Origin of the sequence: Streptomyces sp. S.PB5, assembly GCF_030403745.1 — a bacterium.
GTDB lineage: Bacteria > Actinomycetota > Actinomycetes > Streptomycetales > Streptomycetaceae > Streptomyces.
Map to the genome: position 1 here is coordinate 168774 of NZ_JAQMWP010000019.1, position 40968 is coordinate 209741.

Below are 40968 nucleotides of genomic sequence, written 5' to 3' on the forward strand. Positions count from 1 at the left end.
GGTTTGGGCGGTTGGTTCGTGGGCCGGGGTGGGCGTGCCGAGGGTGTGGGCGGTTGGTTCGCGGGCCGGGGTGGAGGTGCTGACGATCCGGGTCGTCGGTTCACAGGCCGAGGTGGCCGCGCCGACAGCCGGGGCGGCCGGTTCGCGGACCTGCGTCGGCGGCACGGGCTCGCCGGCGGCGCAGGGCTAGGCTGCGGGCTCGGGAGCTGTCGAGGACGCCGAGCGGAGCCGGACGGCTGCCACCCGGGCGGTCGCGCATGGACCGGCGGTCTCAACTCCCGTAAGGAGGCGGCCTCATGAGCGGTTTCCTCGCCGGGCTCTGCGTCGCGATCCTCCCGCTGCTCGCCGCAGGCTTCTGGCTCGGCCGCCGCACCGCGCGCCCCGAGAGCCTGCGCGGCCTCGGCACTCCCGTCGAGCACGCCACGTTCGAGACCCTGCACACCGCTTCCCTGGCCGCGCCCCCGCTCAGGGCCGGGCTCACCGAGGAGACGGCCCGGAAGTCGGCCCGCAGACTGCGCACGCTCCTCGGCACGGACGCGCTCTGTCTGACGGACCAGAAGCAGGTGCTGGTCTGGGACGGCATCGGCGGCCACCATCGCGCCGAGATCATGCGACGGCTCGCGGATCCGCTGGAGACCGGCCGCGGCGAGGCGTTCCCGCTGACCTGCGACCACCTCGACTGCACGGTCCGCTGGGCCGTCGTGGCCCCGCTGACGGTCGACGACCGGGTCCACGGCGCCCTCGTCGCCTTCGGGCCCCATGAGTCCGCCGTCCTCGTCCGGGCCGCCGGAGAGGTCGCCCGCTGGATCTCCGTACAGCTCGAACTCGCCGACCTCGACCAGTCCCGCACCCGCCTCATAGAGGCCGAGATCAAGGCCCTGCGCGCCCAGATCTCCCCGCACTTCATCTTCAACTCGCTCGCGGTGATCGCCAGCTTCGTCCGCACCGACCCCGAGCGCGCCCGCGAACTGCTCCTGGAGTTCGCCGACTTCACCCGCTACTCGTTCCGCAGACACGGCGACTTCACCACCCTCGCCGACGAACTCCACGCCATCGACCACTACCTGGCGCTGGTCCGGGCCCGCTTCGGCGACCGTCTCTCCGTCACCCTGCAGATCGCCCCCGAGGTCCTGCCGGTCACCCTGCCCTTCCTCTGTCTGCAACCGCTCGTGGAGAACGCCGTCAAGCACGGCCTGGAGGGCAAGTCCGTGTCCCACGGCAAGTCCCACATCAGCATCACCGCCCAGGACGCGGGCGCCGAGGCACTGGTCGTCATCGAGGACGACGGCGCGGGAATGGACCCCGCCGTGCTGCGCCGCATCCTCGCCGGCGAGGTCAGCCCCTCGGGCGGCATCGGACTGTCCAACGTGGACGACCGGCTCCGCCAGGTCTACGGCGACGACTACGGCCTCGTCATCGAGACCGCCGTGGGAGCGGGTATGAAGATCACCGCCCGGCTGCCCAAGTACCAGCCGGGCGTGCACCCCGCCGGACGCCTCACCGGCGAATGAGCCCCAGGTATCGCAGAGGCGCCCAGGCGGGTGTCTCAGGTACTGCGGGTGACGACCATCCCCAGGGTGATCAGACCCAGCACGACCCAGCCGAACCACAGCCAGCCGTTGCTGCCGAGCGCCACCGTGTAGGCGGTCACCACGACCAGACCGCCGACGGTGAGCACCCCCATCGTCCTGGTCGAGCCATCTGTGGAACCGGAACCGGGCATCGCAACACCCTCCTCAGGATTCGTCCCCCTCCATGGTGCCCCCGTTCTGCTTCCGGACGGTGCAGACGACGAAATGAGTGCCCGACTTCCAGGGACCCTCGCTCGTCCATGAGCCCGCCTTGTAGACCGACGGGTCGAAGCCGTAGTCACGCGGCGGCACATCCCTCCCGCACACCACATCCGACTCGGTACGCGCATCGGACAGCGTGACATCGGCACCCAGCCGGGTGAACCCGAGCACCACCTCGTCGTGCGGCTGCTCGCAGGCGACCAGCCGGGCGTCCCGGTTGGAGCGGACGTCCAGACAGTCCCGCTTCTGCATGGTCGCGGTGTCCGCGAAGGCGGACCCGAGCTTGCGATGCCCGCCGATCGGCCCGTACACCGGCCCGTGCGCACCCAGCACCAGGCACGCACTGCGCTTCCCGGCGCTCTCGAAACCCTCCTCCGTCGGTACGACGGCGTAGCTCCGCACATCCGCCAGCTTCCCGCGGATCTCCTCGGTCCGCTCCTCGCACTGCGCGGGCCCCCGCTCCCGCGCCTCGGCGGCGGACGCGGCCGGCACGAAGGCCATCACCTGCCCGTCCGGCGGCTTCCCACCGCAGGTGGGGTCCAGGGACATCCGCGCCGTGCCCTTGAAGAGCTCCTCGCCGCTCCAGTCCACGGTCACGCAGTCGCCGTCCTTGAGCGGCGCGGACAGCCCCAGGTCCTTGCCGTACGGCAGCTTGGACCCGGTCCCGCTCCCGGTGCCCGTCCCGCCGCTGTCCCCGTCGCCGCCGGGCGGCTGCTGGGCGACGGCGTACCAGACGCCGCCCCCGGCGAGAGCGAGCCCCAGCAGTCCGGCGAGGGCGGAGTGCAGCACCCGGGGCCGGGTACGGCGGCGGCTTCCGCCGGAGGAGCTGACCAGCGGGGGCCCGAAGCCGTCCGGGACGATCGGCGGTACGGGCAGCTGCGTGGGCGGCACAGGAGTCTGCGGGGCGAGCGTCGGCTGGGCCCACGGCGGCTGCGATCCGAGGTCGGTCTGGGTGCGCGCGTACGTCTCCGGCTGCGGGGTCACGATCCGCGACAGCGCCACCTCCGCCTCCGCGGCGGAGATCCGCGTACCCGGATCCTTGATCAGCATCGCCTCCAGCACCGGCCCCAGAGCCCCGGCCCGCACCGGCGGCCGCGGCTCCTCCATGACGATCGCGGTGATCTCCGCGAGGTGCGACTCGCGCTCGAACGGGCCGTGGCCCTCGACCCCGTGGTAGAGCGTGCAGCCCAGCGAGAACAGATCCGCCGCCGGCGTCGGCGGCCCGCCCGTGGCACGCTCCGGCGCGAGATAGCCCGCGGTCCCCACGAGCACGGACGTCAGCGTGTACCGCGTCTCCCCGGCGTCCGGCTGCACCGAGATGCCGTAGTCGGTGAGCAGGATGCGCCCGTACGGCGCCCCCGTGCGGTCCGGCGCGAGCAGGATGTTCGCCGGTTTGACGTCCCGGTGCATCACGCCCCGCTGGTGCCCGGCGGTCAGCGCGTCCAGCACGGCCAGGCCGATGCGGGCGCACTCCGCGGGCGCCAGCGGGCCGCGCCGGGCCACCAGCTCGCGCAGGTCCACCGCGCCCGCGACGTACTCCATGACGATCCACGGCAGCCCGTCGTGCTCCAGCACGTCGTGCACGGTGACCACATGCGGATGGCCGCGCAGCCCCGCCGCGTGCCGGGCCTCCGCACGGGCCCGGGCGACCCGCGCCTCCCGCTCGTGCCCCGCCTCGGCCGGGTCCCGGAACACGATCTCCTTGAGCGCGACCTCGCAGGCGAGTCTCTGGTCGTGAGCGAGCCACACATGGCCCATGCCACCGCTGCCGAGCTGGTTCAGCAGCAGATAGCGGCCGGCGATGACCCGGCCCACTCCCGATGTCGATTGTCCTGAAGGCATCCGGTGACTCCCGGGGTCTGCGGGGACGCTATGCGGCGGCGGTTGCGGGGGGCTCCTCGGTGGCGGGCTCACTGGTCGCCGGAGTGGTGCTGGCCGGAGCGGTGCTGGTCTCCGGCGGTGCGCTCGTCGTCTCCGGCGGCGGGGGAGGGGGAGGCGGTGCGCTGGTGGCGGTGGTCTCCGGAGGCGGCGGCGGTGGCGGTGGCGCCGCGCTCGTGGACGACGGAGGCGGGTCGCTGCTCGTCGAGGGCGGCGGCGCCGAGCTGCTGCTCGCCGGCGGCGACGGGGAGGCGGGCGGCGCGCTCGACGAGGACGAGGAGGCGGGCGGCGACGAGGAGGAGGACGACGAGGCCGGCGGCGACGAGGACGACGAGGACGAGGGCGGTGACGAGCTGCCGTCAGGCCCGGAACTCCCGGGCGACGACGGCCCGGACGAGGAGGGGCCCGGGGGAGTGGTCGTGGACCCGCCGGAGCCGGATGAACCGGATGAACCAGATGAATCCGACGAACCAGAGGAGCCGGAATCCTCCGCCACGCTCAGCATCACGTACTGCCCGAACTCCAGCTCGGTCCCCGCCGGCGGATCGGTCGCCATGACCTCGGCGTCGTCCGGCGGCAGCCCCTTGCTCTCGTATCCGACCGCGAGCCCCTTGTCGGTGAGCGCCTGCCGGGCCTGCCCGAAGGTCGCCCCGGCGAGGTTCGGCACCTCGCGCTTCTCCCGGGTGTCGAAGACGGCGTCCTTCGTGCCCGTCGTACCGACCGGCCGCGACAGGCCGCGGTCGGGCTCCTCGACGTCCACGAGGGCGATCTGCTTCAGCGGACGGGCCGCGGGCCGCACGGCCACGACGGAGGACCGGTCATAGCCCTTCCACTCCTCGTTGCCGTCCTCGAACTTCACCGAGATCTTGCTGGTGTCACCCTCGAAGGGCCGCAGCGGATTTCCGCACGAGCACTTCACGGCCGGCTGCCCCTGCTGATCGACCAGAATCGCGATTCCGGCCTGCAGCAAGGAGTCGTAGGGAACTGCCTTGCCCTTTTTGTAGTCGTGGTTCTTCACGAGAGTGTCGTGACGCAACAGAACGGGTGTGAGTCGATCGAGATATTCCGGTATCTGATTCGTGGAGATTTTGAGGGCACGCGCCCACGCCTGTGCCTTCTGGTCGTTCCTGGGATCGGTGAGGAAATTCTCCAGCTTGTCGACGTCACAGACGGTCGGCTGCTTCGAACCCCCGTACAGACCCGGGGTGTCGCCCTGCTGCAGGCTGCCCCGCACCGGCCGCGACGCCACCTGCGCATCCTGGCCGAGCCCGCTCTTCTCGTCGAAGAAGGGCGCGAGAGAGGGCACTCCCACGGCGACCGCCTTCACCGCCAGCAAGGCCTCGCGATCGCACCCGCTGAGTGCCAGTACGAAGACCAGCAGCACCGCGACCCTGCGGATCGCCGATATCCCGGTCCTTTGCAGAAACACGTGAATTGTCATCACCGCTCCCCCCGGCGGTTCCCCCAACGCGTTTCATGCTACTGAATGGAAAAGCATTCCCGCCGGATTGAGGGCAAAGAGCGGATTGAGGGGAAAGGGGTGTCAGCGGCTGCGTGCGTTGAGTGAGGCCAAATAGGCGTTGTACGCCTCGAGTTCCTTGTCCCCGTCCCGGTCCGCGGCCCGGTCCTTGCGCCTGGCCTGCCGCTGCTCCGACCCGTACCACTGGAAGAGCAGCGCGATCAGCACCAGCACGGACGGGATCTCACTGAACGCCCAGGCGATACCGCCCGCCGCGTTCTGGTCGGAGAGCGCGTCGATGCCGAGCGAGGCGGGCGGGTTCTTGAACGTCTCGACCATCGGAGTGGACGCCATCATCAGCGCGATCCCGAAGAACGCGTGGAACGGCATGCCCGCGAACAGCTCCAGCATCCGCATCAGATACCCGGGCCGGTTCGGACCGGGATCGACCCCGATGATCGGCCAGAAGAACACCACGCCCACCATCAGGAAGTGCACCATCATCGCGATGTGCCCCGTCTTGGAGCCCATCAGGAAGTCGAAGAGCGGCGTGAAGTACAGCGCGTACAGGCTCGCGATGAACAGCGGGATGGTGAACGCCGGATGCGTGACGATCCGCATGTACCGGCTGTGCAGCAGCGCGAGCAGCAGCTCCCGCGGCCCCTTGCGTCCCTTGCCCGCGACCGGCAGCGCCCGCAGCGCCAGCGTCATCGGCGCGCCGAGCAGGATCAGGATCGGCGACAGCATGCTGATCACCATGTGCTGCACCATGTGCACGCTGAACATGACCATCCCGTAGTCGTTCAGCCCGGTGCACATCACCAGCATGATCGTCAGCACCCCGACGACGTACGAGACGGTCCGCCCCACGGGCCAGGCGTCCCCCCGCCGCCGCAGCCGCACGACCCCCCAGGCGTACAGCCCGAGCCCGAGGAGGCAGGCGACGAGGAAGAACGGGTCGGCCGACCACTGAAGACCCCGCCCCAGCGTGAACGGCGGCAGATCCATGGTCATGCCGTGCCCGCTGTGATCCATTCCGGCGGCTCCTGATTCGTGGGGGTTGTGCAAGTCTGTCCGTCACAGACTAGAACCGCCCCCGGCCGCAGCTGCGGCCGGGGGCGGACTCTTCAGTTCCGTACGTCTTGTCCTAGAGCACGCACTCGGCCTCTTCGTAGCGCTCTGCGGGAACCGTCTTGAGCGTCTCCACGGCCTCCGCGAGCGGCACCATCACGATGTCCGTCCCCCGAAGAGCCGTCATGTGACCGAACTCGCCCCGGTGCACGGCCTCCACCGCATGCCACCCGAACCGGGTCGCCAGCACCCGGTCGTACGCCGTCGGCGTACCGCCGCGCTGCACATGCCCGAGGATCACCGGCCGGGCTTCCTTCCCCAGCCGCTGCTCCAGCTCGATGGAGAGCTGTCGGGCGATCCCGGCGAACCGCTCGTGCCCGTAGACGTCCTTGCCGCCCTCGTCGAACTCCATGGTCCCGGCGGCGGGCTTGGCCCCTTCCGCCGCGACGACGATCGCGAACCGCTTGCCCGCCTCGAACCGTTCGCCGACCCGCTTGGCCAACTCCTCGATGTCGAAGGGCCGTTCCGGTACGACGATGGCGTGCGCGCCGGCCGCCATGCCGGAGTGCAGGGCGATCCAGCCGGTGTGCCGCCCCATGACCTCGACGACGAGGACCCGCTGGTGGGACTCGGCGGTGGTCTTGAGCCGGTCGAGCGCCTCGGTCGCCACACCGACGGCCGTGTCGAAGCCGAAGGTGACGTCGGTGACGGCGATGTCGTTGTCGATGGTCTTCGGCACGCCCACGACGGGCAGTCCGGCGTCCGACATCAGCCGGGCCGCCTTGAGGGTGCCTTCACCGCCGATGGGGATGATCGCGTCGAGCCCGAGCTCGGCGACATGCCCCTTCGCCCGCTCCACACCGTCCCGCAGATGCGAGGGCTGGACCCGGGAGGAGCCGAGGATCGTGCCGCCGCGGGCCAGGATGCCGCCCACCGCGTCGAGGTCGAGCTTGAGGTAGTCGCACTCCAGGAGGCCCTTCCAGCCGTCCCGGAAGCCGATGACCTCGTCGCCGTGGTCGGCGACGGCGCGGTGCACGACGGACCGGATGACGGCGTTCAGGCCGGGGCAGTCGCCGCCGGACGTGAGGACACCAATGCGCATAGCCCGAAACAACCTTCTCGACGTGGGCCGGGGACCGGACCACGCTGTCCGGCTCGATCCCCGCCACCCTAGCGGCAGGAGGGGGCGGGGCCGTACCGTGCGTCCGCCTGCTGGACGAGCCCGCTCAGGTGTGCGGACACATCGTCAGACGGGCTGGTAAACGGGGGCTGGAGCGCCGATGAAACCACAGGTCAGGCGGGCTGCTGCGCCGCCGCGATGCGCTCGTTGCGCAGCGCCTCGTACCAGCGGTCGTCGGTGGGCGGGAGCGCGTTGACGTCCAGCGCCAGCTTCAGCAGCAGGTCGGCGATGAGCGGGTTCCGCGCCAGCACCGGACCGTGCATGTAGGTACCGAAGACGGTGTCGTTGTACGCCCCCTCCGTACCGTCGCCCGTCCCGTTGCCGTTGCCGAGCTTCACCTGGGCGAGCGGGCGGGCCGTGGGTCCGAGGTGCGTGACGCCCTGGTGGTTCTCGAACCCGGTCAGCGGGGGCAGACCGAGCCGCGGGTCGATGTCGGCGAGCACGTCACCGACGCACCGCGCACCCTCACCGCGTACCGAGACCACGTCCAGGAGCCCGAGGCCGGGCTCGCGCTGACCGAGGTCGTTGATGAACTCGTGGCCGAGGATCTGGTAGCCGGCGCACACCGAGAAGACGATCGCGCCGTTCGCCACGGCACGGTGCAGCCCGCCGTCCCGGCGCAGCCGCTCGGCCGCGAGCCGCTGCGGACGGTCCTCGCCGCCGCCGATGAGGTAGATGTCCCCGGAGGTGGGGATCGGCTGGTCGCTGCGCACGTCGAGACGGGCCACGTCGAGGCCGCGCTGCCGCGCCCGGCGCTCCACGACCAGGACGTTGCCCTGGTCGCCGTAGGTGCTGAGCAGGTCGGGATAGATCCAGACGACCCGCAGCTGGTTGTCGCTCACAAAAGTCCCCTGAAGTGTCAGTTGCCGACGCGGCGGCGCAGGTCCTGGAAGGCGGTGTAGTTCGCGATGACCTCGATGCGGCCCGGCGGGCACATCTGCACGGCCTGGTCGAGGTTCTCGCAGACCTGGAAGTGCTGGTTCGCGACCTCCAGACGCACCGCGAGGTCCAGCTTCCGGTCGCCGATGACGCAGATCGGGTGCCCCGTCAGACGCGTGTAGTCGACGTCCCACAGCCACGAGGTGTCGGTGCCGTCGGCGCTGCGCGCGTTGACGGAGAGGATCACCGGGGTGGGTGGCGGATCGATAAGGCTGAACGTTTCGAGCCAGCCCGCCGGGTTCTTCGCGAGCAGCAGCCGCAGATCGCGCTGCTGGAACTGCACGACGTCGTAGCGCCCGGCGACGGCCTGCACCTGGTACATGCGTTCCAGGGCGACCTGCGGCGGCACGCCGAAGACGGCGGCGACGGCGGCGGAGGAGGCGGCGTTGGCCTTGTTGGCGCGACCGGGCAGCTGAAGATGGATCGGCCAGGCGGAACCGTGCGGGTCGAGCACGTGGTCCCCGGACAGCGCCCAGCTCGGCGTGGGCCGCCGGAAGCCGCACTCGCCGCAGAACCAGTCGTCGCCCGGCCGCTGCATCACACCACCGCAGGACGGGCAGGACCAGGCGTCGTCCTTCCACATCTGCCCGGCGGCGACCCAGATCACGTTGGGGGACGAGGAGGCGGCCCACACGACGAGCGGGTCGTCGGCGTTGGCCACGACCACGGCCTTGCTGCCCGCCAGGCCCTCGCGCCAGTTCTCGGCGAGCATGCGGGTCTCGGCGGCGCGGTCGAGCTGGTCACGGGAGAGGTTGAGCAGGGCGATGCACTTGGGGTCGGTGTCCCGGGCCACGCCCGCGAGGTACTTCTCGTCGACCTCGATGACGCCGTACCGCGCGTCCGAGTTGCCCGCGAGCGCCGAGGTGATGCCGGCGGGCATGTTGGCGCCCAGCGCGTTGGAGACGACGGGCCCGGCGGCACGCAGCGCCTCCGCGATGAGCCGGGTGGTCGTGGTCTTGCCGTTGGTCGCCGACACCAGGACGACGTCCAGGTTCTGGGCGAGCCGGGCCAGAAGGTCGGGGTCGAGTTTGAGCGCCACCCGGCCGCCGATCACCGAACCGCTGCCGCGCCCCGCGGCGCGCGACGCCGCTGCGACCGCCTTGCCCGCGGTCACGGCGATCTTGGCCCGCGGCGTGAGCGGGTCCGAGTTGCCTGCCATCAGTTCTCGATCCTCCTTGCGTACGCGCCGCGCCTGACGGCAACGTGGTGGTGGTCAGCCTATCGAGATCCATTCGCAGTCCCGAATCGCCGTACCCTTGCGGCCATGCGAAACGGCTCCATTCCGGGCACCCGCGGACGCGTCCGGCCCCTCACACTGCTCGGCGACCCCGTCCTGCACGCCCCGTGCGAGGACGTCACGGACTTCGGCCCGGAACTGGCGACGCTCGTGGAGGACTTGTTCGCGACGATGTACGCGGCCCAGGGCGTGGGCCTGGCGGCGAACCAGGTGGGGGAGCCGCTGCGGGTCTTCGTCTACGACTGCCCGGACGACGAGGACGTACGGCATTTGGGACATGTCGTGAACCCCCGGCTGGTGGAGGCGGACGGTGTGGTGATCCGTGGCCCGGAGGGTTGCCTGTCCCTGCCGGGCCTGGAGGCGGGGACGGAACGCTACGACCACGCGGTGGTGGAGGGTTTCACGATGACGGGGGAGCCGGTGACGGTGCATGGCACAGGGTGGTTCGCAAGATGCTTGCAGCACGAGTGCGACCACTTGGACGGCAAGGTCTACGCGGACCGCTTGACGGGCTGGCGCCACGGCAGGCTGATGCGCCAAGTGAACCGAGCTTCATGGCACCGGGGAAGTGCATGCCGTTAGGGGCGCGGGGAACTGCGCGACCAGCCCCCACCCGCCGGTGGACGCTGCACAACCGTCAGAACCCAGGACCGCCGATCTTGTCCCCCGCCGCAGCGAGCCGCCCCCAAAGCAGATCGGCCAGACTCCGTACCAACTCGGCCCGAGAACAAGGCCGTTCACCCAGCCACCAGTCCCCGGCCGCGTGCATCATCCCGACGATCCCATGCCCCCACACCCGAGCCAGCTGCTGCCCGCCGGGTCCGAGATCCAGCCGGTCCTCGATGACCTGAGCCAGTTCCTCGCCCATCCGCCGAAGCAACGGCACGGAGTGCTTGCCGACATCGAACCCGGGGTCGCCCGACTGTCCGCCCTCCGACGGATGCATCAGGAACCGATACACCTGAGGCCGCAGCTCGATCGCCGCGAGATACGTGTCGAGGGTCGCCTCGACCCGCTCCCGCCGGTCCGCAGGCGCATCAAGAGCCGCGCGCAGAGAATCCAGCAACGCATCCGTATGCCGCTTGGCCAACGCCGCGTAGAGTCCCCCCTTGTCACCGAAGTGACGGTAGAGAATCGGCTTGGTGATGCCCGCTTCCGCGGCGATCGCGTTCATGGAGGCCTGTGGTCCGTCACGCAGGACCACCCGGTCCGCGGCCTCCAGCAGCTCTCGCCGGCGGCGGTCGGCGGACCGCTGTTGATCGGTCCGCTGCGTGGTGTCCATGAGCTCTCCCCACCCGTGCTGTTTCGGTGACGCCTGCGCAAACTAACACCCACCATGCCCCATGCATCGAACGGGCTACCGAGGTGTCATCAGGAGTTGACTTTTCCTACCGGTCGGTAACAGACTCGGGTTACCGCTAGTAACATGCAAGTCGCGCCGCCGCTGGAGGGGACATGGCCGAGTTCACCATGGAGCTCAACGACGAACAGAAGGAGGTCCGGGACTGGCTGCACGGCTTCGCCGCCGACGTCATCCGCCCCGCGGCCGCCGAATGGGACGAGCGTGAGGAGACTCCCTGGCCGGTCATCCAGGAGGCCGCCAAGGTCGGCATCTACTCGCTCGACTTCTACGCCCAGCAGTACTTCGACCCCACCGGCCTCGGCATCCCCATGGCGATGGAGGAGCTGTTCTGGGGCGACGCGGGCATCGCCCTGTCGATCGTCGGCACCGGCCTCGCCGCGGTCGGCGTCCTCGCCAACGGCACCGAGGAACAGATCGGCACCTGGATCCCCCAGATGTACGGCGACACGAACGACGTCAAGGTCGCCGCGTTCTGCTCCTCCGAGCCGGACGCCGGGTCCGACGTGGCCTCCATGCGCACGCGTGCCGTGTACGACGAGGCCAAGGACGAGTGGGTGCTGAACGGCACCAAGACCTGGGCGACCAACGGCGGCATCGCCAACGTCCACGTCGTCGTGGCCGTCGTCGACGCGGAGCTCGGCTCCAAGGGCCACGCGTCCTTCATCATCCCGCCGGACACGCCGGGCCTGTCCCAGGGCCAGAAGTTCAAGAAGCACGGCATCCGCGCCTCGCACACCGCCGAGGTCGTCCTGGAGAACGTCCGTGTTCCCGGCTCCTGCCTCCTCGGCGGCAAGGAGAAGCTGGACGAGCGGCTGGCGCGGGCGCGCGAGCGGGCGAAGGCCGGTAACGGCGAACGCGTGAAGAACGCGGCGATGGCCACGTTCGAGGCGTCGCGGCCGGCGGTCGGCGCGATGGCGGTCGGCACGGCCCGTGCCGCGTACGAGGTCGCCCTCGACTACGCCAAGACGCGTGAGCAGTTCGGCCGCCCGATCATCGACAACCAGGGCGTCGCCTTCCAGCTCGCCGACATGCGCACGTCCATCGACGCGGCCCGCCTCCTGGTCTGGCGCGCCTCCTGGATGGCCATCAACGGCAAGCAGTTCACCGCTGCCGAGGGCTCGATGTCCAAGCTCTTCGCGAGCGAGACGGCCAAGAAGGTCACCGCACAGGCGGTGCAGATACTCGGCGGCAACGGCTACACGCGAGAGTACCCGGTGGAGCGGATGCACCGGGACGCCGCGATCTACACCATCTTCGAAGGGACGAGCGAGATCCAGCGGCTCGTCATCGCCCGGACCCTCTCCGGTATGCCGATCCGCTAACGGTGTCTGAGCGGCGTCAGCTGCTCGATGTCGTACCGCCGGCGCAACTCCTCGATCGCCTCGTGATCCGGCGGACCCCCGCCGCCCAGGATCTCCAGCAGCTCCTCGAAGTACCGCTCGTGATCGGGCGGCGGGGAGGCCTGGAAGAACATCTTGGCCGGGGAGTTTGTCGGGTTGGCGAACGCGTGCGGGCAGCCCGGCGGTACGACGATGACCGTGCCCGGTGTCGCCCGTACCACCCGGTTGCCCGAACTCGACTCCCAGCGCTGCCAGTTGTCCGGTGTCCGCACCCTCGGTTCGAAGGCGAGCACGTCCAGCTCGCCGTCGAGCACGTAGAACAACTCCTCGCTGCGCGTGTGCACATGGGCGCCCACGTCGAAGCCGGGCGGCACGATCACCTCGAAGGTGGACGCCATGCGGGAGTGCGAGCCGGTCACCTTGAAGGTGACGTGCTGGGCCGGCGTCTGGACGACCCGGCCGTGACCCGGCGGTACCAGGAGTCCCTCCGCGGCCGTCACCACGTCACCGGCAGAGCCTCGGGACCGCGGATCAGCGCGCCCTTCTTGAAAGGCACTCGGTTCGGCGGCACCGCCAGCCTCAGCCCCGGCACCCGGTCCAGCAGCGCGTCCACCATGAGCTCGGACTCCAGACGGGCCAGCATGCCGCCGGGGCAGTAGTGCGGGCCGAAGCCGAACGACACGTGCGGGTTGGGGGAGCGGGAGAAGTCGATCGTCTCCGGGTACGGGAAGACCGCGTCGTCCCGGTTGGCCGCGAGGTACGACACGTACACCGCGTCGCCGGCCCGGATCCGTACGCCTCGGATGCCGACGTCCTCCAGGGCGATCCGAGACAGGCCCACCGCGTTGCGGTGCGGGATGTAGCGCAGCAGTTCGTCGATGGCCTGGGGACGGACGGCAGGGTCGGTGCGCAGGCGGTCGGCCAGGTCGGGACGGCTCAGCAGGAGATAGAACATCTGCCCGCTGTTGTTCGTCACCGCCTCGCCGCCGATCTGGAGCAGGACCGCGAGACCCACCGCCTCCTCCAGCGTCACCTCGCCACGCCCGACGGCCGTCCCGAGCAAGGAGGCCACGTCCTCGCCGGTGCTGCCCTCGCGCAGGCCGATGAGGTCGGCGAAGTAGGCGCCCATCTCGTTCCTGGCCTTCTCGCTGACGTTCTTGCCGTGCGAGGAGGACAGGATCAGCTGGGTCCAGGTGTGCATGCCCTGCCGGTCGGCGGCCGGGACGCCCATCAGCTCGCAGATGACGGCGATCGGGAAGGGCGTGAGGACGGTCGCGGTGAGGTCGGCCGGAGGGCCGTCCTGGAGCAGCTCGTCCACCAGCTCGTCGAGCATGTGCCGCGACTTCTCGCGGATCCGCTCCACGCCCCTCGCCGTGAACGCGGCGGCCACCGAACGCCGTAGCCGCGTGTGGTCCGGCGGGTCCAGGAAGCCCACCGCGCCGCGGGCCGGGATGAAGTGCGGGGCGAGCCTGGTGACCTCCGGCTGGTCCATGACCGCCTCGCGGCTGAAGCGGGGGTCGTTGGTCACCGTCCGTACGTCCTCGTACCGGGTGACCAGCCACGCCCAGCCCTCGCCGTTGGGCAGCTGGATCCGGGTGACCGGGCCCTCGCGCATCAGCTCGGTCAGCACCGGGTCGAAGTCCACGCCGTTCAGGTCGAGGGCGGGCCAGTGCCGGATCGGGGGGAGGATCTCGGTGATCGTCTCTTCGGTCATCTCATGCCGTCTCTGCGTAGCGCTGCCAGCGGCCCAGGGCCATTTCCGCGGTGATGCCGGGCCCGAAGCCGGCGAGCAGCCCGCGCGCCCGGTCGTGGGCTCCGCCCGCGTCGAACAGCCGGCGCAGCGCGTCCAGGACGACGGCGCTGGCGATGTTGCCGTACTCGGTGAGCGTGGCCCGGCTGAACCGGAACGCGTCCGGGTCGACCTGAAGGAACTTGCTGAGGTCGTCGAGTATGCGGGGCCCGCCCGCGTGGACGATGTAGAAGTCCAGGTCGGCGGCGTCCCAGCCGTGCAGCCCCGCGAGATCCCGGAGCGCCGGGGCGAGCGGCTCCATGGTGGCCGGCACCCGCTTGTCCAGCTGGAAGTGGAATCCGGTGGCCCGGACGTCGTACATGATCCATTCCTCGGTCTTGGGGATCAGATACGAGCCGTTGCGCTCCAGCGCGATGCCCTCGCCGCCCCGGCCGCGCACCACGGCGGCGGCTATGCCGTCCCCGAACAGGCCGTTGGACAGCAGGTTTCCGATGCCGAGGTCGGTGGGCTGGTAGCACAGCGAGCAGAACTCGCAGGCCACGATGAGTGCGTTGGCCTCCGGGTAGGCCGTGCAGAAGTCGTGCGCCCGGTTGATCGCGGCCCCGCCGGCCGCGCAGCCCAGCTGGGCTATGGGTATCTGCCGGGTGGTGGACTCGAAGTCCATCTCGTTGATCAGCCACGCGGTCAGCGACGGCATCATGAAGCCCGTGCAGGAGACATAGATGATGACATCGATGTCGCTGGTCAGGAGTTCGGCGTCGTCGAGCGCCCGCTGCACCACGGCCGGCACCCGGGCCTTCGCCTCGGCCACATAGACCTTGTTGCGCTCCTCGAACCCGGGATGCTTCAGCGTCTCCTCGATGGGCTGGACGATGTGCCGGGTGCGTACCCCCGTGTTCTCGATCAGCCGGAGAGCCAGCGGCAGTTGGGGATGGTCGGCGTGCCTGGAGCGAGCCAGCTCCAGCGTCTCCTCCATCGTGATCACGTACTCCGGAACGGACACCGAGGGTCTGCACAACGTCGCCATGAACCGTGCCTGCCTTCACCTCAGGAAGTGGTCCAGTCCACGATCACCTGAGAGGGCGGCGACTTCGCGCGGGGTTACGCCAAACGCGGGACACGTGGAGATACCCGAAGAGCCGCTACGGGGTGGTCCCGCTGCTGTGCGCGATGCACGCCACGTCGATACGATCGGCAAGCTTCGCGAGCTCGATCGTCAACGCGGCCACGGTGTCCTCGTCGAGCCCTTCCTCACCGGCCTCGACCAGGTGCAGCCACCGTCCGCCAACCGTGCGGAGCAGCTTGCTGACATCGGCCGCGGCCACCTGCAACGTGCCCCGGTCGTCGACGATCAGAGGCAGAGTCACTTCACGGTTCACACCGGGGATCGTAGCCGCGCAAGCGTCACGCTCCGTGCCAAACCGTCGTGATGTTGCAGAACTCGCGGATTCCGTGCCCGGACAGCTCACGCCCGTACCCGGACCGCTTCACCCCGCCGAACGGGAACGCCGGATGGGACGCGGTCATCCCGTTGAAGAAGACACCCCCGGCCTCCAGATCCCGTACGAACCGGTCGACCTCCCCCTCGTCCCGGGTCCACACGTTCGAACTCAGCCCGAACGGCGAGTCGTTGGCGATCAGCACCGCCTCGTCGAGGTCGCCCGCGCGGTACAGCGTGGCGACCGGCCCGAACGCCTCCTCGCGGTGGATCCGCATCTCACGGTCGACACCGGCGAGCACGGTCGGCGGGTAGTACCAGCCGGGCAGCTCGGGCCGCCGCAGCCGATGCCCGCCGCACAGCACCTCTGCCCCGCTCCGCGTCGCGTCGTCGACGAGCTCCTCCAGGTCGTCGCGCCCCTGCTCGCTGGCGAGCGGGCCGACGTCGGTGTCCTCCTCCATCGGGTCGCCGACCTTCAGCGCCTTCATGCCCGCGACGAACCGCTCGGCGAACGCGTCGTACACGTCCGTGTGCACGATGAACCGCTTGGCGGCGATGCACGACTGTCCGTTGTTCTGCACCCGCGCGGTCACCGCGACCTCGGCGGCCCGGTCGATGTCGGCGGACGGCATCACGACGTACGGGTCGCTGCCGCCGAGCTCCAGCACCGTCTTCTTGATCATCTCCCCGGACACCGACGCGACCGCCCGCCCCGCGGGCTCACTCCCCGTGAGCGTGGCCGCCTTGACGCGTTCGTCGCGGAGGATCTCCTCGACCTCGCCGGAGCCGATGAGCAGGGTCTGGAAGGTGCCCTCCGAGTAGCCGGCCTGGTGGAAGAGGTCCTCCAGGAACAGGGCGGTCTGGGGGACGTTGGAGGCGTGCTTGAGCAGGCCCACGTTGCCCGCCATCAGCGCGGGCGCCGCGAAGCGGATCACCTGCCAGAGCGGGAAGTTCCACGGCATCACCGCGAGCACCGGACCGAGCGGCCGGTACCGCACCCGGACCCGGGAGGCGCCCGATTCCTTAACGTCGGACTCCGAGGGCTCCTCGTCCGCGAGCAGCGACTCCGCGTGCTCGGCGTACCAGCGCATCGCCTTGGCGCACTTCGCCGCCTCGGCACGGGCCTGCCTGACCGGCTTGCCCATCTCCGTGGTCATGACCTTGGCGATGTCCGGCGCGATGTCGTCGAGGAGACCCGCGGCCCGGTTCAGCAGCCGGGCGCGCTCGTCGAACGGCGTCGTCCGGTACGTGCGGAACGTGGCCTCCGCGAGCTGGAGCCTGCGCTCGATCTCCTCCGGGCCCATGGCCTCGTACGTCTTGAGCGTCTCGCCGTTCGCCGGGTTCACCGTCGCGATGGGCATGACCGACCTCCTGGGGAGCGGACCTGTGTTTCGACCTTCCCGCGCGGCGGCGCCCGCCGCAACGTGTCAGGGCGAGTGCTCCGCCAGCCGGTCGAGAAACGTGGCCTGCGCCCTGACGATCACGTCCCGCGCCCGGTCCAGGCCGAACCACTCCACGCGGTCCAGCTCGGGGAACTCCTGCTCCCGCCCCGATTTCGGCGGCCACTCCATCCGGAACGTGCCCGGCACGACGGTCGCCGGATCGAGGTCCGCCTCGATCGCCCACACCGTGACGACCTTGCCGTTGGTCTGCCTCACCTCACCGAGCGGCACGGCCTCCCCGTCCGGCGGCGGCAGCCCGAGCTCCTCCTGGAACTCCCGGCGGGCGGCGTCCCAGGCGGGCTCCTCGCCGGCCACGTACTCCCCCTTGGGGACGGTCCAGGCGCCGGCGTCACGGCGGGCGAAGAACGGGCCGCCCATGTGGCCGAGCAGGACCTGGAGCCCGTCGTCGGTGTGCCGGAACAGGAGCAGCCCCGCACTCGTCCTCACGGCTTCACCTCGGGGTGCGCGGCCAGCAGCGTCTCCACCGTGTCGGCCTCCCTAGGCAGTTTGTCCTCGCGATAGCGCACCACACGGGCGAAACGGAGCGTGACGCCCGCCGGGTAGCGGGTGGACCTCTGCAGACCGTCGTAGGCGATCTCGACGACGAGCTCCGGGCGTACGGTCACCACGTACCCGTCCGTGTCGACGGCCAGCTCCTGGAGCCGCTCGGTCTGCCAGGTCAGCATCGCGTCGGTCATCCCCTTGAAGGTCTTGCCGAGCATCGCGAAGCCGCCGTCGGCGGTACGGGCGCCGAGGTGGAGGTTGGAGAGCTTGCCGGTACGGCGCCCGTGGCCCCACTCGGCGGCCAGGACGACCAGGTCGAGGGTGTGGACGGGCTTCACCTTCAGCCAGGACGCGCCCCGGCGGCCCGCGCTGTACGGGGCGTCGAGGGACTTCACCACCACGCCCTCGTGGCCCCGCTCCAGCGTCTGGGCGAGGAAGGCCTCGGCCGCGCCGATGTCCTCCGGGCCGTTCACCAGCGTCCGGCGCACCCGCATCGGCTCGGGCACCAGCCGGGCCAGCTCCGCGTGCCGCTCGACGAAGGGGAGGTCGAGGAGGTCGTGGCCGTCGACGGAGAGGGCGTCGAAGAAGACGGGGGAGACGGGGACCTCGGCGGCGGCCGCCGTCACGTCCACGCGGGAGCCGACGCGGCCGGCGGTCTCCTGGAAGGAACGGGGACGGCCGTCCGCGTCGAAGGAGATGACCTCCCCGTCCAGGATGAACCGTTCACCTCTCAACTCCAGTGCGGCAGAGGTCAGTTCGGGCAGCCGGTCGGTGATCTCGTCGAGGGTGCGGGTGTAGATCCGTACGTCGTCGCCGTCCCGGTGGACCTGGACGCGGATGCCGTCCAGCTTCTCCTCGACCGCGCAGGTGCCCAGCTTCTCGACCGCCTCCGCCACCGAGGACGCGCTGTGCGCCAGCATCGGCAGGACCGGGCGGCCGACGGTGAGACGGAAGCGGTCCAGGGCGGTGGGACCGTCCGCGAGCAGGGCCTCGGCGACGGTCTGGAGGGAGCCCGCGAGCATGACCGCGCGGCGGACGTCGGCCGGGGGTGCCTCGGTCGCCTGGGCGAGTCCCTCCGTGGCGACGGCGTCGAGGGCGCCCTGCCGTACCTCGCCGCTGATCAGCCCGAAGAGGAAGCGCTGCTCGTCCTCCGTCGCGGCGCCCATCAACTCCCCGACCAGACGGGTCCGTTCGGCCTGGGAGCCGGTGCCGGAGACTTTGCCCAGCTCGGTGAGGAGGGCGTCGACGTCCCGGACGTCCAGGCTCGGCCCGGCGGCCGGGGCGACCGGACGGCTCAGTACCTTCCAGCCCACCCCGAGCCGCCCCTGCGGCAGACGTCCCGCCAGATACGGGATGACGATCGGCACGTCCTCGGGCTCGGCCTCCCGGAACAGTTCGGCGAGCAGCGCGATCTTCTTCGAGCGCGCCGAGGTCGCGGCGACCTCCTGGGACACCTGGGCCAGCCGGGCAAGCAGCATGTTCCCAGGGTGCGGGACGCTTCGCTGGATTTCACGGCGAAGGACGGGTTGCGTTTTGTCTGCGGGTGCGTTGTGGCTGGTCGCGCAGTTCCCCGCGCCCCTAGGGGGTTGCGTCGAGGTCTGTCATGAGCAGCTCTCCGTTGATCGTGGCCCCGGCTCGGTAGCCGCCTGCCGCCGCGTTGATCACCTGTTCGGCGAAGCCCATCGCGTTGCCCACCGCCCACACGCCCGGCACCGAGGTGAGGCCGGTCGGGTCGACCACCGGGTACGCGCCGAAGGGAGTCTGCGTGAACTCGGCGCCGAGCTTCTCCAGCAGTCCGGTCTGCGGTACCGGGCGGGGCGCGAGGAACAGGGCCTCCCGCGCGTGCACCGAGCCGTCGGCCAGGCGCACGCCCGTCAGGCGGTCGTCCTCGATCCGCAGGCCCTCCACCTCGCCCGGCACCACCCTGACCCCGGCCGCTGCGAGCCTGCGTACGTCGTCGGCCGACAGGTCCGCCTCCGTGACCGTGTGCAGGAAGAGCGTCACGTCCTTCGACCACTGCGAGACCATCAGCGCCTGGTGCACGCTCAGCGGGGTCGTCGCCAGTACGCCGAAGGCCTGGTCGCGGACCTCCCAGCCGTGGCAGTAGGGGCAGTGCAGGACGTCCCGGCCGAAGCGCTCGGCGACGCCGGGTACGTCCGGGAGCTCGTCCTTGAGGCCGGTCGCGACGACCAGGCGACGGGCCCGGACGGTGCGGCCGCTCGCCAGCGCCACATCGAAGTCCTCGGTGGACTCCTCGCTGGATTCCCTGGTGACGTCCACCGCGCGGTCCTCCACCAGCTCGACGCCGTACCGTGCGATCTCCTCACGGCCGATCGCCAGGAACTCGGCGGGTGGCATGCCATCGCGGGTCAGATAGCCCTGCATATGGGCGGCGGGCGCGTTGCGGGGCTCGCCCGCGTCGATGACGAGGGTGCGGCGCCGGGCGCGGCCCAGGACGAGGGCCGCGGACAGGCCCGCCGCGCCGCCGCCGATCACGATCACTTCGTAGGTCTCGGGTGTCTCGGTCATGCCGACACGGTCGTCCCGTGGGTGCGGGATTGACAAACTTCTTTGCCGATTCTGCAATACAGGGCATGACTACGGATGACGTTCTCGCGGAGGTCGGGCCGAGGCTGCGGCGGCTGCGCAAGGACCGGGAGGTGACGCTCGCCTCGCTGTCCGAGACGACCGGTATCTCCGTGAGCACCCTTTCGCGGCTGGAGTCCGGGCTGCGCAAGCCCAGCCTGGAGCTGCTGCTGCCGATCGCCCAGGCTCACCAGGTGCCGCTGGACGAACTGGTCGGCTCGCCGCCGGTGGGGGACCCGAGGGTGCGCTCGACGCCGCTGGTGCGGCACGGACGCACGTACTGGCCGCTCACCCGGCAGCCCGGCGGCCTCCAGGCGTACAAGGTGCTGGTGCCGCAGCGCATGGAGGAGCCCGAACCGCGCACCCATGAGGGCTACGAGTGGCTGTACGTGCTGTCGGGCAGGCTGCGGGTGGTCATCGGTGGGCACGACGTGGTGATGACGGCCGGCGAGGCGGCCGAGTTCGACACGCGCGTGCCGCACTGGTTCGGGTCGACGGGGGAGGGGCCCGCGGAGTTCCTGAGTCTGTTCGGGCCCCAGGGGGAGCGGATGCACGTACGGGCGAAGCCGCGGCGGTCGTGACGCACGCTACTGTTCCCTGAATGGCAAGCGACCGCTTAGTATGCGGCTACCCCAGGTCGGACGACGTAGTCGCGTGGAGGCATCGCATGCAGGCATGGCAAGTGCACGAGAACGGTGAGCCGGGTGAGGTGATGCGCCTCGAGGAGGTCGCGCCCCCGACGCCCGGCGATGGCCAGGTCCTGCTGAAGGTGCGTGCCGCGAACATCAACTTCCCGGACGTGCTGATGTGCCGCGGCCACTACCAGGTGCGGCCGCCGCTGCCGTTCACCCCGGGCGTGGAGATCTGCGGCGAGACCGAGGACGGCCGCCGTGTGCTCGCCAACCCGGCGCTGCCGTACGGCGGTTTCGCCGAGTACGCCGTCGCGGACGCCGCCGGTCTGCTGCCCGCGCCCGAGTCGCTGGACGACGCCGAGGCCGCCGCCCTGCACATCGGCTACCAGACGGGGTGGTTCGGACTGCACCGGCGCGCGCATCTGGAGGCCGGGGAGACCTTGCTCGTGCACGCCGCCGCCGGAGGGGTCGGCAGCGCGGCCGTGCAGCTCGGCAAGGCGGCCGGGGCCACCGTCATCGGAGTCGTCGGCGGGGCCGAAAAGGCCACCGTGGCACGAGAGTTGGGCTGTGACGTCGTCATCGACCGGCGCTCGGAGGATGTCATCGCGGCCGTGAAGGAAGCCACCGGCGGGCGGGGCGCCGACGTGATCTACGACCCGGTCGGCGGCGAGGCCTACACGCAGTCCACCAAGGTCGTCGCCTTCGAGGGGCGGATCGTGGTCGTCGGGTTCGCCGGCGGGAGCATCCCGAGCCCGGGGCTCAACCACGCCCTCGTGAAGAACTACTCGATCCTAGGCCTCCATTGGGGCCTGTACAACACCAAGAACCCGAAGCTGGTCCAGCACTGCCACGAGCAGCTCACCGAACTCGCCGCCCGGGGCGCCATCAAGCCCCTGGTGAGCGAGCGGGTGCCGCTGAGCGGGGCCGCCGCCGCGGTCCAGCGGGTCGGGGACGGGGTCACCACCGGCCGGGTCGCCGTCGTCCCGTCCCCCGGTGCCTCCTCGGAGAACGGAGCCGCCGCATGACCGACGCAGCCGAACTCAAGCGCCGTACAGCGGAGTTGCTGGCCGCGCACCCGCCCGCCACGACCGAGCGTCTGGACTTCCTGAGGGCCCGCTTCGACGCCGGACTGGCCTGGGTGCACTACCCCGAGGGCCTCGGCGGACTCGGTGCCGCCCGCTCCCTCCAGGCCGTCGTGGACGCCGAGCTGGAGGCCGCGGGCGCCCCCGACAACGACCCGCGGCGCAACGGCATCGGCCTCGGCATGGCCGCGCCGACCATCCTCAAGTACGGCGCCGAGGAGCAGAAGCAGCGCTTCCTCAAGCCCCTGTGGACCGGCGAGGAGGTCTGGTGCCAGCTCTTCAGCGAGCCCGGCGCCGGGTCCGACCTGGCCGGGCTCGGCACCCGGGCCGTCCGTGAGGGCGACGAGTGGGTGGTCAACGGGCAGAAGGTGTGGACGTCCAGCGCGCACAACGCCCGCTGGGCCATCCTCATCGCCCGCACCGACCCGGACGTGCCCAAGCACGCGGGCATCACCTACTTCCTGTGCGACATGACCGACCCCGGCGTCGACGTCCGGCCGCTGCGCCAGATCACCGGCGAGGCCGAGTTCAACGAGGTCTTCCTCACCGACGTCCGCATCCCCGACGCCCGCCGCCTCGGCGCGATCGGCGACGGCTGGAAGGTCGCGCAGACCACGCTCAACAACGAGCGCGTCGCCATCGGCGGCATGCGGCTGCCCCGCGAGGGCGGCATGATCGGCCCGGTCTCGAAGACCTGGCGCGAACGCCCGGAACTGCGCACCCATGACCTGCACCAGCGGCTGCTGAAGCTGTGGGTCGAGGCCGAGGTCGCCCGGCTCACCGGCGAACGCCTGCGCCAGCAGCTCGTCGCCGGCCAGCCCGGCCCCGAGGGCGCCGGCATGAAGCTCGCCTTCGCCCGCCTCAACCAGGAGATCAGCGGCCTGGAGGTCGAACTCCGGGGCGAGGAAGGCCTGTTGTACGACGACTGGACCATGCGCCGGCCCGAACTGGTGGACTTCGTCGGCCGGGACGCCGGCTACCGCTACCTCCGCTCCAAGGGCAACAGCATCGAGGGCGGGACCAGCGAGGTCCTGCTGAACATCGTCGCCGAGCGCGTCCTGGGCCTGCCGTCCGAGCCGCGCACCGACAAGGACGTCGCATGGAAGGACCTGGCCCGATGAGCGACCTGCTGTACTCCGAGGAGGAAGAGGCGCTCCGGTCCGCCGTACGGGACCTGCTCGCCGACCACTGCGACGCCCCCGGCGTCATCGCCCGCACCGAGTCCGACGCCCCGCACGACCTCGCCGCCTGGAAGGCCCTCGCCGACGGCATGGGACTCGCCGGTCTCCTGGTCCCGGAGGCCCAGGGCGGCCAGGGCGCCACGCACCGCGAAGTCGCCGTCGTACTGGAGGAGTTGGGGCGCGCGGTCGCCCCGGTGCCCTATCTCACCAGTGCCGTCGTCGCCACCGAGGCCCTGCTGGCCTGCGGCACCGAGGACCTGCTCGCCGAGCTGGCCTCGGGCCGGAAGATCGGCGCCCTCGCGGTCGCGCTGCACGTCACGGCGGGCGGCGCCTACCAGGTCGTACGCCATGAAGACGGTGCCCTGCACGGCGAGTTGACCGGGATCGCGGACGCGGCGGCCGCCGATGTGCTGTTGGTGCCGGCCGATGACGGCGGGCTGTACGCGGTGGACGCTTCCCGTGCGGTCGTCACGCCGCAGGTGTCCCTCGATCTGACCCGGCCGCTGGCGACCGTCACCCTGAACGGGGCTCCCGGCCGTCTTCTCGGCGACGCGGAACCCGCCGTGCGACGGGCCTTGCGCTCCGGTGCCGGGCTGCTCGCCTCCGAGCAACTCGGGGTCGCTGACTGGGCGTTGACCGAGACCGTGCGCTACCTGAAGGAGCGCAAGCAGTTCAACCGCCCCGTCGGCGGGTTCCAGGCGCTCAAGCACCGGCTCGCCCAGCTGTGGCTGGAGGTCGTCAACCTGCGGGCCGCCGCGCGCAACGCGGCCGACGCGCTCGCCGGCGGCGCGTCCGAGAAGGAAGCGGCCGTGGCGGTCGCCGTCGCGCAGGCCTACGCGGCGTCCGTCGCCGTGCACGCCGCCGAGGAGGCTCTGCAGTTGCACGCCGGTATCGGTATGACGTGGGAGCACCCGATCCACCTGTACCTCAAGCGGGCGAAGGCCGACTCGATCGCGTACGGCACCGCGGGCGCCCACCGCGCGGCACTGGCCGAACTGGTCGACCTCCAGGCCCCCTGACGTTCACCTGGGAAAGCCCGCCCCACCTGGGGCGGGCTTTTTCGTGTGCCCCGCGCGAGGGCGATGAACAGACGGCGGCAGTCCGGCCAACTCCTGTCACGAACATGCCCTTTGGGGGCGGTACGACCCCATACTCACCGGTGTCCCGTACCGCCCTCAAAGGGAGGCAGGCATGGCCCTCACCACCCGTCGCAGAGCCCTCACCACCATCGGCGCCGCCCTCGCGGGCGTCGTCGCCCTGCCCGCCGCCGACGCGCTCGCCGGCGAACAGAAGCGCCATCCGCGGCCGTTGTGGCGGGCCCACGCCCACAACGACTACGAGCACGAGCGGCCCCTCTTCGACGCCCTCGACCACCGCTTCGGCAGCGTCGAGGCCGACATCTTCCTCGTCGGCGACCAGCTCCTCATCGGCCACACCGTGGACGACCTCGACCCGTCCCGCACCCTGGAGTCCCTCTACCTCGACCCGCTGGCCAGGATCGTCAAGGCCAACCGCGGTTCGGTGTACCGGGGTCACCGCAGGCCGCTCCAGCTGCTCATCGACATCAAGACCGAGGGCTCCTCGACGTACCTCGAACTCGATCGGCATCTCCAGCGCTACAAGCACCTGTTCACCACCTACGCCCACGGCCGGGTCTTCCCCGGTCCCGTCACCGCCGTCATCTCCGGTGACCGCGCCGCCCGTACGCCCATGGAGGCGCAGACCGTGCGGCGCGCCTTCTACGACGGCCGGCTCGCCGACCTCGGCAGTTCCGCGCCGGCCTCCTTCATCTCGCTGATCAGCGACAACTGGACGCTGAACTTCACCTGGCAGGGCGTGGGCGCGTTCCCCGACGCCGAGCGGCAGAAGCTGCGCGGCATCGTGCAGACGGCGCATGCCCGCGGGCAGCAGGTGCGGTTCTGGGCCACACCCGATGTCGCCGGGCCCGCGCGCGACGCACTGTGGGGCGAACTGCTCGCCGCCGACGTCGACTACCTCAACACCGACGACCTCGCCGGTCTCGAAGCCTTCCTGGACGCCCGTCGGTCGGCGTAGACACCACACGTTCGGCGGACAGGTCAGCCGCACGGACGAACCCTCCGCTACGCCACACTTGCGGCCGAACGCCGTGAAACGGGCGTGTTGGCGTGGCGGAGGAGGCCGACGATGGCGATTTCCATCTCTGTGGTGATGTTGCTGCTGATCCTGGCGGTGATCTTCCTGCGCAACGGCGGGCTGAAGGTCTCCCACGCCCTGGTCTGCGCCCTGCTCGGGTTCTACATGGCCAGCACCAGCATCGCCCCGACCATCCACAGCGGCCTGACGGCGACCGCGGACATCGTCAGCAGTCTCCGACCTTGAGGTCCCTGTAGCCCCTGTAGTCCCTGCAGTCCAGGTGGTCCTGGGGCCTCATCCGGTCGAGAAGACCCCGATGCCGTTCGGGACGGGGCGTTCCGCGCCGCCGCTGGGATGGTTGCGTACCGACACCGCGGTCGCGCCCGGCGCTCGGGCGACCAGTGTCGACGACCCTCCGCCGTCCAGGCTGAAGCCGTCGACCGCGCCCAACCCCTGCAGCACGGACGCCACTTCGGCGATGGTCAGGCCGGTGCGGTACGCGGTCGCGCCGTCCACGGCGAGCAGCAGCACCCGCCGGCCGTCGTCCGCGACCCCCACGGCGGTGCGTACGGCGGAGGCCGTGGCGTCCAGACCGGGCAGCGGCCGGCCGTCGTCGAGGACGGGGTAGCCGCCGAGCGCGAAGCGGTACGGGATCCGGGTCCCGGTCGCAAGCAACCGGTGCTGCACCCGGACCGGCTCGCCGACGGAGAGCTTCCGCAGCCACTGCGCCCCCTCCTCCCTGCCCAGCAGCACGGTGGTCCCCGCGGCGATGGCGCCGCCGCCCGGCGTGTCCGCGGCCGACACCACCCGCCCCTGCCGGACCGTCACCTCGTGGGTGTCGGTACTGCACGGAGCGGCCCGGTCGGTGTCCGTACCGCAGGTGGCGCGCACCCGGGAGGCGCTGCCCCAGGCGCTGGTGAAGGCGCCGATCGACCCCACCGGCAGGGCGTACTGGTTGAGCCCGCGGAGCGGCGGTTCGCCCTGCGCGGTCCGGACCGAGCCGAGCAGGACCATGCTGTCGAGCCGGACCCGCCGGTCGACACCCATGCCGAGCACATTGGCGGTGGAGGTGCCGGGCGGCAGGGCGGGGCCGAAGCGCTGGCCGTCCGGGACCGCCGCCTTGAGGGTGCGGCCGCTCGCGACCGCCGGGCCCACGCTCGCGCCGGTCGCCTCCACGCCCGGGTGCTGGGTCTCGGTGATGTTGAAGAAGTCCCCGTTGACGCCCGCCTCCGCGCCTTGGGCGTCGGCGAGCCGGGAGACGGGCGCCCGCGCGGCCACCGCGCCCGGGTGGAGCAGGTCGAGCCGTACGCGCGGATCGCGCAGGTCGACGGTGAGCACATGCACACGGGTCGGCCCCTTGGCCGCCTGGATGTCGTACTGCTGATAGGTCACGCCGGAAGCGAGCCGGGCCGCGGCCTGTACGGCGCCGGCCGGTGCCGCCCCGGTCAGGGCCGCACCGGCCAGCGCGCCGATCGCCGTGAGAAACGTCAGTACCGTTCTGCCCGTGCGGAACTCTCTCTGACGGCGCGTCACAGTCCCCCCTGATGTCCCGTCAACTGTCCCAGGACTCAGGGGAATTGCGCCAGACGGCAGTCTTTCTAGGAGCCGAGCAGACGGGAACGGGTCAGGAAACGCACTCCTTCGGGTGCTTCCAGCGAGAAGCCGCTGCCCCGCCCCTCGACGACGTCGACGATCAGCCGGGTGTGGCTCCACACCTCGTACTGGCCGCGTGACATCCAGAACGTCACCGGCTCCTCGACGCCCTCGACCTCCAGCTCCGCGAGCAGCACGTCGGAGCCGCCGGTGCGGAACTCGCCCGCCGGGTAGCACATGGGGGCACTGCCGTCACAGCAGCCGCCGGACTGGTGGAACATCAGCGGGCCGTGCGCCTCGCGCAGCCGGCGCAGCAGCACGGCGGCCGCGGGAGTGAGCTCGACGCGCGGGATCTCCTCATACATGCGGTCCAGCGCAGCAGACGGGACGTTGCGAAGAGGTTGCAGCCCGGGGCCGGGCGTCAGGCGGGTTGCGGGGTCAGCCGTTTGTGGCCCTTGCGGTCGTAGTAGAGGGTCATCGCGAAGCCGAAGAGGATGCCGAGGGCGGCGCCGATCGCGGTCATGGTCCAGGCGCGGGTGAGGCCGGCGTCGCCGCGGGCGTCGAAGTAGAGGATCGCGCGGACACCGTCGCTGAGCTGGCGCATGGGCTCGAAGTGGGACAGGAAGCGGTAGAAGCCCGGGACCGCCTGGAGCGGGACGGTGGCGCCCGAGGACGGCAGGCCCAGCACGATGAAGACGAACATCGACACGAGCTGGCCGATGCCGCCGAACGCCGCGTTGATGGCCTGGACGCCGATGCCGACCGCGAGGGCCGCACAGTAGGAGTAGACCCACAGCAGGGGGAGGTGCGTCGCGTCCATGCCCAGGAGGGTGACGCAGGCGAGCATCACCAGGGAGGCCGTGACGAGTGTGATGCCCGCCGTCATCGCCATCTTCAGCAGCAGGGTCTGGGTGCGGTCGATCGGCACGGTGGGCAGCCGGGTGTGCCAGGGGCCGATCTCGTTGTCGGCGTAGCCGAGGGCCGTGTCGACGCCGTTGCTGATGATGTTGCCGCCCATGAAGCCCGCCAGGACCAGCAGCAGCGTGTAGTAGAAGGCGGTCAGGCCCAGTCCGCTGTGCTTGCCGACAGGGTGGCCGACCTCGGTGGTGACCGTCACCGGGTCGGCGAGCAGCAGCTTCCGGGTGGCGTCGGCCCGCGGGGCGGAGCGTGTCAGCTCCTCGCCGATGGTCTGCGATGCCTGGTGCGCGGCCTGCGTGGTGATCTGACCGGCGAGGGAGGAACCGAGGCTGCCCTTGCCGGGGTTGGTCAGCACCGTCAACGTCGGCCGCTCGGTGGCACCGGTGGTGGTGAGCGCGGCGACGGAGTCGGTGAAGTCCGCGGGGACGACCAGGGCGCCGTAGACCTTCCCCGAGTCCAGCTCGTCCTGGGCCTGCGTCCGGGTGAGTTGCCGCCACTCGGCCTTGTCGGTGGAGGTGTCGGACATGATCGTGGCGGCGATCCGGGTGCCCAGGTTCTGCTCCTGGCCGGGCAGCGGCTTGCCGGTGTCGCCGTTGACCAGCGCGATCGGCAGGTCCTTGAGGTCGCCCTGCGGATTGACGATGCCGCCCATGTAGAGCAGGGACAGCAGCAGGGCGAGCAGTCCGCTGAGGACGGCCGGCATGACCCACAGCTTGGGGCGGCGCAGCAGCGCGGAGGCACGGGCCTGGGGAGCGGCGTCGTTCATGGCTCTCCGTCGGGTCGGCGACGCGGTCCCTCAAGTCGTACGCGAGGACGGCCGGGCTCGCACCCAGGGGACCGGGGAGAAGGGCTGGCAGGGTGGGGGAGAGGGCGCGGACCCGCCCCCCTCCTCTCGCGCCCGGAACCCGGAGGCGGATACGGCACCACCCCGCTCCCCGGCCCGGGCCACGCGGCCAGTCGCACCAGCGTCTCCTGGAAGGACACCGCGTCCTTCGGCGCCCTGTTGTACGGAAGCCTTCTCAGCAGGGCCGCCATGCCGCAGGTGTGGGACACGGCCGAGAGGACCAGGCCCCCGCGCCGACCGGTGAGCCCGCGCTGAGGCGGACCTGACGGTCCATCGGCCACGTGGTGCGGCCGGACTCGGCCGGGCACTCGACCGGGTGGCGGGCCGCGGCCTAGGCGCCGGTGCCGCCTTCCGGGGAGACGGCCTCGACGCCGAGAGCCGCCAACGGGTCGCAGCCCTTCGCGGAACGGGCCCCGGAGGCGCACACGATCAGCAGCGGTCCGCGCGCGGCGAGCGCCCGCAGCACGCCCGCCGCCTCGTCCAGCCGGTCCAGCGGGACATCGTGGGCGCCGGGGACAAGGCCGCCGGCGTACTCGCCGGGCGTGCGCACGTCGACGACGGCGGGGTGTTCTTCAGTGCGGGGAACGCCGAGGATCCACGTGAAAGCAGGTCGGCCTACGGTCTGTGTTCAGCGGGGCAGCGGCTGCTCGAACCAGACCACCTTGCCCGTGCTCACCCTGGTCGCTCCCCAGCGCTGCGACAGCTGGTCGACCAGGAACAACCCGCGGCCGCCCTCGTCGCTGAGCTGCGCGTGCCGCATCCTCGGCACCACGGACGAGTCGTCGCCCACCTCGCAGCGGAGTACGTCCGTGCAGAGCAGGCGCAGCGTGATCGGGCGGGTGGCGAAACGTACGGCGTTCGCCACCACCTCGCTGACCATGAGCTCGGTGGACTCCACCAGGTCGGCCAGGCCCCAGTGGTGCAGCGTCCTGCGGGTCAGCCTGCGGGCCTGTCCCGCGGTCTGCGGACGAGGGGCCAGATACCAGTAGGCGACGGTGTCCGGCCGGATGCCCTTGAAGCGGGCGGCGAGCAGGGCGATGTCGTCGTCCCGGTTCCCCGCTCCCAGCGGGCCGAGGGCGTGGTCGCAGAGCCGCTCGATGTCCGGGGGCGCCGCCGCGAGCCGGGTGCGCAGCCGTTCCACGCCGGTCAGCACGTCCGAGTCGCGGGACTCGACGAGACCGTCGGTGTACAGCAGCAGGGTCGCTCCGGCCGGTGCGGGCAGCTCGACGGACTCGAAGCCTGCGTCGGCCCCGACGCCGATCGGGGCGCCGGGCGGTACCTCCAGGACCTCGGTGCTGCCGTCCGGGTGCAGGAGCACGGGCGGCAGGTGGCCCGCGCTGGCGATCAGCAGCCGGTGCAGCACGGGGTCGTACATGGCGTACAGACAGGTCGCCGTGTGCTCGCTGCCGAGCCGTTCCGCCTGCTCGTCGAGGTGCTGCAGGACCTCGTCCGGGGACAGGTCGAGCCCCGCCAGGGTCTGCACGATGGTGCGCAGCTGGCCCATGATCGCGGCCGAGGTCATGGAGTGGCCCATCACGTCGCCGATGACCAGTGCGACCCGGTTCCCGGGCAGCGGGATCGCGTCGTACCAGTCGCCGCCGACCTGCGCGGTTTGCGAGGCCGGGAGATAACGGCTGGCCAGCACGGCTCCGGGCGGTTCGGGCAGCGAGGGCGGCAGCATCGTGCGCTGCAGCGCGTCGGCGACGGCGGCCTCGCGCGCGTACAGCACCGCCTTGTGGATGCCGAGTGCGGTGTGGGTGGCGAGCTGGGAGGCGACGAGCAGGTCGTCGGCGGTGAACGGTGACCGTCCGGGGCCGCGGATGAGCACCATGCTGCCCAGGACATGGCTGGGGCCGTGCAGCGGCGCGACGATCAGCCGCCGCCCGGACGCCGCCGCCCGCCGGGCGGCCGCCGCACCCAGCAGTTCGGCGACCGCGGGGGCGATGCCCGGGGCGTTGCCGAACACGGGGCGCCCGGTCTGCAGCAGGGTGGCGAGCAGACCGGTGGGGGACGGGCGTACAACCTCGGCTGCCTGGACGACCTCGGCCGCATGGGCGGCTTGGACGGCTTGGGCGGTCTGGACGGCCTGGGCGGTCGGCGGGGTCGTCTCGGGCGGCAGGGCGCGGTTCGCGGTGTGCAGGCGCAGGACGCCGGGCTCGGCGGAGGTCTCGTCGCCGATCGGGAGCGGGGCGTAGAGGTGGACGAACGCGGTGTCGGCGAAGGCCGGAACGGCCGCGTTGCAGAGTTCGCGGACTGTCTCGTCGAGGTTCATGCCGCGGCCGATCCAACGGGTCGCGGCGTCGAGGTAGCGGAGGCGGTCGGTCTGGGGCTCGGTGACGCCGGGGCGGACGGCGGCTCTCGCGGCGGAGAGGCGCAGGGCGGCTCCGGGGCGGGCGTGGGCGCGGGCGCCTGCGGGGGCTGAGGCTGCGGCTGTTGCAGCTGCGGGCGCGGGTGCGGGGGCGCGGGCGGGTGCGGGGGCGGGAGTGCGGGGTGCGGTCGGGGTGGCTGCTGTGGACGGGGTGCGGGGCCTGGGGTCGGTGGGTTCTCCGGTCTGCGTGCGGGTTCGGGGGCCGGCGGTCGACCCGGGGTGCGGGTGGGCTTTCACGGACTGCGGTTCGGTGGCCCTTGGGCGGTGGGCGGCCTTCGCGGCGGAGAGGCGCAGGACGGCTCCGGGGCGGCCCTCGGCCCCGGCGGCCGTTGCGGCTCGGGGGCGGGGCTCGGGGCCGGTCGTATCGGGGGATGCGGGGGATGCGGGGGACGAGGTCGGCGTGGGTGGCGCGGGGGACGGCGCGGGGTGCTGAGGGCGGCGTCCGGTGTCGGCGGGCCTGCGCCGGCCGGCCGGCTGTCCGTCGTTGCCTCCCTCGGCACCGGGGTGCTTCGTCACGCCGTGTCCTTCCGGCCGTGCGGACCCGCCGGGGCGGGGTGGATCAGGAGTCGTCAGGCATGCCGTCGGCAGCGCAGGAAGATCTGCACCTCGGGCGGGACGTCCACGGACGCCGGGGCGTACGAGAACGCGGCCTCGTCGACGATCTCGAAGCCCGCCCCCTCGACGACCTCGCGCAGCTCCTCCCGTAGATAGCCGGAGACCCGGATGGTGCTGCCGATGAACGGGATCTCGAAGTCGTCCACGTCGGCCTCGACCATCGACAGCGCGAAGAGTCCGCCCGGAACCAGCAGGTGGTGGATGGTGCGCAGGGCGAGGGGGATCTCGGCGCGGGGCAGCATCAGCAGTGAGAAGAAGGCCGACACCGCGTCGAAACGGCCGAGATCCCGTGGGCCTGCGGGCCGCAGATCCGCGATGTCCGCCCGGTGGAACTCCCCGGCGGGCACATGCTGCCGGGCGAGCGCGACCATCCGGTCCGACAGGTCGACCCCGACGACCTGGAGACCCGCCTCCGCCAGCTGCAGTGCGGTCGGGACGCCGGTGCCGCAGCCCAGGTCCAGCACCCGGGCCCCGGACGACAGGGACTTGATCAGCCACTCGGCGGATTCGACCTGCCCCTCCTTGTGCGGGAAGGCCTCGTCATAGCGGTCGCCGATGGCGTCGAAGGCCTCGGCCTGGCCGGTGCGGTCGAGCCGCTGACTTCCGTAGCCGAGCTGGTCGCCGGAACTGCTCACGAGAACTCTCCTTCGACGCCGTGTGCGTAATTTTTTCATAGTTGTACGCACTTTGGGGCAGTCGGAGACGGACTTCGCACGTGCGGCAGAGGTGAAAACCCTGTGGAAGCGGTGTCAGTGGTGCCGTTTATGCTGCCCCTCACGATCACGCGGTACCAGGGGAGGGCGCGGCATGCTGGGCAAGTTGTTCGGGAGAGGTGCGGAGAGAACGGCGGCGGATCCGCACGCCCTTCCCGTCCCGGGCAAGCGGAAGCACGGGACGTACGCATTGCGCGCGTTGGGGGACGCACGGGTGCTCGCGCTGGTCGAGGCGGCCGACGCGGGTGACTGGGCGGCGGTCAAGGCGGCGCTGGCCCCCTTCGACCTAGGCCACCAGCAGGAGGTCCTGGGCCAGCTCACCGACGTGGGCGGTGTGGAGGAGTGGGCCGTCCGGGCCGCCGAGGAGGACAAGGACGACAAGGAGCTCCGGGCGACCGCACTGCTGATATCGGGTGCACGCCATGTCGCCTGGGGCTGGGAGGCGCGCACGTCGGCCCGTGCCGTCGACGTCAGCCGCGAGCAGTGGCAGACCTTCTACGAGCGGCTGGGCATCGCCGAGGAGCACCTTCTCGAAGCCGCCGAACTGCAGCCCGACTGGGTCACACCGTGGCGTCATCTGCTCACCTCGGGACGCGGCATGTCCGTCGACGACAGCGTCCAGGACGCCCGGCTCGCGGCCGGTCTGCGCCGCGATCCGCTGAACCCGGACATCCACCTGGAGTGGGTCTCGCATCTCCAGCCGCGCTGGGGCGGAGAGCCGGGCCAGGCCCTGGACTTCGCCCGGAAGGCCTTCGCCGCCGCGCCCGACGGACATCGGCTCGGCTGTGTCGTCGCCATGGCACACATCGAGGACTGGGTGGAGTCCGACAACCGTGACTGTCTGCAGCAGCCGCGGATCCGGACCGAGTTGAGGGAGGCGGCGGAGCGCAGCATCCTGCACCACGCGTACGAGCGCGGCCTGGGCTGGCAGGGCGACTACAACATCTTCGCGATGGCCCTCTCGCTGGCGGGCAGCAGCAAGGCCTCCAACGTCTTCCGCGAGCTGGACGGTGTGATCACCCGGTGGCCGTGGACCTTCATGGCGGACCCGGAGAAAGCGTACGCGCGCTTCCGCAAGGCCTTCTGAGCCACCGGCCGCAGCAGCCATAGCGGCCACTGCGGCCATACCACCGGTCGTCTCGGTCACCCCGGATCCACACGGCCCTACGGCCGCACCGGCCCCGTACCGGCCACAAGGCCCCACCGGCCCATCGGCATCATCGGCCCCGCCGACCCCGTCGGCCCACCGTCACCGCACGTCCGCGGCCGGCCCGCCGACAACCGCCCACCCCCGCCGTTCCCTTCACCCCGGACTGCCCCATGCCTTTGCGTGACACCTCGGCCCACCAGCCCGCCACCGACCGCACCTTCCAGGTCGACCTCCGCGGCCTGGTGGACCTCCTCTCCCACCACCTCTACTCCAGCCCCCGCGTCTATCTGCGCGAACTCCTGCAGAACGCGGTCGACGCCCTCACCGCACGGCACGCCATCGAGCCCCACGGCGCCTTCGGTATCCGCCTGTACGCCGACGGCTCCGTCGTACGCGTCGAGGACGACGGCGTCGGTCTCACCGAGGCCGACGTGCACACCTTCCTCGCCACGATCGGCCGCAGCAGCAAGCGCGCCGAGCAGGTCGCCGAGCAACGCGCGGACTTCATCGGCCAGTTCGGCATCGGCCTGCTCTCCTGCTTCCTGGTCGCCGACGAGATCCACGTCGTGAGCCGCTCGGCCCGCACCCCCGACGCGCCCGCCGTGGAGTGGCGGGGCCGCGGCGACGGCAGCTACACCGTCCGCACCCTGCCCGCCTCCGCCCGACCCCGGCCGGGCACCACCGTCACACTGACGCCGCGCGCCGACGCCGGCGAGTGGACACGCCCGGCCCAAGTGCACGCGCTGGCCCGGCACTTCGGCTCCCTGCTGCGGCACCCGGTGACCTTCGACGACGGCTCGGGCAGCGCGGGCGTGCCGGTGAACCCCGACCCCGCGCCCTGGTCGAGCACGTACCCCACCCCGGGCGCCCGCTCCCGCGCGCTGGCCGCGTACGGCGAAGAGGTCTTCGGATTCAAGCCGTTGGACACCATCGAGCTGGACCTCCCGGCCGTCGGCCTGAAGGGCATCGCCTGTGTCCTTCCCGAGGCGGTACCGGCCGGTCGACGTCACGGCCACCGCGTGCACGTCAAAGGCATGCTGCTGTCCGAGCAGGCCGAGGAGATCCTGCCCGAGTGGGCGTTCTTCGTCCGCTGTGTCGTCGACGCCGAGAGCCTGCGCCCGACGGCATCGCGCGAAGCCCTGTACGAGGACGACACCCTCGCCGCCGTGCGTGACGCGCTGGCCGAGCGGCTGCGCGACTGGATCGCCCGGGCCGCCGCCAGCGACCCGGAGCTGCTCGGCCGCTTCCTCCAGGCCCACCACCTGGCCGTGAAGTCCCTCGCGGTGCACGACGACGAGATCCTGCGGATGCTGCTGCCCTGGCTGCCGTTCGAGACCACCGACGGACACTGCACCCTCGACGAGTTCGCGCGCACCCACCGCACCGTGCTCGTCACGTCCAGCGTGGAGGAGTTCCGGCAGGTCGCCGCGATCGCCTCGGCCGCCGGACTCGGCGTCGTCAACGGCGGCTACACCTACGACCGCCAACTGGTCCACCGGCTGCCCGAGATCAGGCCCGAGGCCAGCGTCGCCGACCTCGACCCGGCGACCCTCACCGCCCATCTCGACCCCGTCGACCGGGAGACGGAACTGGCCGCCGCGGCCTATCTCGCCCAGGCCCGGGACGCCCTCGCCGTCTTCGACTGCGATGTCGCGCTGCGCACCTTCCAGCCCGCCTCCGCCCCGGCCCTCCTCGTCGACAGCCGCGAGGCCCGGCACGAGCGCACCCGCTCCCAGCTCGCCCGCGAGCAGGAGGGCGGCCTGTGGGGCGACATCCTCGGCGCCCTGCGCCAGGAGGCCCCGCGCGCCCAGCTGATCCTCAACCAGCTCAACCCGCTGGTCCGCACCGCCGTCGCCATCGACGAGCCCGAACTGGCCCGCACCAGCGCCGAAGCCCTCTACGGACAGGCCGCGATGCTCTCCCGGCGCCCGCTCAGGCCCGCCGAGTCGAGCCTGATCAACCGCTCCTTCCTCGACCTTCTCGCCCACGCCCTGCGCAAGGACAGCTGACGATGACGACTGCACCCCGTCCCCAGAGCACAGACGAGCTGTTCCAGGCGCTCCAGGAGAACGACCGGCGCCCGTACGGCCGGGCCCGCACCGTCTCCGCCGAGGAACTCGTCGACGCCGCCGAGCAGTTCGAGGACCCCGCCGTCCTCATCCACGCCCTCCTCGAACTCCAGGAGGCGTACACCTACGGCTCCGAACCCCGGAAGTCCCCGGTCGTCTTCGCCCGGCTGCTCACCCTTTTCGACGAGCAGCCCGACGTCTTCGACGAGCGCCTGCGCCACCAGCTGTTCTGGCGGTTCAAGTGGGTGGCCCACGCCCTGCGCCAGCTGCCCGAGATACCGCTGACCAGCCTGCGCCAGTGGCTGCAGGAGATGCGCGACCGGTACGAGAAGGCAGACCTCGGCCTCCAGCCGTACTACGGGCAGGCGTACCAGCTCGCCGCCCACGTCGGCGAGGACACCGCCCTCGCCTACGAGTTGTGGGCGGGCCGCACCCGTACCCGGCTCAGTGACTGCGAGGCCTGCGAGATCTGCCAGCGCGCCCTGTACCACCTCACGTCGGGCGACGACGAGCGGGCGCTGGGCGCCTGGGAGCCGGTCCTGACCGGGAAGGAGTCCTGCAAGGAGGAGCCGTCCCGCTCCGCCTCGTACGCGCTGCTGCCCCTGCTGCGCACCGGCCGGGCCGACCGGGCCCGCGAACTGCACCTCACGGGCTACCGTGCCTGCCGCCGCAACCCTTCGATGTCCGAAGAGGTCGGCCGGCACCTGGAGTTCTGCGCGCTCACCGGCAACGAGGCACGCGGTCTGGAACTGCTCGCCGAGAACCGGAACCTGTTCGACGAGGTCGACTCGCCGCTCGACCAGCTCGGCTTCCTCACCGGCGTCGAGGTCCTCCTCCAGCGCGTCGAGCACCTCGGCCACGGCGAACTGCCCACCGCCGGGTACACGGGCCGTACCTGGACCGTGGCCGCCCTGCGCGCCGAGGTCCGCGGGCGCGCCGACGACCTCGCCGCCCGCTTCGACGCCCGCAACGGAACCACAGCCAACGCCGACCGCCGCAGGGCCCGCTTGGACCGTGCCCCGCTCGTGGAGTCGCTGGAGCTGACCCTGCGTCCCCGCGCCCTCGACGACGTGGCCCCGGCCGCCCCGGTCGCCGCACCCGCGGCCCGTACGACCGCCGCGGTCCCCGAAGACCTGCCCGAACTCATCCTGCGGGCAAGGGCGTTGGACGAGGAGGGCCACCCGGACGCCCAGGCCTGCTGGGAACGGCTGCGCACCCTCGTCGCCGCCCGCGACTACACCCACCCCGACGACCCGGCCGTGGGACCGCTCGTACGGCTGCGCGCCGACCTGCTGGCCGAAGAGGCCAGCCGGGCGGGCAACAAGGACGAGTACGTCGAGTCCGCCGCCCTCCACGAGGAGGCCGCGGCCCTGTACGACGACGCGGGCGAGCCCGGTCACGCGGCGGTCTGCCGCGCCTCCGCCCTGCTCGCGACCGCGGAGATCCCGGCTCCGCAGGACGCCGACGAACCCGAGGCGAAGGCCGCCGAACTGGCCGCCGCCCACGCCTCCATGGCCCGGCTGCACGAGGAGACGACCGGCCTCGCCCCGTTCCTGGAGGCCCGGCTGCTGCGGCTGCGGGTGACCGCGCTCGCCCTGCGCCTTCAGGCCTCGGGTGACCAGGAGCAGGTCGCGGCGGTGTTCGCCGAGGTGGACCGACTGCTCGCGTTCGCCACCCGGCACGACATCGACGGGCAGATCTCCGGGGCCCTGCTGCTGCGGGCCAGCACGCACGCCCTCTCCGGCGACCTGCCCGCCGCCGTCACCGAGATCGACGCCCTGCTCGACCGGCTCAAGGCGCACGGCCCCGCCTGGCACCTGCCCCGCACGCTCGGGCTGCGCGGCCGGTTCCAGTTCGGCCTGCGGGACGCGCAGGCCGCGTACGACAACCTCGCCGAGGGGCTGCGACTGGCCGCCGAGTGGCCGGCCGACACCGTCGACACCTCCCGCCTGCACAGCGATCTCGCCGAGGCCTGCATGCACCTGGGCCGCCCCGACGAGGCACTGCGGCATCTGACGCGCTCCGCGGAGGTGGCCCTGCGCCGCGGCAGCCGCGTGGACGCGTTCTGCACCTACAGCAACGCCGCCCAGCTCAGCCTCGACCTCGGCCGCATCGAGGACTGCATCGCGCTCCTCGACTCCCTGCTGACCGAACCGGACGTCACCGCCGGAGAGCTGGACGACCGGCTCGTCGCCCAGCTCCGCCTGACCCGCGCCCGCGCCCTGCACGCGGGGGAGGACCTCAAGGCGGCGACGGCGGAGTTCGTCACCCTGGCGGGCGAGTCCTCCGCCTGGGACGACGACCCGGGCAGCCACGCCATGATCGCCGCGGAGACCGCCGTACTCCTCGGCGAGTCCGGCGAGTTCGACCGCGCCCGCGAGGCCGCGGACCAGGCACTCGCCGCCCACGGCCGGGAGCCGCGCTACGAGCACCTCAGCAGCTCACTGCGGGAACTCGCCCGTCTCCAGTCCCAGAAGCAGGGCGCGGACGGTCTGCCCGCCGCCCTCGCCTTCCTCTCCGACGCGGGCCGCATCGCCGACGAGGCCCGCGCCGCCGGCTACGAGGCCCACGGCCGCGCCCTGGACCCGGCCCTGGCCTATGAGTACGGCCGGGTCAACGCCTACGCGGGTGAGTACGAGGACGCCCTCGTGGCGCTGGACAAGGCCCTTGGACTGCTCGGCGAGCCGGGCCGGGACGACGACGCCGGCGAGTGGGCCGAGTGCGTCCGCCTCGCGGGCGCGGTGGAGGGCATCTACCTGGAACGCACGGCACTCGCCCTCACCCGCGTCGACGCGGCCGTCTCCCGCCTGACCGCGCTGGGACACGTGGAGGAGACGGAGGCGCTGACTTCGCTGGCGGCCAGGCTGCGCGACGAGGAGTGACAGAAGCGGAGTGACAGAAGCGGAGTGACAGAAAGGGGCGCCTGGCAGGCGCCCCTTTCTGTCACAGGACGCCTGACCGCGCCCCGTGTCGTGCCGTCAGCGCTGAAGTGTCAGCAGCCCTGGACGGTAGGGGAGGAGGCCGTAGTCGACGCCGTCGGAGCTGGGGCTGCGCCCCTGGTAGAGCAACTGGAGGTTGCAGGGATCGACGGTCATCGTCTGGTCGGCGCTGGTGCGCAGCAGTTCGCCGTGGCTGATGTCGTTGGTCCAGGTGGCCCCGCTGTTGGCCTTGCCCGCGAAGGGGTTGCTCTCGGTCGCGGCCTGGGGTGTCCACGAGCCGTTCAGACTGGTGGCCGTGAACGAGCGGAAGAACCGCTGCTCAGTGGCGCCCCGGGCCTCGACGATCATGAGGTAGCGGTTCTGGCCCTGCAGCTTGTAGACCTGCGGCGCCTCGAACAGGTTCTTCACCGTGTCGCTCATGATCGTTGTGTACGAGGAGCCGAAGCTGCCCGGGAAGTTCCCGATGGGCATGCTGGCCCGGTAGATCCTGCCGTTGTCACCGGCGAAGAACAGGTACATGTTCGTCCCGTCACCGATGATCGTCTGGTCGATGGGGCCGGTTCCGGAGTCGGAGATGCTGCCGGTGAACAGGGGCTGCGGTGCTGACCAGCCGTTCGGGTTGGTCGGATCGGTCGACGTCCGGTAGTTGAAGGCGGCCGCGCCCCACTGGTAGGTGAGCACCCAGATGTTCTTCGGCGCGAAGTAGAAGAGTGAAGGCGCGACGGTGCCCGACGACATCGTGTTCTGGCTTGCCGAGGCCATCTCCGACCAGTTGGTGAACAGGCCGAAGTTCATCGAGCCCCACGCCTTGCCCGTTCCCGCGGCGCCGTGGGTCGTCGCGTAGACGAGCTGCCTGCCGTTGTAGGGGGCGACGGTGAAGTCCTTGAGCGAGGCCCATTCCGGCCTGGGCTGTGCCAGCGGGCCCGTCGACGACCAGCGGTAGCTCGAGGGCAGGTCGCACGGGCCGGGGGTGCTGCCGCCGACCTTGACGAACTGCCACTGCTGGTTGGCGCCGCCCCAGTCGTCATACTGGACGATGTTCGCGTTGTCGGCGGTGGAGGCGCCCTGGACCTCGAGGGCCTTGTTGCTGTGGCGCGCGATGAGCCGCACATAGCCGTCGGAGCTGTCGGCCAGCCGCCACTGCTGGTTGGTCGCGTTCTGGTCGGTCCACTGGACGATCGCGCCGCCGTTCGCCGTGGACCGGTTCTGGACGTCCAGCACCTTGCCCGAGAGACGGGACTTGACGCGGTAGTAGCCGCCCCCGGAATCGACGAACTGCCACTGCTGCTGGTTCTGGTCGTTCCTCGTCCACTGGGTGATGCGGGCGCCGTCCGCGGTCGACAGATTGTATACGTCGAGGGCCTTACCGCTGTTGCGGTTGACCAGCACATACGAGGCGTTGGGGTCTACGGTCGCCGCGCTGGCGGGCTGGGCACCGAGGAAGCCGGCCACCAGGAGCAAAGGCGCAAGGATGGCGAGTAAGTGTCTTGGGCGAAGCAGTGACCGGTGGCGAAACCGCATCAGAAGGCCTCCTTGGGAGCGGGGGTGGGGTGACGCCGTTGAGCCGCGAAGCGGCCGTACCGGAGCGGTGAGGTCATCGAAACATTCGATGACCTCACCGAACCTTGACGTCGCAAGCTAGGAACGCGGAGGCCTCCGGTCAAGGTCTCTGTCGCAGATCTGTCTGCAAACCATTGCTCCGGGAGGCCCTGGAGGTCGCGGTAGGGCGGGCAATTCCAAGGGGCAGGGTGGGAAGGGAGTTGGGTGAGGGATGCCTGCAAACCCGTTGCGGGACTGAAAGTTTCGACTGACTAACGGAAACTTTCTCTGTGATGAGTGTTGACGATTCACTGTCAACCCCTCAATCATCCCTCTCTGAGTGGCCGACCGTAGTTCGGGATTTCGAACTGTGGTGGTCCCGGGCACCTTGTGCCGAACGGCAGATCCACGCATCGAAGCACCCGCGCCACCCCGTTTCCTTCCGGTGAGGTTCGCACCAGCGCATCCTGGCTCTTCGCACCGTTGGAGAGGTACGCGACGCCGCGTGACGGCCCCCGGCTGAGCCGCGATGGAGTACCCCGTGTCTGTGTCGAAACACCGCTGTCGACCACCGCCCGCTGTATGTAACCGGTGGCCGACCGCGTGCCGTCGAAGCCGGCGCACTTCCCCCGCGCTCCCGTCATTCCGTGATGTCCAACTTGGAGGCACAGCCATGGGTCCGCACGCCCTTCCCAGACAAGTCGTCCGCCGCAAGATCCGCGGCCTGCTGCCGGCGCTGGTCGTCGGTGTCCTTGCCGCGGCCGGCGCACTGGTCGCGCCGCCGCCCGCGAGCGCCGCCGAGAGCACGCTCGGCGCCGCGGCGGCGCAGAGCGGCCGTTACTTCGGCACCGCCATCGCCTCGGGCAGGCTGGGCGACTCGGCGTACACCACGATCGCGAACCGTGAGTTCAACATGGTCACGGCCGAGAACGAGATGAAGATCGATGCCACCGAACCGCAGCGGGGCCAGTTCAACTTCACCGCGGGTGACCGCGTCTACAACTGGGCGGTGCAGAACGGCAAGAAGGTGCGCGGCCACACCCTGGCCTGGCACTCCCAGCAGCCCGGCTGGATGCAGAGCCTCAGCGGCAGCACCCTGCGGCAGGCGATGATCGACCACATCAACGGCGTGATGAACCACTACAAGGGCAAGATCGTCCAGTGGGACGTCGTGAACGAGGCCTTCGCCGACGGCAGTTCGGGGGCCCGGCGCGACTCCAACCTGCAGCG

The 40968-nt window shown here is 71.2% G+C and carries 36 protein-coding genes and 1 pseudogene (1 of these 37 cut by a window edge); 14 read left to right on the forward strand and 23 right to left on the reverse strand.

Translation table 11 applies throughout. The annotated features are described in order from the left end of the window. Both PH203_RS38885 and PH203_RS38890 read left to right on the forward strand, forming a co-directional pair. On the forward strand, window positions 1-190 hold the 3' portion of the coding sequence (locus PH203_RS38885; RefSeq protein WP_289926503.1) for a hypothetical protein. 50 nt of this gene lie to the left of the window's left edge; the window shows 190 of its 240 coding nt (coding positions 51-240); its start codon lies beyond the left edge, outside the window; it ends in the stop codon at window positions 188-190. A 106-nt stretch (window positions 191-296) separates the two neighbouring features. Then, entirely contained in the window at window positions 297-1511 is a 1215-nt protein-coding gene (locus tag PH203_RS38890; RefSeq protein ID WP_289926505.1) for a histidine kinase, read from the forward strand. A 35-nt stretch (window positions 1512-1546) separates the two neighbouring features. Here PH203_RS38890 and PH203_RS38895 read toward each other — a convergent pair whose 3' ends face one another. From PH203_RS38895 to PH203_RS38925, 7 genes are all read right to left on the reverse strand, one after another. Next, window positions 1547-1723: a hypothetical protein gene (locus PH203_RS38895; protein ID WP_289926507.1), complete on the reverse strand. Its 177-nt coding sequence runs from the start codon at window positions 1721-1723 to the stop codon at window positions 1547-1549. 13 nt (window positions 1724-1736) lie between these two features. Then, entirely contained in the window at window positions 1737-3635 is a 1899-nt protein-coding gene (locus PH203_RS38900) for a protein kinase (protein WP_289926510.1), read from the reverse strand. A 28-nt stretch (window positions 3636-3663) separates the two neighbouring features. Continuing rightward, complete coding sequence (locus PH203_RS38905; protein WP_289926512.1) at window positions 3664-5112, reverse strand: PASTA domain-containing protein; 1449 nt, start codon at window positions 5110-5112, stop codon at window positions 3664-3666. Window positions 5113-5214: 102 nt separating this feature from the next. After that, window positions 5215-6165, reverse strand: a complete 951-nt coding sequence (locus PH203_RS38910) for a cytochrome c oxidase assembly protein (protein WP_289926515.1) — start codon at window positions 6163-6165, stop codon at window positions 5215-5217. Window positions 6166-6277: 112 nt separating this feature from the next. Continuing rightward, on the reverse strand, window positions 6278-7303 hold the full coding sequence (locus tag PH203_RS38915; protein WP_289926517.1) for a 6-phosphofructokinase: 1026 nt from the start codon (window positions 7301-7303) through the stop codon (window positions 6278-6280). A gap of 191 nt (window positions 7304-7494) precedes the next feature. After that, the gene (locus tag PH203_RS38920) at window positions 7495-8223 is read right to left on the reverse strand and encodes a glutamine amidotransferase (protein ID WP_289926518.1); all 729 of its coding nucleotides are present in this window, start codon (window positions 8221-8223) and stop codon (window positions 7495-7497) included. Between the two features lie 17 nt (window positions 8224-8240). After that, the gene (locus PH203_RS38925; protein WP_289926520.1) at window positions 8241-9479 is read right to left on the reverse strand and encodes a MurT ligase domain-containing protein; all 1239 of its coding nucleotides are present in this window, start codon (window positions 9477-9479) and stop codon (window positions 8241-8243) included. A 105-nt stretch (window positions 9480-9584) separates the two neighbouring features. Here PH203_RS38925 and def point away from each other — a divergent pair, with 105 nt between their 5' ends. Beyond that, window positions 9585-10139 (forward strand): peptide deformylase, encoded by a 555-nt coding sequence (gene def, locus PH203_RS38930; RefSeq protein ID WP_289926522.1) that lies wholly within the window; start codon window positions 9585-9587, stop codon window positions 10137-10139. Window positions 10140-10194: 55 nt separating this feature from the next. On the opposite strand, the gene PH203_RS38935 is transcribed toward def, so the two are convergent. Continuing rightward, the gene (locus PH203_RS38935; protein ID WP_289926524.1) at window positions 10195-10839 is read right to left on the reverse strand and encodes a TetR family transcriptional regulator; all 645 of its coding nucleotides are present in this window, start codon (window positions 10837-10839) and stop codon (window positions 10195-10197) included. Window positions 10840-11012: 173 nt separating this feature from the next. Between PH203_RS38935 and PH203_RS38940 the strand changes: the two genes are divergently transcribed. After that, window positions 11013-12242, forward strand: a complete 1230-nt coding sequence (locus tag PH203_RS38940; RefSeq protein ID WP_289926526.1) for an acyl-CoA dehydrogenase family protein — start codon at window positions 11013-11015, stop codon at window positions 12240-12242. Here PH203_RS38940 and PH203_RS38945 read toward each other — a convergent pair. The 8 genes from PH203_RS38945 to PH203_RS38980 all read right to left on the reverse strand — a co-directional run bounded on the left by PH203_RS38945 (window position 12239) and on the right by PH203_RS38980 (window position 19923). Beyond that, window positions 12239-12760, reverse strand: a complete 522-nt coding sequence (locus tag PH203_RS38945) for a cupin domain-containing protein (RefSeq protein WP_289926528.1) — start codon at window positions 12758-12760, stop codon at window positions 12239-12241. The genes PH203_RS38940 and PH203_RS38945 overlap by 4 nt on opposite strands. Then, entirely contained in the window at window positions 12757-13974 is a 1218-nt protein-coding gene (locus tag PH203_RS38950) for a cytochrome P450 (RefSeq protein ID WP_289926530.1), read from the reverse strand. Before PH203_RS38950 ends, PH203_RS38945 begins: the two co-directional genes overlap by 4 nt. Before the next feature lies 1 nt (window position 13975). Next, complete coding sequence (locus tag PH203_RS38955; RefSeq protein ID WP_289926533.1) at window positions 13976-15037, reverse strand: type III polyketide synthase; 1062 nt, start codon at window positions 15035-15037, stop codon at window positions 13976-13978. Between the two features lie 115 nt (window positions 15038-15152). Further along, window positions 15153-15389, reverse strand: a complete 237-nt coding sequence (locus PH203_RS38960; protein WP_030967216.1) for a DUF6213 family protein — start codon at window positions 15387-15389, stop codon at window positions 15153-15155. Window positions 15390-15414: 25 nt separating this feature from the next. Next, window positions 15415-16809 carry an NADP-dependent succinic semialdehyde dehydrogenase gene (locus PH203_RS38965; RefSeq protein ID WP_289926535.1) on the reverse strand — a complete coding sequence of 465 codons (1395 nt, stop codon included), beginning with the start codon at window positions 16807-16809 and terminating at the stop codon, window positions 15415-15417. A gap of 66 nt (window positions 16810-16875) precedes the next feature. Then, window positions 16876-17337: an NUDIX domain-containing protein gene (locus tag PH203_RS38970; protein WP_289926536.1), complete on the reverse strand. Its 462-nt coding sequence runs from the start codon at window positions 17335-17337 to the stop codon at window positions 16876-16878. Further along, the gene (locus tag PH203_RS38975; protein WP_289926537.1) at window positions 17334-18872 is read right to left on the reverse strand and encodes an ATP-dependent DNA ligase; all 1539 of its coding nucleotides are present in this window, start codon (window positions 18870-18872) and stop codon (window positions 17334-17336) included. The genes PH203_RS38970 and PH203_RS38975 overlap by 4 nt, the downstream gene beginning before the upstream one ends. Before the next feature lie 100 nt (window positions 18873-18972). Further along, complete coding sequence (locus PH203_RS38980; RefSeq protein WP_289926538.1) at window positions 18973-19923, reverse strand: NAD(P)/FAD-dependent oxidoreductase; 951 nt, start codon at window positions 19921-19923, stop codon at window positions 18973-18975. 65 nt (window positions 19924-19988) lie between these two features. Here PH203_RS38980 and PH203_RS38985 point away from each other — a divergent pair, with 65 nt between their 5' ends. The 6 genes from PH203_RS38985 to PH203_RS39010 all read left to right on the forward strand — a co-directional run bounded on the left by PH203_RS38985 (window position 19989) and on the right by PH203_RS39010 (window position 25236). Beyond that, a complete protein-coding gene (locus tag PH203_RS38985) occupies window positions 19989-20561 on the forward strand; it encodes an XRE family transcriptional regulator (RefSeq protein ID WP_289926539.1) in 573 nt (190 codons plus the stop codon). A gap of 86 nt (window positions 20562-20647) precedes the next feature. Further along, the gene (locus PH203_RS38990) at window positions 20648-21637 is read left to right on the forward strand and encodes an NADPH:quinone oxidoreductase family protein (RefSeq protein WP_289926541.1); all 990 of its coding nucleotides are present in this window, start codon (window positions 20648-20650) and stop codon (window positions 21635-21637) included. After that, window positions 21634-22815 carry an acyl-CoA dehydrogenase family protein gene (locus PH203_RS38995; protein WP_289926543.1) on the forward strand — a complete coding sequence of 394 codons (1182 nt, stop codon included), beginning with the start codon at window positions 21634-21636 and terminating at the stop codon, window positions 22813-22815. Before PH203_RS38990 ends, PH203_RS38995 begins: the two co-directional genes overlap by 4 nt. Next, window positions 22812-23894 (forward strand): acyl-CoA dehydrogenase family protein, encoded by a 1083-nt coding sequence (locus PH203_RS39000; protein ID WP_289926545.1) that lies wholly within the window; start codon window positions 22812-22814, stop codon window positions 23892-23894. The genes PH203_RS38995 and PH203_RS39000 overlap by 4 nt, the downstream gene beginning before the upstream one ends. Before the next feature lie 172 nt (window positions 23895-24066). After that, window positions 24067-24930 carry a phosphatidylinositol-specific phospholipase C/glycerophosphodiester phosphodiesterase family protein gene (locus PH203_RS39005; protein ID WP_289926546.1) on the forward strand — a complete coding sequence of 288 codons (864 nt, stop codon included), beginning with the start codon at window positions 24067-24069 and terminating at the stop codon, window positions 24928-24930. Between the two features lie 111 nt (window positions 24931-25041). Continuing rightward, the gene (locus PH203_RS39010) at window positions 25042-25236 is read left to right on the forward strand and encodes a hypothetical protein (RefSeq protein WP_046257273.1); all 195 of its coding nucleotides are present in this window, start codon (window positions 25042-25044) and stop codon (window positions 25234-25236) included. Window positions 25237-25284: 48 nt separating this feature from the next. Here PH203_RS39010 and PH203_RS39015 read toward each other — a convergent pair whose 3' ends face one another. The 6 genes and pseudogenes from PH203_RS39015 to PH203_RS39040 all read right to left on the reverse strand — a co-directional run bounded on the left by PH203_RS39015 (window position 25285) and on the right by PH203_RS39040 (window position 31963). Beyond that, window positions 25285-26523 carry a phosphodiester glycosidase family protein gene (locus PH203_RS39015; protein WP_289926547.1) on the reverse strand — a complete coding sequence of 413 codons (1239 nt, stop codon included), beginning with the start codon at window positions 26521-26523 and terminating at the stop codon, window positions 25285-25287. 65 nt (window positions 26524-26588) lie between these two features. Next, entirely contained in the window at window positions 26589-26948 is a 360-nt protein-coding gene (locus PH203_RS39020) for a DUF779 domain-containing protein (RefSeq protein WP_289926548.1), read from the reverse strand. Window positions 26949-27004: 56 nt separating this feature from the next. Further along, entirely contained in the window at window positions 27005-28267 is a 1263-nt protein-coding gene (locus PH203_RS39025; protein WP_289926549.1) for a DUF3533 domain-containing protein, read from the reverse strand. A gap of 227 nt (window positions 28268-28494) precedes the next feature. Further along, a pseudogene (locus PH203_RS39030) lies at window positions 28495-28940 on the reverse strand (rhodanese-like domain-containing protein); the annotation flags it as partial. A gap of 33 nt (window positions 28941-28973) precedes the next feature. Next, entirely contained in the window at window positions 28974-31229 is a 2256-nt protein-coding gene (locus PH203_RS39035; RefSeq protein WP_289926550.1) for a SpoIIE family protein phosphatase, read from the reverse strand. A 53-nt stretch (window positions 31230-31282) separates the two neighbouring features. Beyond that, window positions 31283-31963: a class I SAM-dependent methyltransferase gene (locus PH203_RS39040; RefSeq protein ID WP_289926551.1), complete on the reverse strand. Its 681-nt coding sequence runs from the start codon at window positions 31961-31963 to the stop codon at window positions 31283-31285. Between the two features lie 172 nt (window positions 31964-32135). Between PH203_RS39040 and PH203_RS39045 the strand changes: the two genes are divergently transcribed. The 3 genes from PH203_RS39045 (at window position 32136) to PH203_RS39055 (ending at window position 38142) form a co-directional block, all read left to right on the forward strand. Further along, window positions 32136-33128 (forward strand): hypothetical protein, encoded by a 993-nt coding sequence (locus PH203_RS39045; protein ID WP_289926552.1) that lies wholly within the window; start codon window positions 32136-32138, stop codon window positions 33126-33128. A 233-nt stretch (window positions 33129-33361) separates the two neighbouring features. Further along, window positions 33362-35200 (forward strand): HSP90 family protein, encoded by a 1839-nt coding sequence (locus PH203_RS39050; RefSeq protein WP_289926554.1) that lies wholly within the window; start codon window positions 33362-33364, stop codon window positions 35198-35200. Window positions 35201-35202: 2 nt separating this feature from the next. Further along, window positions 35203-38142 (forward strand): hypothetical protein, encoded by a 2940-nt coding sequence (locus tag PH203_RS39055; protein WP_289926555.1) that lies wholly within the window; start codon window positions 35203-35205, stop codon window positions 38140-38142. A 96-nt stretch (window positions 38143-38238) separates the two neighbouring features. On the opposite strand, the gene PH203_RS39060 is transcribed toward PH203_RS39055, so the two are convergent. Then, window positions 38239-39720, reverse strand: coding sequence for a non-reducing end alpha-L-arabinofuranosidase family hydrolase (locus tag PH203_RS39060; RefSeq protein WP_289926557.1), 1482 nt, complete (start codon window positions 39718-39720; stop codon window positions 38239-38241). Window positions 39721-40411: 691 nt separating this feature from the next. On the opposite strand from PH203_RS39060, the gene PH203_RS39065 reads away from it, so the two are divergent. Continuing rightward, on the forward strand, window positions 40412-40968 hold a 557-nt coding region (locus PH203_RS39065; RefSeq protein WP_289926558.1), incomplete at its 3' end, for an endo-1,4-beta-xylanase.

Bases quoted from the DNA above. Each gene is read 5' to 3' on its own strand.
- PH203_RS38925 (WP_289926520.1), bottom strand. From the start codon at position 9,479: ATGGCAGGCAACTCGGACCCGCTCACGCCGCGGGCCAAGATCGCCGTG.
- PH203_RS38995 (WP_289926543.1), top strand. From the start codon at position 21,634: ATGACCGACGCAGCCGAACTCAAGCGCCGTACAGCGGAGTTGCTGGCC.
- PH203_RS38910 (WP_289926515.1), bottom strand. From the start codon at position 6,165: ATGGATCACAGCGGGCACGGCATGACCATGGATCTGCCGCCGTTCACG.
- PH203_RS38940 (WP_289926526.1), top strand. From the start codon at position 11,013: ATGGCCGAGTTCACCATGGAGCTCAACGACGAACAGAAGGAGGTCCGG.
- PH203_RS38900 (WP_289926510.1), bottom strand. From the start codon at position 3,635: ATGCCTTCAGGACAATCGACATCGGGAGTGGGCCGGGTCATCGCCGGC.
- PH203_RS38990 (WP_289926541.1), top strand. From the start codon at position 20,648: ATGCAGGCATGGCAAGTGCACGAGAACGGTGAGCCGGGTGAGGTGATG.
- PH203_RS39050 (WP_289926554.1), top strand. From the start codon at position 33,362: ATGCCTTTGCGTGACACCTCGGCCCACCAGCCCGCCACCGACCGCACC.
- PH203_RS39060 (WP_289926557.1), bottom strand. From the start codon at position 39,720: ATGCGGTTTCGCCACCGGTCACTGCTTCGCCCAAGACACTTACTCGCC.
- PH203_RS39000 (WP_289926545.1), top strand. From the start codon at position 22,812: ATGAGCGACCTGCTGTACTCCGAGGAGGAAGAGGCGCTCCGGTCCGCC.
- PH203_RS38980 (WP_289926538.1), bottom strand. From the start codon at position 19,923: ATGACCGAGACACCCGAGACCTACGAAGTGATCGTGATCGGCGGCGGC.
- PH203_RS38955 (WP_289926533.1), bottom strand. From the start codon at position 15,037: ATGGCGACGTTGTGCAGACCCTCGGTGTCCGTTCCGGAGTACGTGATC.
- PH203_RS38895 (WP_289926507.1), bottom strand. From the start codon at position 1,723: ATGCCCGGTTCCGGTTCCACAGATGGCTCGACCAGGACGATGGGGGTG.
- PH203_RS39010 (WP_046257273.1), top strand. From the start codon at position 25,042: ATGGCGATTTCCATCTCTGTGGTGATGTTGCTGCTGATCCTGGCGGTG.
- PH203_RS39005 (WP_289926546.1), top strand. From the start codon at position 24,067: ATGGCCCTCACCACCCGTCGCAGAGCCCTCACCACCATCGGCGCCGCC.
- PH203_RS38965 (WP_289926535.1), bottom strand. From the start codon at position 16,809: ATGCCCATCGCGACGGTGAACCCGGCGAACGGCGAGACGCTCAAGACG.
- PH203_RS38890 (WP_289926505.1), top strand. From the start codon at position 297: ATGAGCGGTTTCCTCGCCGGGCTCTGCGTCGCGATCCTCCCGCTGCTC.
- PH203_RS39020 (WP_289926548.1), bottom strand. From the start codon at position 26,948: ATGTATGAGGAGATCCCGCGCGTCGAGCTCACTCCCGCGGCCGCCGTG.
- PH203_RS39045 (WP_289926552.1), top strand. From the start codon at position 32,136: ATGCTGGGCAAGTTGTTCGGGAGAGGTGCGGAGAGAACGGCGGCGGAT.
- PH203_RS38975 (WP_289926537.1), bottom strand. From the start codon at position 18,872: ATGCTGCTTGCCCGGCTGGCCCAGGTGTCCCAGGAGGTCGCCGCGACC.
- PH203_RS39055 (WP_289926555.1), top strand. From the start codon at position 35,203: ATGACGACTGCACCCCGTCCCCAGAGCACAGACGAGCTGTTCCAGGCG.
- def (WP_289926522.1), top strand. From the start codon at position 9,585: ATGCGAAACGGCTCCATTCCGGGCACCCGCGGACGCGTCCGGCCCCTC.
- PH203_RS38985 (WP_289926539.1), top strand. From the start codon at position 19,989: ATGACTACGGATGACGTTCTCGCGGAGGTCGGGCCGAGGCTGCGGCGG.
- PH203_RS38950 (WP_289926530.1), bottom strand. From the start codon at position 13,974: ATGACCGAAGAGACGATCACCGAGATCCTCCCCCCGATCCGGCACTGG.
- PH203_RS38905 (WP_289926512.1), bottom strand. From the start codon at position 5,112: ATGACAATTCACGTGTTTCTGCAAAGGACCGGGATATCGGCGATCCGC.
- PH203_RS39025 (WP_289926549.1), bottom strand. From the start codon at position 28,267: ATGAACGACGCCGCTCCCCAGGCCCGTGCCTCCGCGCTGCTGCGCCGC.
- PH203_RS38935 (WP_289926524.1), bottom strand. From the start codon at position 10,839: ATGGACACCACGCAGCGGACCGATCAACAGCGGTCCGCCGACCGCCGC.
- PH203_RS38915 (WP_289926517.1), bottom strand. From the start codon at position 7,303: ATGCGCATTGGTGTCCTCACGTCCGGCGGCGACTGCCCCGGCCTGAAC.